The following is a 56,067-nucleotide window of genomic DNA, read 5'->3' as shown; positions in this document are numbered from 1 at the left end:
GACCTGCTGTATCAGGGAAAAGTCATTCAATATTCCCTGACCCTGATCGAGGGGTGGAATTTTAAACAGATGATGGCCGCGATTCACACCACGCCGCAGCTGGAACAAAAAACCCTGGGACTGTCGGACGCAGCGATCATGCAGGCGATCGGTCACGGCGATGAACACCCGGAAGGTCGCTTCATGCCGGATACCTACCGCTTCACCCGCGGAATGAGCGATGTGGCGATTCTCAAGCAGGCCTACAACGCCATGGCTGACTACCTGGAAGAACAATGGCCGCAACGGGCCGTCGGACTGCCCTATGAGACAGCGTATGAAGCGCTGATTATGGCCTCGATCGTGGAAAAGGAAACCGGCGTCCCCGAAGAGCGGGATACCATCGCCGGCGTGTTCGTCAACCGGCTGGAAAAACGCATGCGTTTGCAGACCGATCCCACGGTCATCTATGGCATGGGCGACGATTATGATGGCAATATCCGACGTCGCGATCTGCGCAACGACACACCCTATAACACCTATACCCGTGGCGGACTGCCGCCGACCCCCATCGCCATGCCGGGGCGCGAGGCGATTCATGCCGCGCTGCATCCTGATGAGACGGAGTATCTCTATTTCGTTTCCCGCGGTGACGGCAGTCACTATTTTTCCAAAACCCTGAAAGAACATAACCAGGCCGTGATCCAATACCAGCTCAAGGGCCGCAAACGTTCCTTCTCTTCCTATAAAAATAACGAGGACGATAATCAATGAGCGGTTATTTCATTACCGTCGAAGGCGGGGAGGGCGCCGGTAAAAGCAGCAACCTGGGTTTTATCGAAGCCTGGCTGCGCGAGGCCGGCAAGCAGGTGGTGATGACCCGCGAGCCGGGTGGCACCGTGCTGGGCGAGCGCATTCGTGAACTGTTACTGGATGCCAGTCAAAATTCGATGAGCGTGGATGCCGAGCTGCTGCTGATGTTCGCGGCCCGGGCCCAGCATCTTGAGCAGGTGATCAAACCGGCGCTGGCGGAAGGTCAATGGGTGGTGTGTGACCGGTTCACCGATGCCACCTACGCCTACCAGGGCGGCGGGCGCGGCGTTGATTTTCAGCGTATTGCCCAGCTCGAACAATGGGTGCAAAGCAATCTGCGCCCGGACCTGACCCTGCTGCTGGACATGCCGGTACAGCAGGGGCTGCAACGGGCCGGTCAGCGCAGCACGCCGGATCGGTTTGAACGGGAACAACAACACTTTTTCGAGCGGGTGCGCGAAACCTACCTGATCCGCGCCCGCCAGGAACCCGCCCGGTTTCGGGTGATCGATGCGGCCCCGGCACTGGAACAGGTACAGCAACAGATTGCCGCGGTATTATCGGTTCTGCTATGACGATCCCGGTCAGTCAATGGCATGTCAACGCCTGGCAGCAGCTGCAGGCGGGCCGCCGGCAGCAGCGCCTCCCCCATGCGCTGCTTGTCAGCGGCGAGGCGGGGATCGGCAAGGCGGCATTCGCCGACCGGCTGGCCGCCTCGCTATTGTGTGAGCAACCGCGCGAGGACGGCCAGGCCTGCGGGACGTGTCCCGCCTGCCAGCGGCTCGCGGCCCAGACCCACCCGGATCGGCTGCGGCTGGAACCGGAGGAACCGGGCAAGCCAATCAAGGTCGACATGGTTCGCCAGCTTATCCAGCATCTCTCCCTGACCGGCCACTATGGCGGCTACCGGGTGGTCACCGTGGAACCGGCCGAGATGATGAACACCAACGCCGCCAACGCTTTCCTCAAGACCCTGGAAGAGCCGCCCGCCAGCACGCTGCTGATCCTGATTACGGCCTCACCGGCCCGGCTGCCGGCCACCATCCGCAGCCGTTGCCAGCCAATGCGGCTGACCAGCCCCGATCCGCAAACCGCCCTGGCGTGGCTGCAACAGGAAGCCCCCGACAGCGCACCGCAGGAGGCCGAGCTGGCCCTGCGGCTCGCCGCCGGCGCACCACGGCTCGCGGCGCACTATTTGCGTGAAGGCTGGCTGGAAGTGCGCCAGCAGCTGATCGAGGCGCTGATCGGCTGCGCACACGGTCGTACCGATCCGCTGGCCGCCGCGGCCACGGCACAGGAAGCACTCAAGCTGGATCGCCAGTTGCCGATACACTGGATGTATCACTGGGTTGCCGATTTGATCCGGCTGGCCTATGATGAGAACAATATTAAAAACAACGACATGACAGGGGAGTTGCAGGCACTTCCCACCCCGGTGGAATACAGCGCTCTGCATCACTTGCTGGACAAACTGCAACAGGCCCGGCGTCTGACCGAAACGACCATCAACCCGCAGTTGCTGTGGGAAGATCTGATGATCGACTGGGCTGGCTTATTCAGCGCCCGGCGCGTCTGAACAGGACACACGAACGAGGAATTCTATGGTTGCGGCACCTCCCAAAGCCCCCGGCGGCGGACGACAGGGCATACTCTCGTTGACCATCAAGGACAAGAGCGCACTCTATGCCGCCTACATGCCGTTCGTAAAAAACGGCGGCCTGTTCATTCCCACCAACAAGAGTTACAACCTCGGCGACGAGGTGTTCATGCTGCTGACCCTGATGGAAGAGAAAGAAAAACTGCCCGTGGCCGGCAAGATCGTCTGGATCACCCCCAAAGGTTCACAGGGCAACCGCGCCGCCGGCATCGGCGTGCAATTCAGCGAACAGGACGGCGGCAACGCCCGCACCAAGATCGAAACCTACCTGGCCGGCGCCCTCAAATCCGATCGTCAGACCCACACTATGTAAAGAACAGGGCCGAGGTACGAGTGACGAGGGCCGAGTAAAAGAGCGGTTTTGTTTTCCTCGTTACTCGTCCCTCGTACCTCGTCACTATTCTGTAGTATCATGCTCGGCCAAATTCATCGGAAATTGTAAGCTAATATGTACCTGGTCGATTCCCATTGCCATCTCGATCGCCTGGATCTGGAACCGTTCGACGGCCAGCTGGAAGGCGCGCTGCAAAATGCCCGCGAGCACGGGGTAGAGCATATGCTGTGTGTCTGCATCAACATGGAAAACCGCACCGACGTACTGGATGTGGCCCGCCAGCACGATTTCATCTCCGCCTCGGTCGGCGTGCATCCCAATGAGGATGAAGGCCACGATCCGGATGTTGATGAACTGGTCAAACTTGCTGAAGACGAAAACATCGTCGCCATCGGCGAAACCGGCCTGGACTATTTTCGCAGCGAAGGCGATCTGGAATGGCAGCGCGATCGCTTCCGTCGCCACATTGCCGCCGCCAAACAGAGCGACAAGCCGCTGATCATCCACATGCGCGATGCGACCGAGGATACCCTGCGGGTTCTTAAAGAGGAGAAGGCGGACGAGATCGGCGGCGTCATGCACTGTTTTGTCGAGGACTGGGAGACCGCCAAAAAGGCGCTGGATCTCAACTTCTATATCTCCTTCTCCGGCATCGTCACCTTCAAAAGCGCCCGGGAACTGCAGGAAGTCGCCAAAAACGTCCCGGCTGATCGCTACCTGGTTGAAACCGATTCCCCCTATCTCGCCCCGGTTCCCTACCGCGGCAAAAGCAATCAACCGGCCTGGACCCGCCATGTGGCCGAGTTTATTTCGGGATTGCGCGAGACACAAGTCGAGACGATTGCAGAACAAACCACCAACAACTATTTCGAGCTGTTTAAACATGACAAAAAATAAATTTGAAGTTGCTGAAAGCGAAATTCACGGCAAGGGCCTGTTTGCCACCGCGCCGATCAAGAAGGGCGAGTTTCTGGGTAATCTCAAGACCCGTGCGGCCAAAAAAGACGGACCCTATGTGCTGTGGTGCGACGATGGCAAGGGACGTGAGGTGATCTGTGATTTTCGGTTTATCAATCACTCGCGCAAGGCCAATGTCGCTTATTACGACGATCTCACCGTGATGGCACTCAAAAATATCAAGCCTGGCGAGGAGCTGGTGCACAATTATGGGGATGAGTGGGAAGAGTAAACGTGGGGGGTGCCGGATACCGCTTCGCTTTATCCGGCCTATATTTATTGTTGACCGGCCGGTTTACGGGCGATTGGTGCTATCTAGTCTGACTACGGATTGTTGTATCCATTGTCTGAGGCTTTCAAAATCTGCCTGCCGATTTTCCAACCGGCCAACGATGTAACTATAGGCCTCATCTGGTTTAACCTGAAATTTCCAGCCATTTAATCGCAAGAAGATATCTGTCGCAAAAAAGGCGATTCTTTTGTTTCCATCGACAAACGGATGGTTCATCAGCAGGGATTCAAATAACGCGGCTGCCATTTCGATCAGATCCTGGTAGTAGCCGGTTCGGGGACGGAACAGGGCGCTCTCTAACAAGCCCATATCACGTATCCCGTCGGGGCCTCCAAAATGGCGAATCAGCCGGTTGTGTATTTCCAGCACTTCATCAAGTGTTAAAAACTGAATCGGTTCATTTGGCAAGTAACTTGCCTAATTCTTCGTTTTCTCTGATGGAATCAGAAAGATGTTCGAGGACGATCGGACGGACGCGATGTTTGCGTACATAATCCTCAATCGCTTCGGTCAGGACGCCGGAAATGCTTTTGTGCGATTCCTGTGCCAGTTCCCGCAGCTCTTTCCAAGTGGCGTCATCGACTTTGGAACTGATTTTGATATTTGCCATAATTAAACTTTAGTATGGCGGACCTGATAAGTCAAGATATGTCATGACATCTGTGTTTCCTAGTAAAATCAATGTTATAGTTAATTTGGAACACTATCCACCGGACCCCTGATGAGCGAACTCGGTTCAATCCTGCTGTATACCGCCCTGGCCGGGGCCTGTATTCCGCTGGGCGGGTTTCTGGCCAAAATCGAGCGTATCCGTCCTAACTGGGTTGAGAACGAGTTTCGTCATTTCGTCATCGCCTTCGGTGGCGGAGTATTGCTATCGGCCGTTGCGCTGGTGTTGATTCCCGAGGGGATCGGCCATCTGGATAACAGGGCAGGGCTGATCGCGCTGATTGTACTGGCCGGCGGGGTCACTTTTTTCGTGGTCGAGAAGGTTCTGGCAAAGCACAAGTCGGAGGTGCCCCAGCTCAATGCCATGTTGCTCGACTATCTGCCCGAGTCGATGGCACTGGGCGGGATCTTCGCTGTGGGTTCGGGCTCGGGACCGTTACTGGCTCTGTTGATCGGGTTGCAGAATATCCCCGAGGGATTCAACGCCTACCGTGAACTCAAGGCAGCGGAGAATTTCCACCACAAGCGCACGCTGACGTTCATGTCCCTGTTGACCCTGCTGGGCCCGGTGTTCGGTTTGCTCGGCTGGGTCTTCTTGACCGATTATCCAATGCTACTCGGCGGCATCATGCTGTTTGCCGCAGGTGGTATCCTGTATTTGATCTTCCAGGATATCGCACCGCAATCGCGGCTCAATCGTCACTGGGCCCCACCGCTGGGGGCAGTAATCGGCTTCAGTGTGGCCTTGCTGGGCAAATTACTTCTCACCGGCGCATGAAAATTATTTAGCCACCCATTTATCGCCCTGTTTGTGATATTTCTTTTTGACTGCGCTCCAGGCGACCTTGTGGGCGGTGGCTTCGCGATCGTCTTGCCCGGAATATTCCTCCCAGGCGTGGTTGAAGGCTTCTTTGTAGATCTGCTGGGCCTCGGTGGGCAGGTGATTGCGCACGGAATCGGGGAGTTGATCAATACGGTCGTAGGGCATAGTAATAGTTCTCAGTACTTAGTTCTCAGTTCTCAGTTCTTAGTTCTCAGTTCTTAGTTCTGCCTCTCTGTACTAAGTACCAAGGACTAAGAACTCAACATCTGTTCAAGGATGTGTCACGTAGGCTATCGCCAACGTGACCTACGACTAAGAACTAAGTACTAAGAACTCAGTACTCAGTACTCAGTACTCAGCCCTATCATCCACCGGGCGCGGTTTGCCCTGTTCGTCGATGGCGACGTAGGTGATCTCCGCCTCGGCGACGCGGTCGCATTCGTCGGTGCCGCGGCTGCGTTCGGCGAAGCCTTCGATCATAACCCGGATGGAGGTGTTGCCGACGTGAATCACCCGCGCATAGAGGCTGATCAAGTCACCGACGTAGACCGGGTTGATAAAGCGGAATTCGTTGACGGCGATGGTGACGATGCGACCCCGGGCCCGGCGATAGGCGGCGATGCTGCCGGCGATGTCGACCTGGGACATGAGCCAGCCGCCGAAGATGTCGCCCGAGGCGTTGGTGTCGGCCGGCATGGCCATGACCCGGATCTGGGGTTCCTCGCCCTGGGGCAGTTTGTCGGAATGCAGGCTCTGGCTCATCAGTGTCCCTTGTAGAAGCGGGCGATGTCATCGGCGAATTGTTCCATCAGCTCGTTGCGCTTGAGCTTGAGGGTCGGCGTAATCAGGCCATCGTCAATGGTCCAGGGTTCCAGTGTCGCCTTGACGCAATAAATATTCGCATAGCCGGGAAAGTCGTGCAGCTGGTGATTGATCTTGTCCAGCAGCGTTTTGATCACCGCGTCATTCTTGAGGCTGGCACTGTCGTCGGGATCGAGGTTGTGTTCCCGGGCCAGTTGCTGCCAGCCGTCGGGATTGAGGACGGTGATGCAGCTTAAAAACGGTTTGCCTTCGCCGATGACCATGGCCTGATCGAAGAGCGAATCGTTGGCGATGGCCATTTCGATATCGGCCGGCGGGACTTTCTCGCCATTGGCCATGACGATGATGTCCTTGATGCGCCCGGTGATATAGACAAACCCGTTATCGATACGGGCGACATCGCCGGTATGCAGCCAGCCATCGGTATCGATTATCTCGCGGGTGGCCTGCTCATTGTTCCAGTAACCTTTCATGATGCCGGGACTGCGTACCAGCAATTCGTCATTGTCGCCCAGTCTGACTTCCACATCGTCGAGCACGGTACCGACACTGGCAGGATCGTTATTGTCTCGGTGGTTGACGGTAGCCACCGGGCTCAGTTCGGTCATGCCATAACCCTGCAGCAAGGGCAGCCCCAGACCGATGAAGGTTCTGGCGACTTCGGTGGGCAGCGGGGCACCGCCACAGACAGCAATGCGCAGGCGGCCGCCGAGTTTTTGCATGATCTTTTTCGCTACCAGCGCCCTGAACACGGGCCAGAGCAGTTGCCCCGGACGCCAGTGATCGCGCCCCTGCTGGTGTTCGAACATTTGCCAGCCGGTGGCGACGGCACCAAAGAACAATTTGCGGGCGAGGGTAGACTTCGCTTCCAGTTGCGCCTTGATCTTGTTGTTGACCCGCTCATAAATGCGTGGGACCGAGATCAGAATGGTCGGGCGGATGCTCAGCAGATCCTCGGCCAGCTGGTCGATGGACCGCGCATAGGCCACGGTGGAGCCGGCGACCATGGGCAAATAATAGCCCGCCGTGCGCTCGAACATGTGCGACAGGGGCAGGAAGGAAAGGTACATGTCATCATTAAAAAAACGCTCGCAACGGGCACAGGCACAGGCGTTCCAGAGGATGTTCTCGTGGCTCAGCATCACGCCCTTGGGTTTGCCGGTGGTCCCCGAGGTATAGACAACAGAGGCCAGGTCCCCGGGTTTGATTTTGGCCGGGACAGGATTGTCTTGCTCTACGTCGGTCCATTGCGAGACGGAGGTGAGACGCGCTTCGCCCTGATTGCCAAGATCCCGCAGGCTGATAAACCGTTGTACCGTATCGAGGCGATCCATCACACCCTGCAGTATTTGCCAGTGTTCCTCGCCTTCGAACAGCAGGCATTTCACATCGGCATCGTCGATAATATAGGCGATGTTGTCCGGGCGATCGTTGGTATACAGCGGCACGACCACCAGGCCCAGGCCGAGCGCGGCCTGTTCGAACTTGACCCATTCGGGGCAGTTGTGCAGGATCAGTCCGACCCGCGCACCGGGCTCCAGGTTCTCCCGGGCTAGTGCCGCCTGCCAGCAGGTCACTTCATCGGCCATCTGCTGCCAGCTGATATCCTCCCACTGCCCGCTATCATGGTTGTAGTGACGATAGGCAATGCGTTGCGGACTGCGGCTCACCCGTTCCTGAAACAGGCCATGCAGATTGCCCGCGTCTTGCTGGCGGATCAGGTCGCTTGGTTCATTCATGCGCTGTTCCTGTCGGTCAATCAGTGCAGTTGAGACCAGCCACTGTCGGGGGTGAAGCGGGGGCCGTAGCGTTGTTGTAACTGGCTGAGCATTTTTTCCACCTGCTCGTAGCCGCGTGAATCCGCATAGCGCAATGGGCCGCCGCGAAACGGCGCAAAGCCGGTGCCGAAGATCACCCCGGCATCGGCCAGATCGGCATCATCGATGACGTTATCCCGCAAACAGGCGACGGCTTCGTTGATCAGACGCAGAATCATGCGATCCTGAATATCCGCCGGGGGGGTATAGCTTTTATCCGGGCGCGGTTTGACCGGTTTGCCTTTTTTGAAGGTATAAAAGCCCTGGCCGCTTTTCTTGCCCAGATTACCCTTGTCCACCAGCTTGCGCAGTTTCTCGGGCACGGTGATATCCATCGATTCGGAGAGTATCTCGGCCACTTTCAGGCAGATATCCAGCCCGACCGTGTCCGCCAGTTCGATGGGGCCCATGGGCATACCGAATTTGACCGCTTCATCGTCGATCACTTTCAACGGGATGCCTTCATCGGCCAGGGTCACCGCTTCGATCAGATAGGGCATCAACACCCGGTTGACCAGAAAGCCCGGCTTGCTGGCCACCGGCAGGGGCAGTTTGCGAATCGCCTTGGTGAAACTGCTGGCCTGGTTCACGCTCTCCTCGCTGGTCTGCTGGCCGTGGACGATTTCCACCAGTGGCATTTTGGCCACCGGATTGAAAAAGTGCAGCCCGATCAGCCGCTCGGGTTTGTTCAGCGCCGTGGCCAGTTTTTCCAGCGGAATGCTGGAAGTGTTGGTGGCGATCAGGGCGTGTTCCGGCAGTTTGGGTTCGATGTCACGCAGCAGATCCTGCTTGACCTTGACGTCCTCGAAGATCGCCTCGATGACGATATCCGCGCGCTTGAGGCCGTGGCCATGGGGATCGGGGATGAGCCGATCCATCGCGCCGTTGATGGCAATGCGCGCCTTGAGTTTGTCCTTGTAGAGTTTATGCGCGGCCTTGATCACCCGGCCGATGGCCTCGGTCTTCTGATCCTGAACGGTCACCTGAAAGCCCTGCATGGCGCACCAGGCGGCAATGTCGCCGCCCATGACGCCGGCGCCGATGACATGTACCTGCCTGGGTGCGTAATCGATCTGCCGGCCGAGGGATTTCATCTGTTCCTGTAACTGGAATACCCGGATCAGATTGCGCGCGGTCTTGCCGACGATCAGCCGGGCGACGGAAAGCGCTTCTTCTTTGAGCATCTGCTGGCGATCGTCGAAATGGTTCTGCCACAGATCGAGCAGGGCATAGGGCGCCGGATAATGGGCGCGGGGGGCTTTTTTCGCGACTTTTTTCGCCATGTATTTGGCCAGCCAGGGACGCAGCCATTTGTGGTTCAGCCACGGCACCCAGAAAGGCAGTTTCTGTTTGGCCGGCGGATGCAATACTGTTTGGGTCGCGGCATTGAGCAGGTGGCGTTGGGGTACCGCGTGCTGGATCAGTTTGAGGCGTTTGGCGGCACGGGCGGACAGGGTGCGACCGGTGAGCATCAGATCCATAGCATTCAGCGGGCCGAGGGTCTCGATGCTGCGCACGGTCCCGCCGAAGCCCGGATGAATACCGAGTTTGACTTCCGGCAGGCCGATGCGGGTGCCCGGGTCCTCATCGGCGATGCGATAGCGGCAGGCCAGGGCCAGTTCCAGCCCGCCGCCAAGACAGAAGCCGTGGATCAGTGCGACCGTCGGACACGGCAGGTGCTCCAGTTTCGTGAAAATGGTGTGGCCCCGTTCGATCACCGCCTGGGCTTCACCCTGGTCGTTGAACTCGGTGAATTCATTGACATCGGCGCCGGCGATAAAGCCGTTGGCCTTGTCGGAGAGGATCACCACGCCGCGCGGCGGCCTGCTCAGCAGTTCGCCGAGAATGGTATCCAGTTCATTGAGGACGCCGGCCGACAGGGTATTGGTGCTGCTCTGTGCCTTGTCCAGATGCAACCAGGCAATGTGATGATCATCGTGGACGACGTTCCAGTTCTTGTATTTTGTTGCAGCCATTTTTATCAATCCTGTTTGCGTTACGCGGTTTCTACCAGCATGGCGCCACCCTGGCCTCCGCCGATGCAGAGGCTGGCCATGCCGCGTTTGGCATTGTGTTGTTTCAGGACCTGCAGCAGGTGCAGCACGATACGCGCGCCGCTGGTGCCGACCGGATGGCCGAGGCTGATGCCGCCGCCGTCGATATTGAGTCGCGCCTGATCGATGCGGCCCATGGCGCCGCGCAGGCCCAGCTCGGTTTTGCAGTAGTCACTGTCTTCCCAGGCGCGCAGGCAGGCCAGTACCTGGGCGGCAAAGGCTTCGTTGATTTCCCAGTAGTCGATATCCTCGGGTTTGAGTTTGTGGCGCTGCATCAGCGGGGTCATGGCGTGCACCGGACCCAGCCCCATCTGCGCCGCATCCAGTCCGGCCCAGTTGGCATCGACAATCCGCCCGAGCACCGGCAGATCATGTTGTTTGACCGCCTTTTCGCTGGCCAGCAGCAACATGGCGGAGCCGTCGGTGACCTGGGCGCTGTTACCGGCGGTGACATTGCCGAACGGCTTGTCGAACACCGGCTTCAGCTTGCCCAGCTGTTCCACGGTGCTGTCGGCGCGGATGCCGTCGTCGTGCTCGTAGACCTTGCCACGGCTATCATACAGCGGCTCGATCTCGTCCAGCCGGCCTTCCTGCTGGGCGGCGGCCAGGCGATGATGACTGCGTACGGCAAACTCGTCCATCGCCTGGCGGCTGACGCCAAAGCGCCAGGCCAGGTTCTCGGCGGTCTGGCCCATGGAGAGGCCGACGACCGGATCCGTGAGCCCCCGCAGCAGGCCGATGACCGGCTTGAGATGTTGCAGACGCAACTGGCCGAGGGTCTTGAGCCGCTGGCCCATCGTTTTGGCGCTCATCCAGGCGCCCAGCCAGGCGACCATCTGCTCGTTCCAGAGCACCGGGGCGTGGCTCATGGCCTCGACCCCGCCGGCCAGCACCAGATCGGAACGACCGAGGGCGATGTTCTTGGCCGCACTGTCCAGCGCCTGCATACCCGAGGCGCAATTGCGTTGCACGGTCCAGGCCGGGACATGCTTGCCCAGTCCCAGACGCAGGGCGACGACCCGGGCGATATTCGCCTCGTCGGGGCCGGGCATCACACAGCCGGTGATCACCTCGTCGATGAGGCCGGGATCAAAAGCCTGGCGCAGGAGCAGGGGACGGGTACAGCCGAGCAACAGATCGGCGGCGGCAAACGGGCCCGGTTTGTTGCGGGCCTTGAGGTGCGGTGTGCGGCTGCCGTCGACGATATAGACCGGGCGCTGGCCGCTGGCGGCGCCGCGATTGCTGGCGGTCTTTTTCCGGGTGGCGGTTTTTTTTGCGGTTTTCTTCTTCACTTCTGCCATGGGGTAACCTTCGCTATTTGAGGTCGGGGCCGAAATCATCCACCTTGATCACCTCGCGGCGCGCGGCATCGGCACCACGGACGGTCTCGGCCTCCTGTTCACTGATGATAGCCTGTTTGAGCGCGGCGTGTAACAGGCCCTCCAGACCGTGATAATCGGGCTCGTAATCGGGCAACTGCTGACGAATGCGCTTTTCAATCGGCTCGGCGGCGATCACTTTGTGCAGGGCATCCTCGATCCGCTGCAGCGGTTCATCGCTGGCAGGGGGCTGATACATTCCTTCGCATAACCGTTCGCGGGCCTCGCCGGGGGTGATCAGCATATCCGCGATGCGGTGGCCGAGCTTGTCGCCGGGTTGTTTGAAGTGCTGCCCCAGGGGAAAGACCATCCCGCGCATGATCCAGGCGACCGGCCGGTTGGGCAGGTTCTGTAACAGGCCGTCGAAGGCGCGCTGAATCTCGAACAGGCTGTGCTGGCAGCACCAGTGCAGCAGGGGCTCATCGCTTTTGGGATGGCCCTGATCCTCGAAGCGTTTGAGACAGGCCGAGGCCAGATACAGCTGACTGAGGATATCGCCGAGGCGTCCGGAGAGTTTCTCCTTGCGCTTGAGATCGCCGCCCAGGGTGAGCAGGGCGATGTCGGTCATCAGGGCAAAGGCCGCGCTCATGCGGGTCAGATGCTGGTAATAGCGTCGCGTGGGGCGACGGCCACGAACCCAGATAAACCGGGCCGAGGTCAGGCCGTGGAACAGGCTGCGGAACAGGTTTTTGGTCGTAAAGCCGATGTGGCTGAACAGCGCGCGGTCGAAGTTCTCCAGGGATTGATCGGGATCCTCCATGCCCAGCGCTTCGAGCTCCTTGAAGATATAGGGATGGCTGCGGATCGCCCCCTGGCCGAAGATGATCATGGTGCGGGTCAGGATATTGGCGCCTTCGACCGTGATGCTGATCGGGGTCGACTCATAGGCGCGGCCCAGAAAATTGCGCGGTCCCAGACAAATGCCGGCGCCGCCAAGCACGTCCATGCCGTCATTGATCACCTGGCGCATGCCTTCGGTCAGGTGGTATTTGACGATCGCCGAGATGACCGACGGTTTTTCGCCCCGATCCAGGGCCACCGAGGTCAGGCCACGGGCGGCGTCCATCATATAGGTGTAGGCGCCCATGCGCGCCAGGGCTTCCTCGACGCCCTCGAAGCGGCCGATGGGCAATTTGAACTGACGGCGCACCCGCGCATAGCCGCCAACCGCATGGCTGACCAGCTTGCCCGCACCCGTGCTCAACGCCGGCAGCGAGATACCGCGCCCGTCGGAGAGACACTCCATCAACATACGCCAGCCCTGGCCGACGCGATCCTGGCCGCCGATGATCCAGTCCATGGGGATAAACACATCCTTGCCGCTGTTGGGGCCGTTCATGAACACCACGTTGAGCGGGAAGTGACGCCGGCCGATGTTCACGCCGGGCGTGTCGGTCGGGATCAACGCCAGGGTGATACCGAGATCGTCCTGATCGCCCAGCAGATGATCGGGATCGTACAGTTTGAACGCCAGCCCCAGCAGCGTGGCCACCGGGCCCAGCGTGATATAGCGCTTGTCCCAGGTGACGCGCATGCCCAGCACGTCTTTTTTGCCATCAAACTCCTGGCGACACACGATACCGTAGTCGGGCATCGATCCGGCATCGCTGCCGGCTTCGGGGCTGGTCAGGGCGAAGCAGGGGATCTCCTCGCCCTTGGCCAGCCGCGGCAGGTAATGGTTTTTCTGTTCCTCGGTGCCGTATTCGAGCAGCAGCTTGGCCGGGCCCAGCGAGTTGGGCACCATTACCGTCACCGCACCGGTGATACTGCGGGTAGCCAGTTTCATGACGATGGCCGAGTGGGCCAGGTTGGAATAGTCGAGCCCGCCATATTCTTTGGGAATGATCAGGCTTAAAAAACCCTGTTCCTTGATATATTGCCAGGCTTCTTCGGAGAGGTCGTAGCGTTCGCTGGTGATCGTCCAGTCATCGAGCAGCTGGCAAAGTTGTTCCACCGGCCCGTCGATAAAGGCCTGCTCTTCGGCGGAAAGGGTGGGTGGGGGCAGACTGCGCAGTTTACTCCAGCGCGGGCGGCCGCTGAACAGCTCGCCGTCCCACCACACCGACCCGGCGTCCAGCGCCTCGCGCTCGGTCTGGGACATACGCGGCGAGACGCGCCGGAACAGCGTCAACACGGGGCGGGAGAGCCAGCGTTGTCGCCAGCCGGTCAGTTTTTTTGCCATGTTGGTCATGGAACCTCCTTGCCACTATGCCCGTAATTCGACGTCGATGCCGACGCGCAGCGAAGCGTTACCTCGCTTGTCTATTTGACGCCGTATTGATGCCAAACTTTCATCCTTTTCCAGACTTTATGCGTCCCGGCCGTTGCGGGCAAGCCCACCCGGGACGCTTATTGCGGTCCCGCGTTGGCCAGCTGCAGGCCCTGTTCAATTTTTGCCCATGGGGTATAAAAATGCGGTGAAAAACGGATCCCGCCACCGCGCCGGGCGCACAGAACGCGCTGTTCCATCAGCCAGGGGTAAAGTTGCTCAACCGGTATCTGCGTGTGTTTGAACACGACGATGCCCGCATAACGCCCCGCTTGCGTATCGGTGATTAATTCGAGGTGGGGAAGCTGTGAAATCAACTCGAACATACGTTGACTGTTTTCCAGTACCTGTTGTTCGATCGCCGTCATCCCGATCTCGTCGAACAGCGACAGGCTGGCTTCCAGGGCATGCGTGCACAGCATATTGGGACTGCCGCATTCGAAGCGGCGCGCGCTGTGGGCCGGTTCCCACTGCGGATTATCGAACTCGCCCATCTGCTCGACCATGTGCCAGCCGTATTCAAACAGCTGCAACGATTCACGCGCCTGCGCACGGCTGTAGAACAGCGCCAGCCCCTCGGGACCCAGCAGCCACTTGTGACCGTCGGCCATGACAAAGTCGGCCCCACAGGCCTGCACATCTAGTTGCATGGCGCCAATGCTTTGAATGGCATCGACGCAAAACAGCACATTGTGTTGCCGGCAGTGTTCCCCCAGTTGCTCCAGATCAACGCGCAGCCCCGACGCGTACTGAACCGAGCTGATCGCCAGTAACCGGGTTTGTGCATCGAACGCCTCGATCAGGGCCTGTTCGGGCGATTGATGGCCATGCAGATTGACCTGGCGCACCTGTACGCCGCGCGATTGCAGCGACTCCCAGACAATCCGGTTGGAGGGAAACTCTTCATCGCTGATGATGACCGTATCGCCCGGTTGCCAGTCGATTCCCCAGGCCACCATCGACAGGGCTTCGGAGGTATTTTTCACCAGCGCGATATCCTCGGCCCGGGCATTGATCAAACGTGCGCACCGTTCGCGCAGCCGGGTTTCAACCGTGATCCACTGCGGGTAGTGCAGCGACCCGAGCTGATGGTTTTCCCGGGCAAAAGCTTCCACCGCCTGCAATGTACGTCCCGGCCAGGGGCCGACCGCGGCATGATTGAGATGGATCAGATCATCCTGCAGGTTGAATTCCTGCTCGATTAACGACGGCATATCACTCATCAGGACAGGCTGCTCCATAGCGGGAAAAGAATCCGCCAATGAACATGAATGATTCTTTGTTATTAAAATTCATCGTATAAACTCACTGTCGTGACCGGCGGAACGCTCGGCCAAAATTATAGAACTCTGCAGGAGCCGAGCCCTGTCGGCGATTCAATCTCTCGATTTCCGCGTCATACTCAACAATCGGCCAGAAGGCTAAATAGATTTTCCGAATACCAGTCCAGAGAGATTGCTTCGTCACGTTGTTCCTCGCAATGACCTCTCTATTTACGGTCATTGCGAGCGAAGCGAAGCAATCTTTTGAGAAAAGTGATTGGGTATTCGAAACATTTATTTAGCTTACTACCTCCAACAAACTGGCCATCATCTTCTTTCCTCGTTACTCGTACCTCGTGACTCGCCCCTGCCCGAAGGGCGTGCGATTCAATCCGCCTCGCGTTCAATACTACAGCAATGGTGCGTGCTTTGAATATCATCGCTGCTGAGAATGGCACCGGTGACCGGATTGGGACGGTAGGTCGTGCAACCTTTCAGCTTGCTCTCGTAGGCCAGACGATAGAGATCGACAAAATCATCAAAAGGGTAATCCTGCGGGACGTTGATGGTCTTGGAGATGGCGTTATCGACATACGGTTGCAGCCGGGCCTGCATGGCCAGGTGATCTTCTGGCGCAATATGCAGCGCGGTCTGAAAATAATCGGGCAGCGGGGTGTCGCTGTTCTCTTGCTGCCATCGCCGCCAGGCATAGTCGCTGACCTGAAAGTCGATAAACGTCCCGTCCTGATTCAGAACCCGGCGATGGGCCTGCAGATCGTAAACCGGCTCGATACCGCTGGACACGTTACCGGCCAGCAGGCTGATCGTCCCGGTCGGGGCAATGGCCAGCAGATGGCTGTTGCGAATACCGTATTGCCGGATTTGTTGTTGCAGCCTGTCGGGCAGACGCTGGATGAACGGGCTGTGCCGATACGCCTCGGCCTGATAAAACGCAAACGGCGCTTTCTCCCGGGCCAGTTCGATCGAGGCGGCATAGGCCTGATCGCGCAGGCATTGCAGGATATCGGCCGCCTGTTGCCGGCCCGTGTCACTGTCATAGCGCAGTCCCAGCATGATCAGCGCATCGGCCAGACCGGTGACACCCAGCCCGATGCGACGGCTGCCGGTTTCGTACGCCTGATGCGCTGCCAGCGGAAACCGCGAGATATCGATAACGTTATCCAGAAAACGGACCGCCAGCGCGATGTCCTGTTCCAGGCGCGGCCAGTCGATCGCGGCCTGCTCACTGAAGGGGGCATCGATATAGCGGGGCAGGTTCAGCGAGCCGAGATTGCATGCGCCATACGGGGGCAGGGGGATTTCCCCGCACGGGTTGGTGGCGGTGATGGTTTCCCGGTAGGCCAGGTTGTTTTCACGGTTTATAGGATCGCAAAACAACACGCCCGGCTCGGCATACTCATAGGTGCTGCGCATAATCAGCTGCCAGAGCCGACGGGCCCGCAAGGTACGCACGACCCGGCAGGCAACCGGTCCGGTGTAACCGGGCCATTCGCAATGGAGGTCGGCCGGTGCCGTATCCTGTTCGTCCAGGGGAAAGACAAGCGGCCAGTCGGCATCTTCGTCGACCGCCTGTATAAACCGATCACTGACCAGCACGGACAGATTGAAGCGGGTGAGGGTGCCGGCGTGCTGCTTGGCCTGGATAAACTCCTCGATATCGGGATGATCGCAACGCAGGGTGGCCATCATGGCGCCGCGGCGGGCGCCGGTGGACAGGACCGTGGCACACATGGCATCCCAGATACGCATGAACGAGACCGGCCCGGAGGCCACCGTGCCGCGATGATGCGCCGTAAAGCCGCGCGGACGCAGGGTGGAAAAATCGTAACCGACGCCGCCACCCTGTTGCATGGTAATGGCGGCTTCCTTGAGCGCATCAAAGATCCCGTCCATGGAGTCCTCGACCGTGCCCATCACAAAGCAGTTGAACAGCGTGACATCCTTGTCCGTGCCCGCTCCGGCCAGAATCCGGCCACCGGGCAGAAAGTGATAGTCATCCAGAAGTTGATAAAATCGCTGTTGCCAGCCGGCAATGTCCTGCGTCTCGGCCTGGGCCGCGGCGAGGGCAACGCGTTGCCAGGTATCCGTGATAGTTCTGTCCACCGCGCTGCCGTCGCGGTAGTCACGGTATTTGGTATTCCAGATATGGGTGGCGATATCGTCGGGCATGGGGTGTAAAGCGACAGGCCGGTTGGTCACCGGCCTGCCAGTCTGCTCAATGCAGTTCCAGGTTGGGTAAATATTCCGGCAGATGTTTGCGTATGGCGTCCGGATTTTGCCGGGTCAGATTTTTATCCAGTTGCAGGGTCAGACTGCGACGGGTGCTCTCGTTCAGACTGTCACGCAACAAGCCGAGAAAGTTCGGCGCGGCGACAATAATCAGTTGTTTGAACTTGTTCTTGCCGTGGGCCTTGTTGACATGCTGGGCAATCTCCCGCGAGAAATTGATCGCCTCATGCTTTTTGGGATCGGTCTCCTGGTTCATGGCGTGGGCAAAGCTGCCATTGATGCCTTTGCCATTTTGTTTGCCCGGCAGGTCGGAAGTAATATCCTGTTCATGCTGTCGGCTGGCCGGGTGGGTAAATGTTTCCAGTTCAACCAGTGGTGAGGATGCCGTATCCGCGGAAAAAAGACGTGCGCGACTGCTATCGGCAACCAGAATCCAGGTCTTGGGCATAGGTGACTCCTCCTTTGTTGGGATGTCAAAAAAAACCACAGCGCCGGGCTAAATCTGCAACGCTTGCAGTTCCATATTGCGGCTGCTCATTTCCCAGCAGGTATTAAAGAACGCAATCAGTTCCGCGGCCCGGCCCGGGTCATTAAAACTGGCGATCCCCTCAAAACGACTGGCAACGCGCCGATCTACCACACCACAACCGTCGGCGACAAAAAACGCGTGATGATACGCGCGGGACAGCTGGCGAATTTCAACGCGACTGCTCAGGCGCCGGGTCAACTCGGGCAGGTGATGGCAGCGGTGGAGCAGTTTATCGGGGCTATAAAACAGAATCCGTAGGGTCGCGTTGACGTCCCCCGTGGCAATGCGCCGTGCCGATGCCACGAAATCGGGACTGTCGTAGAGCGCAGGCTCCAGTTCGTCGTCGAATATATATAAGGAATGGGCCGCCTGCTGGCTCATGGCGTGAGTGACCCGGGAGCAATCCTCCCGCCCGGCCACCGAAAGGAGCTGGTCGGACTCACACAAGGAGAGCGAATCGATGGGATCCATACCTCTAGTCTAGCGCCTTTGGCGCCCTTGTCACGAGTCCGCCGCAAATCGGTCAAACCCCCGTTCAGCAGCCGACTGGCGGTTGTAAGTGTCTGAAAAACAAGAACCCGGCAACCCCGTGTGTCACAGCGCCTGTTCGATCGCCTGACAGAACGGCTCCAGATCATCCGGCTTGCGCGAGGTGATCAGATTGCCGTCCACGACTACCGGCTCATCCATCCAGACCGCACCGGCGTTGAGCAGATCGGTGCGTACCGACGGCCAGGAGGTGAGGGTGCGGCCACGCACCTGATCCGCCTCGATCAGCAATTGCGGGCCGTGACAGATCGCCGCCACCGGCTTGCCGGTGCTGACGAAGCCTTTGACAAAGGCCACGATTTTCTCATCGGTTCGCAGGCGATCCGGACCGAAACCGCCGGGAATCACCAGCGCATCGTAATCATCCGGATAGGCTTTGCTGGCGTCCATGTCGATGTGCGCGGCAACGCCTTCGCGTTTGCCATGCACATCCACACCGGCTTCCATGCCCATCACATCAACTTCATGGCCGGCTTTTTTCAGGCGCTCGTAGGGGACCTGAAACTCGGAATCCTCAAAACCTTCACCCACGATAAAGACCAGCTTGCTCATAATGCCTCTCCTTGTGATGTACTTCTGTCAGGTGATGTTCTATCAGGGAGACTGTAGAACAGCAAACGGGCGTTGCCCATTGCGAAATTTCAATATTTACCCTGCAAACTACATGGACACAGCGCTGGCGGAATATGTTATATACGCAGTGCTAAACAGGCGTTTGAATACCCGATCACCTGGTTTACAAGATTGCTTCGCTCGCAATGACATAAGACGAGTGCAGTCATTGCGAGGAACAACGTGACGAGGCAATCTCTCTGAACTGACAATGAGAACACTTTTTTGGAATGAGTCTGTCGAATAACGGAGAAGAACAATGTTGCAACCGGATCAATTTGCACCGCCGTTTTGCGCCCCGAATCAGTCCAGCCGGCCGGTCTGTCTGGCCGATTTCAAAGGCCTCAAAAGCGTGATCCTGTATTTTTATCCCAGGGACGACACACCGGGCTGTACCGTGGAAGCCAACCAGTTCAGCCAGCTGGCAGACGAGTTCGCGCAACACAACACCGTCGTGCTCGGCGTCAGCCGGGACGACAGTGACAGCCACCAGGCCTTTATCAGCAAATTCGACCTGCGCATCGATCTGCTGGCCGACACCGACGGCGAGCTGTGCGACAAATACGGCGTCTGGCAGGAAAAGGAGAAAAACGGCGTGAAGAAAATGGGCATCGTGCGTTCCACCTTTGTCATCGACAAAACCGGCAAGCTGGTTCATGTCGAGTACGGCGTCGATCCGGAAGGTCATGCACAGGCGATGCTGGAGAAAGTCAAAAAACTCTCATCCTGATAAACGGGAAGCATCGGCTCTGGCATTTTTGTCGGGCGATGAAATATACTCTGAGACTCCTGTTACGGAACCCGCCTGCGCTTAACGGGTCAAATTAATTATTCAACAATGACTGAACTCAGTTAATGATTTGTAAGTTATTGAAAACAGGGATCTTGCTGCTTGTTGTCGGCATTGTACCGGTACAGCCGACAGCGGCGAACGAACTGGCCGGCAGCGCGGCAGTTGACGCGGTGGACTGGCAAATGGCTAGCCTGACCCATCAGGGTGTATCAGCGCCAGCTAAATCAGCCTGTTGCCAATCCGGGAAAACCGCAATCAGCTGTGATCATTGCAGCGATGGTAGCTGCGAAACCGGGAGTTGCAATACCTGCTCTCACTGCATCACCGCGTTGCCACAAAACGATGTCATTCAACAAGACGCCTATCTCACTTATCGGGCTGGTCTGCCCAGGCCCTTTTCCACGATCGATCAAGTCACCGAACCCCGTCCACCCCGAAGCTGAACACTCCGTTGCCGTGTCCACTTCAGGACACGCTGCTTTGTCGTTTTTTAGACATGATGAGGCAGTGCTGATTCGTTCAGCAGTGCTATACGTAATGGAGAAGGGGAGACATTCACATGAACAAGCAATCCGATCCCAAATATCCGGCATCGTTTACACGCCGGCGGTTTTTACAGGGCACGGCCGCGATGGCCGCCCTGGCAGGCCTGGGCCGACTCGCGCCGGCCTATGCCTGGCAACAGACCGGTAATCTGGTCGCCGAGAAGACGGTTTCCGGCAATACCGATATTTTTGATCTCACTATCGGCCATACCCCGATGGATATCGGCGGACGCAGCGCCAACCCGATCACTATCAATGGTTCAATCCCGGGGCCGCTGATCCGGATGCAGGAAGGGCGCGAGGTGATGCTGCGGGTCACCAACAACCTGTCAGAAAGCACCTCGATTCACTGGCATGGCATCCTGCTACCGGAAAACATGGACGGGGTTCCGGGCGTCAGTTTCCCGGGTATCGAGCCCGGCGAGACGTTTATCTATCGCTATCCGGTCAAGCAGAGTGGCACCTACTGGTACCACAGTCATTCCGGACTGCAGGAACAACTCGGCCATTACGGCCCGTTAATCGTCGATCCGGCCCAACCGGAACCGTTCGAGTATGATCGTGATTACGTCGTGATGCTGTCAGACTGGACCTATGACGATCCCTACCATGTACTGGCCAATCTGAAAAAAGCGGAAGGCTATTACAATTACCAGAAACGGACGACCGGCGACTTTTTCAAGGATGTTTCCACGATGGGGTGGGGGCCGGCCATGGACAAATGGCAAATGTGGGGCCAGATGCGCATGAGTTCGCGTGACATCCTGGACGTGACCGGCAGCGTGTATACCTATCTGATTAATGGTTTACCATCAGGTTCAAACTGGACCGGCCTGTTCCGGCGCGGGGAGAAGATCCGCCTGCGGTTCATCAACGGCTCCGCCATGTCGTTCTTCGATGTGCGCATTCCCGGATTGAAAATGACCGTTGTCGCGGCCGACGGGCAGAACGTGGAACCCGTGCCGATCGACGAGTTCCGTATCGGCGTGGCCGAGACCTACGATGTCATCGTCGAACCCGATGGAGATCGGGCCTATACCGTCTTTGCCGAGTCCATGGATCGTTCCGGCTATGTCAGCGCAACGCTTGCGCCGCGTGAAGGGATGACCGCGCCGGTACCGGATCCCCGTCCGCAACCGGTGGAACGTGGCATGAAATCCATGGGGATGGACCACGGCTCCATGGGCCATGGTGATATGAATATGGATATGTCATCCCAAAACACCATGGACCAGGACAGCATGCAGATGGATATGTCAGCCGACAATAACAGCATGAGCGGTGGCATGGATCACAGCAAAATGAACATGTCGGCGGAGCAGGGCAGTGGCATGCAACACGACATGAATAACATGGGTTCCGGCTCGGACTGGGTGTTGAAGGATCGCAAGATCAGCCACGGCCCGGACAATCATGGCGCCGGAGCGGCCATGGTGTCACCTAATCCGATGAACCGCATGGACGATCCCGGTATCGGCCTGGAAAATGTGGGCCATAAAGTCCTGGTCTACAACGATCTGCGCGGTTTGCATCCCTGGCCCGATCAACGCGAGCCACAACGGGAAATCGAACTCCATCTGACCGGCAACATGGAACGCTACATGTGGTCGTTCGACGGCGAGAAGTTCTCCGAGGTCGACGGCCCCATTCGCTTCCATCATGGCGAACGGCTGCGGCTGATCCTGGTGAATGACACCATGATGGATCACCCGATCCATTTGCACGGGATGTGGATGGAGCTGGAGAACAAGCACGGCAAGTACCGTCCGCGCAAACACACGCTCAGCGTCAAGCCCGGAGAAATGCTCTCGGCCCAAATTACGGCCGACGCCCCCGGTGATTGGGCGTTTCATTGTCACCTCCTGTACCACATGAAAGCGGGCATGTTCCGCGTGGTCTCAGTGGCTTAACTCAACAGGAGGACATAACAATGAAACTATTAAGAAACAATCTGCTCACTTCGACGCTTGCAGCCTCTGTTGTACTAACCACGCTGATCTCCGTATCCAGCGCACAGGCTGAAATGAAACCCAAGAAACCCGGCTGGCCGATTCCCGTCCACGACAACACGTTGTACAGCAAGCTGATGATCGATCGTCTGGAATATGCCTGGTCTGACGAGGAAGATAGCGTCAACTGGGAAGGTCAGTACTGGTACGGCGGCGACTATAACCGTCTCTACATCGAAGGTGAAGGTGAAGATGTCGTCAGCGGCGGTGAAGGTGGGGAAATCGAAACCCTGGACATCCTCTACAGCCGGATGATTGCACCTTTCTGGGATGTTCAGATGGGTGGCGGTTACCAGCGTGAATACGGTCCCGGTCCGGACAAGGAACGCGGTTTTGCCGTGCTCGGTATCCAGGGCCTGGCCCCGTACTGGTTCGAGATCGACGCCAACCTGCGCCTCAGCGACGATGGTGACGCCTCGGCCGATCTGGAGGCCGAATACGACTGGATGCTGACCCAACGAACCATTCTCCAGGGCCGCTTCGAAACGGCGTATGCGGGCAACGATGTGCCCGAGTTCGGTATCGGCAAGGGGTTCACCAACGCCAAGTTCGGGTTGCGCTTGCGCTACGAATTTCGCCGTGAGTTTGCTCCGTACATCGGGGTCAGCTGGAACAAGTACCTGGGCGATACCGCCGATCTGAGAGAAGCCGAAGGTGAAGACACGGATCACACGGCCGTGCTCGCCGGCGTCCGGATGTGGTTCTAAGGCCCTAAAATGGCGGGAAATCCCGGGTGACCGGGGCTTTCCCGCCGTCTCCCTGTCATACCTTTAGGTGCGCATAATGTATATTATGTTAAATTATGGAAATCGGTCTGACCCCCGGTTTTAGGGACACCCGTCCCTTCCCAGGTAACCAACTAACCGTCGCGAGATTTTTGTGCCGAATCGAGTGCGGATAGAGACGGTACACATTACTTTGAATTCTCTATACTCCTGTTGAAACAGGATATTTTTTATATAGTTTGTCAGGTATAGCTTAATGTATCGTACTGCGCTCGTTTTACTTGCGGCAATTTTGCTAACAACCGGATGCATGACGCCCAACCCTTCTGATCCGGCGCTATGGGATATCGATCCTGGAAATCTGCCAACACCGAATATTAGTGTAAACATCAACGGACTTGGGCCCTGTACCGACAACCCGGATCGCACGTTACACCTTGATTCACAAAGCCCAACCGTCATACTTGCGCATGGATGCTTTTCCTCTTCGGGCAGATTTCGGTCCCTGTCTGAAGTGTTTGCGTTTCATGGTCAGCAAACTGCGTGTTTTACTTATGACGACCGTGACAGCCTGAACGACAGCTCTGCCGAAATGATTCACAGTTTGCAGCAACTAAGCAAAACTATGGACAACAAGCAGTTTACAATCATCGGGCATAGCCAGGGTGGACTAATTACTCGTAAAGCGCTGGTTCGAGAAAGGGATAATCAAATTAATACGGATGCGCAACTTCGCTTGATAACAATCTCGTCACCTTTCAGTGGAATTTCAGCAGCAAGCCATTGCGGATCTCCAGTCGCCAGGATTCTTAGCCTGGGTTTGGTAGTGCCGATATGTTATGCGATTAGTGGAGGCAAATGGTTTGAAATCACCTCGGTTTCAGATTTTATACGCCAACCGGGTACTCTGATCCCGCAGGTAAATAATTTTATAAAAATTGTTACCGACGAAAGAAACACATGTCGTCAATATAACCAGGATGGTCGTTGTATAGAAGATGATTATGTATTCAGTCTCAAGGAGCAATATTATCCTCTCGTCGATAATGATGATCGTGTAACCAATGTCGAGATTAAAGCCGGACATGTAGAAATCGTAGGTGATCAGCGTATTGCTCCAACCAAGCTAATCCATATTTTTCAATCGCACGGAATAATGAATAAAACGGCTCAAACAGAAAATGATAAACTTAAACTTCTATTGAGTGAACTGTATGACCTCCCTTAGCGCAGAAACTCACATTGCTTCTTGGCTCAGCCTGGTAGTTCAATAGCTTGCTGAGGTCCGACCCGGCTTATAGCGGCGTCCCCCCCTGTCACCGCGTGTTACCGTGTCACCCCGGCGAAAGCCGGGGTCCAGGGGATCGACCAGGAACATGCCGGATCCGATTGCCGACAAGATATGCTGGGCTCCAATTGCTGCTCGCGTCGCGAGCGATCCAGCAACCGCTGGCGAACCGGCACCAGGTACGTTCCCGAAAGGCTTGTTTGAGCCAGCCCTTCTCTGCCGACTGCTATCTGCCGACTGCCAACTATCTTCAAGCCCTGACTGGCCCTGATGCTGATGTACTTTCAAGCGATGATTTTTGCCTGAAAAAGGGCCTTTTAAGCTCAGTTTGAGCCTGAATTTTGTCCTTTTTGATTGTTATTTCAATGAGTTGCGCTGGTGCGACCCCGGTCAACCCTGCCACCTGGCATTTGCGGGCATATTCCTCCAGCCAATGCGCATAGGCGGAAAAATCTTCTTCTGAAGCAAAACAAACCTGGCGATTATTTCCCCGCTGAATGACATGCTGCGGGATCCCCGGTAAACAGATCCGTGGTAATCGTGCCATTTATCGTCCCTGATAATGGTGTGTTTATTGATTTAGTATAGCGAAGGTTGCCGAGATGACAATGAGTTTTTACTCTGACCCCAAATATCGCTACCACATCGGCACGGAACTCAACGTGGCCCGCCTGGAGCGCGTTGGCCTGGTTGCGATCGGCCGTGAATTCAACGACGATGTGTGTATTGGCACGCTCGGATTGTACAAGTAGGCGGCGCGCTTTCCCGCTGCCATCAACGCACGCTGCTAATAGCGAGACGACCCATGAAAAGCACGCACAGCACCTTGTTCATCACCCGGCGCATTCTGCGGGTGTCGGGATCGTCGATGGCCCTGCCCTTTGTTGCATGGCTGGTGGTGGGTTGGCTACCGGGCATTCCGTCGATCATCGATGTATTCGGTGTGACGGGTCTGAAGATCCCCGCCCGGCGTTGTCATCGGCGGCCTGCTGATCGCCGCCGTTTTTTTGCCTATCCGTTTCCCAAATATTCCGTTTCAAAACGAATTCTCGCACGATAATCTCTATACCACACCGGGTCGTCACCGTGCTCATACTTCCTATAGATACCCCAACAAAATAAATCTACTGCCTGTAATCCTGCATTAGCTTTAGAATCCTCGTGATATATATTCAACGGGACGTTCAGCGGCAACCTTGCTTCAAGTTGATTGCCTAAATATTGATTGAAATCCGCAATTTCCTCCTTATTCTTGCACTTGTCTACAATCAACGTGACAGCAGGATTTGCAGATCTCAAATCAACTTTCCCATGAGAAATTATTTAACCGCACCGAGATCATTTCAAGCAACCCTCTCCTCTGCCGAGTACTATCTGCCAACTGCCAACTGCTAACTGCTAACTGCTAACTGCCAACTGTCTTTAACCCGACCTCCATCGTAACCTGCTCGTCGTCTTCCGATTCGATCACCATGGGCTGCGCCAGAAGGACCCGATCGGGTTCGACGGCGGTGTCCTCCAGCAGGCGGTCGCGCACGGCCGCGGCACGCGCCTGCGCCAGCGCCGCGAGATCGGCATCGGTGACAGGCTGCGCGGCGATCACGCGCGTGGCGATATGGGCCCGGTAGGCGATCGCGTCGAAGCGCGCACCGCCCTCCGCCGCCTCGTTTGCCGCGCGGGTGAACCGCTCGCGGAGCGCATCCAGATTGGCATCGGGGTAGGCGCGGGCGAACAGCGCTTCCATCGCGTCCTGTGTCGAGGCCGCGGTCAGATCGGGCGACGACACCTCGCGTCCCTGCTCGCGCAACCGCGCGGCCAGCGCCTCGACCGCGCGCCGACGCTTGAGCACCGGGCCGTCCACCTCCGGATCGAAAGGTCCGGCCAGCTCCAGCGCGAGCGCCGGACGCTTCGCAAGCGCCTTGCGCAGCAGCGCGACGCGCTCGAGCTGTGGCGGCGTCAGCTCGCTGCGGCCCGCCGGGAACAGGATCCGTTGCAGATCCTCGTCGCCGGCCCCGACCAAACCCGCCAAAAAGCGAAACGGCGAGCTGACGACCTTGATGATCGCGTCCATCACCGCCTGGCGGATTGCGCCGCCCAGCTTAAACTGTGGATCGCCGACCTCGCCCGTGACCGGGATATCCATTTCGATGACGCCCTCGCTGTTCTTGAGCAGCGCGACGGCGAGCCCAAGCGGCAAATCCATCGCCTCGGGGCTTTCGACCTTCTCGCCCAGCCGCAGATCGTGCAACGCTATCGCGTTGGAGCCTTCCAGCCGGCCGTCGGCGAGGCGGTAACCGAGATCGAGATCCATCCGGCCGCCCGCGATCCGGCGTCCGGCGAAGGCGGCCGTGTAGGGCGAATACGCCGGCACCTGCAGGTTACGGAACGTGAGCGTGACGTTTGTGTCCCGCATCGGCTGCCAGGCATGGATCGCGCCTTCGATGCGCGCCAGGCCGTGCTCGCCTACCTGCCCTTCGAGCCGGACGTCGGCCGGCGCCTGCGTGTCCGAGGCCAGCGAGGAGATCTCGCCGTTCAGCTCATGGATGCGCGTCGAAAACGGCAGCGGCAGCGAGCGGTCCGCGAAGTGCAGACCGCCGTCGGTCAGGACGATGCCGGCAACGCTGATACGAAACGGGGCGGCGGACTCGCTGTCAGCCTCCCCGGACGGGGCTGCCTCGCCCCCGGCGCGCGCCACCAGCAGTTGGCCGATATTCGTGCTTCGATCCTCGCGGATGATCACCCGACCGGAGACTCCCTCGATGGAGACGCTCGAGGTTTCGACGCTGCGCTGAGCGAGACTCAGATCGAGGCGCTCGATCCGCAGCGCCTGCCAGCCCGCCACCGGCGTGTCGTCAGTCAGGGGCACAAGACTGAGCTGTTCCACATCGACACGGCCGCGATAGGCCAGCGGCTCGTCGCCGCTGACGGACAGCTGCCCGCCGAGGCTCACGCGCCCGCTTTCGATCCCCACCCGGGCGAACTGCTGCAGGTAAGGCGCCGCCGGGCTCAGGGCCAGCGCATCCACACGCAGATCGGCGTTAACCGCGAAGGGTGGCGACACCCGCAGCGCACCGTCGAGCGAGAAGGCGCCGCCCGCGTCGAGCCGCCCGGCAAGATGGACCGGAAACGGAGTGCTCTCGTGCAGGGTGGCATCATCCAGCGACAGCTCGAGCTCGCGTAGCGCAATGGTGGCGCTCGAGCCTGAGGAGTCGGAATCCGCGCTCAGGCGATCCACAAAGTGATCGCCCCCGCCACAACGTTCAGATCGCGGATCACCACCGCCGGCATGCCGCCCTCCTCGCCCTCGCCGGAATCCGCCGGCGCGCCCGCCGCGTCCTCCATCAGCCGGGTGAAGCGCGTCGCCCCCGAGGCGAAGCGCTCCTCCTGAACCACCGGCCCTTCGAGGCGCACCGCCTGGAACGTCCAGGCCCGATCGATCCGGCTGAGCAGCGTGAAATTGACGAACAGCCGCTCGAAGCGGACGAGCTCGTGGCCGTCGGCATCCGCCAGCGCAAAGTCGTTTACCGTCAGCGTGAAGGTGTAGGGATTGAAGTCGACGTTGCCGATGCGCAGCTCGCGGTCAAGATCCTCCCGCACCGTGTCCACCGCGATCGCTCTCGGCAAGCCACGGCACCAGAAAAAAGCCGGCAAGCGTATATAACGCGACGGCCAAAACCGCCCAGAAGCGCACCCGGCGAATGTTAAACCAGCGGCGGCGCAGATACCCCCGGATCGGCGAAGGGGATTGATCATGCATAGCGATGCGCTCCTGTGATGCAACTTGCCGTGAGGGGCGCGTCAACAGCCGGACAGATCCGCCCCGCGTGCGCGCCGTAAAGCGTAAACTTTAAGTGTAGAAACAAAAACAGACATCTGCTTCGCATCGCATAGTCAGCCAGGGTACGCGTCCTGCGCACCGTCATCTCGATGCCAGGATAACTGGTACCCGCCCGAAGGTCCCCACCTATGCCAACTGTTACCGATCGTATAATCAGGTAGGGTGCGTCCTACGCACCGTCATCTCGATACCAGCATAACTGGCACCTGCCCGAAAAACCCTCTGCCGACTGCAAATTGCCAACTAGGAACTATCCCCTATCTATTTCCCTGAAAAGGGTCCATAGTGGATCTCAGTCATCGCTACACCCTGTGAATTGGCCAACCGGTTTCAAAACAGAATCGTGTACCTGCAAGGAATGGCTCACAACCTGTGAGCACACAAGCAGCCAGTGATGATCCACAGGAGAGTCACATGAACACATTCTTTACCGCCCCCTATAACGCCTCCACCCGTACCCATTACCTCAAGGCACTCAACACGCATTACCTGTCATGGGGCAAACTCCAGAGCCCTGCCCAGCACGAACCGGTTTCTCCCAAAAGCCATATCGAGTCCATACCTGGCAGCAAGATGAAGATGAAGACCACGAAACTGCACCCGTACCAGCAGGCGAGCAACAACAGCAACCAGGACGGTTGACGGCCAGGTTAAATAACGAACCAGGTCTGACACAGCGCAAGTTTTGCAGGTCACGTTGGCAAAGCCTGCGTCACTGCAGGCAACACGCGAGTAAACCAATACGCCGCTTCGGCACAGGAAACAACATGACCCAATATGCAATAAAAGCACAGGATAGCGAACCCACCGGCGACAACAGGCACGAGCGTCGTACTGAACTTGAAGAACAGAACTGGAGCCGCGAGAAATCCACCACCCTCGCCTCCAGCGAAGGCATCGCACTTAACGACGACCACTGGGACGTGATCATGTATCTGCGCAAGCAGTATCTCGAACAGGGCTCGCCAAGACATGCACGCCGCCTGGCCCGGGACATGGCCCGGCACTTCAGCACAGACGGCGGGAGCGGCTATCTGCACCAACTGTTCACCGGCGGCCCGGTCACCCAGGGCAGCCGTCTCGCCAACCTGCGCGCGCCGGCCAACGCCACCGATCTATCATTCGGCACCAATTACTAACAGAATCAAAGGGCGCGGTCTTTTGCACAGGGATGTGCTTATTCCTCGAAGGGAGTCAGGGAACGCACTCCCCTCTCCCGTACGCGGGAGAGGGGTTGGGGGAGAGGGTAAACTTGTCACTCGTACCTCATCACTGTCCGGAGGGCTTGGGCGCGATCCTCAATAATGGCCTTTTTAGGCATTAGCGCGCTTCATAAGGAGGCGGCGAAGTCGGGTGTGACAAAATCGGTTAGGGTGCGTTCTACGCACCATTATTCCGGCATCGAGAATGTGGTGCGTAGAACGCACCCTACTTCTGACATAGCCCCCTCCCGGCGGCTTTCATCATAACCCTGCTCTATTCGCCTTCTGGCCTTCTTTCTTCTCCCTTCAATCCGCACCGTACGCGAGGTTCAGGGTCTCGGCCGTCGCCCGCAGACGCTTGTCCCTTGTCCACAGTTGCGTCGAGCTACTCAGGGTCACAGATGCCAGCAAGTGCGCGTCGACATAACCGATGCCCCGGCCCATCAGCATGTGGCGTTCGATAAAAAACAGCACTTCCTCATCGCTGGCGACCGTCGCCTGCGGCAGATCCCCGAGCAGCTGCAGCACCTCGCCGCGATTACGCAAGTTGCCGCAGGCCAGCTCACCGAGCACAAACGGGTGCATCAGCACCCGAGTGTGGTTCAGCAATTCCTCCAGCGTGGCATCACCGACGCGCAGGTGATCCACCCACACCGAGGTGTTGACCAGGATCATGCCGGATCGGACTGCCGGCGGGGCACGGACTCCAACTGCGGCTCACTGCCACCCAGCCGCGCCAGACGCCGGGCGCTCTCGCGCTCGATCAGCGCGCGCAACCCCTCCCGCACCAGGGCGGCTTTTTCGGTCATACCGGTTATACGCTGTGCTTCCTCCAGCAGCTGGTCATCGATGTTCAGGGTCGTACGCATAGGGAAATACCTCATTCGGTTGCACTGCATCAAAGAGTACATCATTTGATGCTGTTTCTCGTGCCGCCGGAAAATGGCATTCCAGATGGATTCAAGCCCTGACGGGCCCTGATGTACTTTAAAGCGACGAATTTTGCCTGAAAATGGGCCTTTTAAGGCCTGTTAGGGCCGGGTTTTTGAGGTTTTTGTTTCTACTTTCAAAGAGTTGCGGTGGTGCGAGCCTGGACAGGCTGCTGGAGGCTGGAAAAATCGTGTTTAAGCGGCTAGTGAATCTGGAAGGGCAAGCAAAATAATCTTTCTAAAAGAAAGGTTATTTTGCAGCGTGGGCCTTGCGGATAATTCCGAGCTGTCTGTCAGAGGCTTTTTTCAGCACGTCGGAATACACACGCTTCTTTTCACCGGATGAAGCGTGACGAATAAATTCCGAAAATGATGTGGACTTTTTCGATTTTGACTTGAAAATCAAAAACATAGCGACTCTCTAGTTTAGACCCAGTAGTTCTCTAAGGTCTGTCGAAGTATATTTTTCCGGTATATGGGAGGTCAATCGATCCACTCTCGCCTTATAACTTGCGTGGTTCGACCCCGCTAGCCCAGCCGGATCGAGTAGCCCGCTATTGCTACTCGACCAATTCCGGTCGGTTTACCTTGAGCCAGCGGGTGACTTCCTGAAAAAGATCCTCGGTCTGTTTCAGACATTCATCCACCGTTGCGGCGGGCACCGGATCGCCGACATAATCGGTAACATTGCGCTGCTTGCGCAAGGCATCCAGCACGGTGACGGTTTCATTATCCAGACCGATAGTCTGTACCAGGGTCTGGATCATGGTCCTATGATGCCCCGGCTGGCTGGTCAATGTTCTGTAGCCATTGGCCTGCAGGGCCGCGTTGGCCAATTGCATGATCGCTTTATAGGCCGCATCAAAGCGATTCTCGTGACTGATTTCCAGCACATGTGCATCGGCGATATTGCGCCTGGCAGCAGAAATCAAGCGTTGGATCGTCGCCGCATCCGGCTCAATACGCTCCAGTGTTTTCCCTTCGAGATTGTTCAGGCTCATCCTTGCCTCCAATGACGTCCAGTTGTGGTTTTGTCAGTACTTCCCGTATAAAGGAATCATTGTCCTTCTGCAATCGTTTCCATTCGTGCGCTGTGTATATCCTGGGATTGATCTCCCGCCCCAGTGCCTCCTGCACGGGCTGCAGCACTTTGACCACTTCGGCAAAACGCACATCACCCACAATCATAAGATCGACGTCACTGCCGGCGGTCTCCCGGCCACTGGCCACCGAGCCGAACACAAAGGCTCGCGTAATCCCCTCTTCCAGCGGCGCCAGGGCCTGGCGAATCACCCCGGCGACCCCGAAGGTCTTGCGCACGATTCCGGCCAGTTCGGCATAGATCGGGCAGTCCGGGTTGGCCTGGTAGTGGTGCTGATTACCCGAGCGGGTCAGGGTGACGATACCGGCCGCCCGCATACTGTCCAGTTCCCGCTTGATGGTTGCCACCCCCATCCCGGTCAGGCGCAGGATCTCCTTGAAATAGAAACTCCGATCCGGCCGGCTGAAAAACAGCCCCAGCAGCGCCTGCTGGGTGTTGGTAAAAAGGGCATCGCCGAGCTGACTCATAACGCACCAATAGTTCATAAAATGTGAACTATAGTTCAGTATTTATGAACTTTCAATGCCCCACGCAGCCTGGCTGGGGTTTACTACCCACCGTTTCGTAGCCACCGTGTTCGCAGCCAGAATCTGCTCGTAGGGACCACTGCCGACTGCGAACTGCTATCTGCCGACTATTTCTTTACTTAAAAAGGCCTTTTAAGCCCCTGTGAGGCCCTGGAATCCGAGTATTTATCCGGTTAGTTAAATAAGCTTGCGGAGGTCCGAGACCCCGCTTACACACAGAGAATTATGATCTCTCCCCAATTTTCAGAATGTCCATTTTGGTTCGAGAGTAGACTTAGAAAAGGGCTTTGACCCCTTAAACTGGCCGGAAAAGGCCTGCTCACCTTTGGCCTGCAGCTGTTCTTTCCATTTGTAGAGCTGATTTCGGCGACTCCCAGTTCCAGGGCAATCTCAGCAGCGGAACGATCGGACTCTTCCATTAGCTTCACCGCTTCGGCCTTAAATTCCTTGGTGTATGTCTTGTAGGGCTTGCGTTTTCTTGTCATCTTTTGGACACTCCTTAATCAGTATTGTCTTGATTTAATGTGTCCGCTGAAACCGGGGGAGGTTCGACTTTGACCCCTTAAACTCGTTGGTTCGAGAGTAGACTTAGAAAAGGGCTTTGACCCCTTAAACTTCATTCTTGTCATCTTTTGGACACTCCTTAATCAGTATTGTCTCTGATTTAATGTGTCCGTGAAACCGGGGGAGGTTCAGTCCGACCTAGGGCAGCCCTCATATATTTTTCTTTATATATTCGAAATCACTAGACGAGAAGTACTTTTCGATCTTTTCTTTTTGATGTGCAATTCCTCTAGCTCTTGTAACTGCTGCTGCACTCCATACTGCGTGAGCATGTGAGGATGCTTGAAAATATGACAGGATAGACATAATGCGATCAAATTATTTTTTTCATTATTTTCGGGATTCATATCCTTGTGATGCGTATGTAGTAAATACCGCTCCCATTTGAAATACAGTTCCCTGCCGCACCTCACAAGTCCAGCGTACTGAAGCCTTGTACAATCTACTTATCATGTTCCAATTATCAGGCCGGGTCATACCATAACAACAGCTCTACAAAAAGATTTATATAACAGACACAGGTATATTAGTCCCCAATCAGACCGTCAACCTTGATTCCACTTCGGGAAATAATTTTTAAGTCGGTCAACAGTGTGCCGCCACTTAGGGGTTGTAGGCTGGCAAACAGTGTTCTGATTGCCAAATAGTCCAACCTCGTTAACAGCTTTTTCTTTTGGCACAGTGTCCAGCCAATCAACGCGTACAAAGTATTCGGCTTTATCAGGGTTATCAGCATTTTTTTCGTAGTGATCTGCGAACTCTAGGGCATCCAGAGCCGGCTTTTCTCCTCAGATGTTTCTACTGTGAAATCTTTTACAGGAGTCATACTTTCCGTAACACGACCAACACCAACATATCCGATTTTTGGACATCGACCCAGACTGCTATCTCCGGGGTTAATTGTTTCAGTGTCGGCTATACCAGCTCCCACCTCCGGCGCTTATAAATCCGTACTGCCGTGCGTCTTCCCAGCTACGAGAATTCATGTCACCGAATGAGACATAATATTCTCCATTCCAGGGTTCTTTGTCGCCCTTTGCTTTACTCGTTGTAGTTACGTTAACTTGGGTCTCACCCGGATCAATCAACCATGCCCGGCTTAATAATTTGGCATCATCATACTGAAAAACCTGAAAAAATATTGCATTGATTGCAATATCCCTATCATTCAGATAGCCAATAATACGCTCAGTAGCGGGATCGAGTTCTGCTGCAACAATTATAATTTGATGTGACTGATTTAAATGATCTTCATCCAATTGCGCACCGAAGTGGTCTTTGAAGACTTCATCCAATCTGCCGCCATTCGAAAAGCCTTGATATATTTGCGCTATCTTATCAGCTGTCAACTCCTCAACCCATGAGGCATAATCCAATGCCTGCGCCATAATGTCGCGCGGTGTTCGGTCACGCTTTAGTTCTGATCAATACGAGGGAAGCATCAGGTGCAATAGCTAACAAATCTATTCTACCGCCGTGACTAGTCGATACTTGCCGCCCAATTAAGAGCCATTCCCCTGACAAAATTCGAGGTATCACGAACAATCATATCCTCTAGTTGTTGTTCGCTGACGAGACGAGTAGATTGGAGAGCAGAAGGCTCATCACCAACTTTCCAAATAGCATGCTGAATTGGCATTTTCTAACCTGGAGTCAATATTAAACTAATAAAATGTCTTAAACGATTGTATCGCGATAACATTAATTTATCGCTGCTCTGCATTCACTCTCTCTTTGTATATTTCAGAAAGCATAAATAGTGCAAACTCCTGCCATAGACCATTGTCACGCAGTAGTTGTTTGGCTATCCCGTTGTGGTTTCCGACGCTATCCATTAGCGCATCACGAAGAGCCTCGGGGAAATCTCCCAGCATAACCTGTTCCTGTGTGTTGCTTTCTATCTGATCAACCACGTTGTTATTTTCCTGCACTTTATCCTTGATGGTGTTAAAAAAGTTGATGCGGTCGTTGTCTGATAGGTGTTCTTCGGCAAACATTTCGTTCAGGCGGGCGATAATCTCTGACAGGGCTTCTTTTTCCGGGTCGTGGGGCCTACCGCTACCAATCGAGTCAGTTGGTCTGATTTTATATTCGCCTTCTTCCTCGCCGAGTTTTAGCTCGTATTCACGCTGTTTTTTCAATCGATAGTGGGTTAGCTCGACTCCAGAGAGATCGATGTCGTCGTCCGGCCTGTCATCGCGAAGTAATGGCCGCAGGTTGCGGGCGAAGACGTTGAGCTTTTCCAGTTCCGGGTCGTCGAGGTCGATGATTTGCGAGATGAATTCGTAAAACCGCACGAAACTGCCCAGGTTCTTCTTGAACAGATCCAGGGCGTCCTTGTCTTCCCCGGCGCGTTTTAATTCGTTGCGGGCGTTTTGTAATTGTACGTCGTTGCCGTTTTTTTCAACTTCCCGCTCCTCGCGTTCGGCGGTTTTGATGACCTCAACGGTTTCCTTATAGCGATCACGGAAGCGGTCTACCGCGGGACGGGTGAAGTAGCTTAATTTGTCCTGTTTCTTTTTCGGGTCGAAGAAGGCATCGGCGAAGGCTTCGACCTCTTCCCAGGTGTAGATGCGCTCTTCGTCCAGTTTGTGTTGCAGGTCGTAGACCAGGTTCGGATCAGAAATGTCTTCCAGTTCCGCCGTGCGATAGTAGGGCTGGAACGCTTCAAGCACTTCCTCCGGCTTGTTGACGAAATCGAGTACGAACGGCTCGTCCTTGCCGGGATAGGTCCGGTTCAGGCGGGACAGGGTCTGCACGCAGTCGACGCCGCTGAGCTTCTTGTCCACGTACATGGCGCAGAGCTTGGGTTGGTCGAAGCCGGTCTGGAATTTGAAGGCGACGATCATTACCTGGTATTCCTCGGTATCGAAGGCGTCGCGCAGGTCACGGCCGTGCAGCCCCGGGTTCATGTTACGTTCGTTGAAAGGGTTAGGACCGCTCTCCGGGTCCACTACCTCGCCCGAGAAGGCGACCAGGGCGTGCACATCAGTGTATTCCTGTTCGCGCACGTATTTGTCCAGGGCCAGCTTGTAGCGCACCGCCGACTGGCGCGAATCGGTCACCACCATCGCCTTGGCCTGGCCGTTCAAGCAGGTGCCCACATGCTGGCGGAAATGTTCGACGATCACCTGCACCTTCTGCTCGATGTTGTAGGGGTGCAGCTTGACCCAACGGAAGACGCGGCTGGCACCATTGCCCCGATCTACCTCCTCGTCCGGCACGCCCTGCTTCTGCTCCAGCTTGAAGGCCATGGAATAGGTGGTGTAGCGCTTGAGCACATCCAGGATGAAGCCTTCCTCGATGGCCTGCTGCATGGTGTAGACGTGGAACGCCTCGGGCAGGTTGTCGTCGGAGCGTGGCCGAGTGGGATCCGGTCGGCCGGCCGAAGAGTTCGCATGCGTCTTGGCCTTGGGGGTGGCGGTGAAAGCCAGGTAGCTGATGTTCTCTGACTGGCGGCGGGCCGCCAGGGTGGCGTCGATCACGTCCTCGGCGCTGATCTCCTGATCCTCCGGCAACTCCTCGGCCATCAACACCTCGCGCAGCTTGCGGGCGGTGGCGCCGGTCTGGGAGGAGTGGGCCTCGTCGGCGATCACCGCGAAGGTGCGGCCCTTGAGGCTGGTGCGCTGCTGGATCTGCTCCAGCACGAAGGGAAAGGTCTGGATGGTGACGATGATGATCCGCGTGTTCGACTCCAGCGCCTCGGCCAACTGTTCGGACTTGCTGCCCTCGCCCTCCTCGCGGGTGATGCGCCGCACCACCCCTTCGGCGTGTTCGAACTGGTAGATGGTCTCCTGAAGCTGGGCATCGAGCACGGTGCGATCGGTCACCACGATCACCGAATCGAACACCGCTTGTCCTGCGCATCGTGCAGCGAGGCGAGCCGATGTGCGCTCCAGGCGATGGAGTTGGACTTGCCCGAGCCGGCGCTGTGCTGGATCAGATAATGGTGCCCCGGCCCTTCCACGCGGGCGGTGTTGACCAGTTGGTTGACCACGTCCCACTGATGGTTGCGGGGGAAGATCATGGTCTCCTTGATCTCGCGCTTGCCTTCTAAAGTGTATTTCTCTTCCCGTTGAAGATGGATAAAGCGTCCGAGAATGTCCAGCCAAGCCTCGCGCGCGAAGACGTCCTTCCACAGATAATCCGTGGCATAGCCATCTGGATTGGGTGGATTGCCCGCCCCGCCCTCGTACCCTTTATTAAATGGCAAAAAGTAGGTCTCGTTTCCCGCCAGGCGGGTGGTCATCCACACCTCTTCCTGGCTGACGGCGAAGTGGACCAGCGCCCGTTGCTTGAAGGTCAGCAGCGGCTCGGCCTTGCGGGTTTTGGGATCTTTTGGCGGGCGGTCTTTGCGGTACTGGCGTTTGGCGTTCTCGACCGACTGCTTGAATTCGATTCGAGCTCCAGCGTGGCTACCGGCACGCCGTTGACGAACAGCACCAGATCCAGGCGCGGGTTGTAACCCTCGCGCGCATGGGGCGAGTAGGAGACCTCGCTCACCACCCGCAAGGTATTGGCCTCGTAACGGGCCAGAGTTTCGGGGTTCAGGCCGTGATCGGGGCGGAACTGACACTGCCGCACCCGCGCGCCGCGATCCTTGAAGCCGTGGCGTAGCACATGCAGCGCGCCGTGCTTGTCCATCTGCTCGGCGGCGCGCTTGAGCAACATGGCCTCGGTCTGATCGTGGTAGAACTTGGTCAGCCGCTCGATCACCTCCGGCTGGGTCTGGCGGATATAGCCGATGAGATCTTCGGGATACAGCGCCAGGCTTCGGTCGTAACGATCGGGGGATCCCTCCACCCAGCCATGGCCGGTCAGATAGTCGGCGATGGCGCGTTGAAAGATGGATTCCCTGGCCTTGTCCATAATCCTATCCCGTGGCGGTCTTCGCCGTTTGTTGTGATTGTTGTTTGGGTTTCTGCCAGTCGCGAACGTCGATCTTGCCGGTGACGGCTTCGGTGATAAGGGCGGTGCGATGTTCTTTTAACAACTCAATAGCGTACACAGCTTTGTTCATCAAGTGCCTAAACTCATTTTCTTTTTCGCAAATATATTCTTGTATAGCTTTCCTCTCTTCATAATCTGGGGAATATACAATTATCAGACTTGCTAATGCCGAAGCTGTCAATTTTGGTTGGGCAGCACCAACTACTAATGGGGTAACGTCAACCAAGTCTACGACTTTCGCCCAGTAATCAACTGAATCATCTATTGGTTTAAGTAATGCGCGTGGTTATTAACCCAACATCAACGCACGCGCAACGAAAGCAAGTGGAGTAGACCTCAAAACCAAGTTGTGCGCTCATCTTCTCCCACAAGCACTAAATCTTCGTCAAACAAATAATCGTCAATCGTATCAATAATGCCTGAGGCACCATAATAAGGATATTCCCTCATACCGATTTCCACGTTCTTCAGCAACTCTACTGGTAATGCGTTGATCATCCAGGTTCGAAAAAACACGCTTTACTCTACCCACCTTCCAATGCGCTGGCACTTCACCCAACCACTCCACGCCGGAGTCCTTGATCCGAGCGTCGGGGTTGAGGCCCTTGGTGACGGCATGGGAGATCACCGCCTGGCGCTTTTCCTTGAGCAGTTTGATCAGCCGCTCCTGCCTGGCGATCAGATGATCCGATTTTGGCGGTTTCGTGGTCGAGGAAATCGTGCGATCTTTTCTGAACATCATATGGGGGTACAGGTAGGTATTCCCTCTTTAGATTATCCATAGGAATACGCATACGGTGGTCCAAGATCCCATAACCCAGACGCTTTAACCAGCGCTGAAAGGTCTTTATACGAAATGCATAGCCAACAAAATCCTTATGAATCGCAGCATGTTTCCTTGGCTTCAATACATAATAGACTGGGCTTAATGCTCCGTAGTATTTGGAAACGCCAACAGAGCCAATAATGACGTTCATGCTATTTACGACAAGGTCACCGGGCCTGACTATTTTATAGCGCTCAATATCCTCTGACTTCTTGTTGCCCACATCGCCCTTGTCATCATACAGAATTACGCCAATATCACGCATTACGGAGAGAACAGTGTCCGTCTTTTCTCCGGTGTTTTTTTCGGTCCGTTCTTCCAATAGAGCGGCTATCGGCATTGAATCCCAACCGGATGGAATATTGCCGAGCCATTCCACTCCAGAATCTTTCATATCAGAATAAAACTGATACTTCCCCATCAGGCATGCACCTCAGCCAACAGATATCCAGTATCTCCTCGCTGACCTTGTCCAGATCGGCGTCAATCTCTTCCAATGGCCGGGGCGGCACGTATTCGTAAAAATGGCGGTTAAAGGGGATCTCATAACCGACTGATGCCGACCTTGCCGTCCTTTTCATCCTTCTTGTCTCCGTTGATCCAGGCTTGCGGAACGTGGGGTTTCACTTCGCGCTCAAAGTAGTCCTTGATGGATTCGGACAACGGCACGTTTTCGTAGTCGCGCAGAGCGGAGTCGGCCTCCACCTTGCCTTTCGTCTTGCAGAGCTCGGCGTCTTCATCGTGCTCGGCCAGGTGTTTTTGCAGCAGTTTTTGCGCGGGCGTGGGTAATTTGACCTCGCCCATCTCGGCTTTGAGTTGTTTATTGAACTGGGTGCTCGAGAGCAGCTTGTCTTCTTTGAATCGACTCAGGCTCTTGAGGATAGTCTGCCGAGTGGTTTCGTCCAGTTTGGCCCAGCCCTTGTCCGCTTGCAGGGCGGCGAGGCGTTCCTCGTCCTTGGGGTAGAAGGCCAACTGCAAGGGCCGCTCGACGCTGATGCGGCGGTAGCCGAAGTCCCTGGTCTTGAAGATTCTGCAGATTTTGCTTTTGCGGAATTTGCCGTAGACCCGCACAATCTCATCGATGGACTCTTCAGTGAGGTAGTTGCGCTTGGAGCCCAGGGACTTGCGCATCTTGGTGGCGTAGTCGCCGGCGTTGATGAGCTGGACCTTGTTCTTGCGGTTGTCCGCCTTGTTGTTGGAGAGGATCCAGATGTAGGTGGCGATGCCGGTGTTATAGAACATGTCCGTGGGCAGGGCCACGATGGCCTCCAGCAGGTCGTGCTCCAGAATATAGCGGCGGATCTCCGATTCGCCGCTAGCCCGCCCCGCCGGTGAAAAGCGGTGAGCCGTTGAGGATGATGCCGATGCGCGCTCCACCTTCCTTTTTGTCCCGCATCTTGCTGATGAGATGCAGCAGGAACAGCAGCGAGCCGTCGGAGACCCGAGGCAGGCCGGGGCCGAAGCGCCCGGCAAAGCCTTTGTGCTTGTGTTCGTCCTTGACCTGCTTTTCCACCTTCTTCCAGTCCACACCGAAGGGCGGATTGGAGAGCATGTAGTCGAAGTTCCGGTCGTTTAGCTGATCGTCTGACAGCGTATTACCCAGTCTTATGTATTCAATATCATGCTCTTTGATGAGCATGTCCGCCTTGCAGATGGCGTAGGACTCGGGGTTGAGCTCCTGGCCGAAGACCCGGACCTTGGCCTTCTCGGAGATGGAGGTGATGTACTCCTCCCCCTCGGAGAGGAAGCCGCCGGTCCCGGCGGTGGGGTCGTAGAGGGTTACGATCTTGCCGGGGCCGCATTCTCCTGCGTCGGTGAACAGCAGCGCGGTGGTCAGGTGCACGATGTCGCGCGGGGTGAAATGCTCCCCGGCGGTCTCATTGGAGGATTCCGCGAAGCGGCGGATCAGCTCCTCGAAGATCAGGCCCATGTTGTAGTTGCTGTGAGCCCTGGGGCTAAGGTCCATGGCCGCGAACTTCTGCACCACCAGATAGAGCAGATTCGCCTCGTCCAGCCGCTCCAGGAAGGTGTGGAAGTTAAAATGCTCGAAGATCTCCGCCGTCTCCGGGCTGAAGCTGCGGATGTAATTATCCAGATTATCCAGAATCTGGTTTTCGCCCAGGCTGGCCAGGTCCATGGGCGAGGTGTTGTAGAAAGGCAGCTTGGCGGCCTTTTTCAGGAACTGGTCGTTCGGCAGATCCGAATCCTTCAGCTCCTCGTATTTATCCAGCACCTTCTGCTTGCGCGGCGCCAGCACGCACTCCAGGCGGCGCAACAACGTGAACGGAAGGATTACTCGACCGTATTGGGATTGCTTGAAATCACCGCGTAGACAGATCTGCGACGGACCAAATGAATGCCGCTGTTGAAGAGAAATTTTCGCCCATTATGAAGTCTTCACCATGTTTAGTTTTTTCTTATTCAGAATATAAATCAAAAATACTTGAATCGAGTTCTTTTAGAATCGCGGTTTCAAGTTGCTAGTGCAACATCAGGGTGTATCCCGAAAAATACCTGATTCGGTGTTTTGATACCAAGACATTTTCGGGGACGGTTGTTGAGTTTCTCCATCACGCGTTGAATTTGTCGTTGAGTGATGGTCGTAAAATCATGCTTCTTGGGGAAATACTGGCGAATGAGTCCATTGGTGTTTTCATTCAGGCCGCGCTCCCAGGAAGCAAAGGGATGCGCAAAGTAAAACTTGGCATTGAGTGCTCTGGCAATTTTTTGATGCTGAGCAAATTCACGGCCGTTGTCGGCGGTGAGGGTATGCACCCAGGGCGCCAGTGGCTTGAGCAATCGGATGATGGCCTCGCTGACAGCTTCAGCCGTTTTCCGGGCGACCTTGGCAATGAGTGTCAGTTTGGATTTGCGTTCAACCAGTGTCACCAGGGCCTGGCGGTGGTTTTTACCGATGACCGTATCCAGCTCCCAGTCGCCGTAACGATGACGTGAGTCGACCACCGCCGGACGTTGGTCGATAGAGATTTGATTCGGGATCTGGCCCCGGCGTGAATAGGTGCCATAGCGCTTTTTACGTTGCTTCTGGCAACGCAGGTGCCGATAGAGTGAGCCGCCAGCCTGTTTATCGGCGAGGACATACAGGTAAATGGACTCATGACTGACTGACAGACCGGCTTCCTTGGCCAGCCAGAGACCGATCTGTTCAGGGCTCCAGTCCTCGCGCAGGAGTCGACGGACGTGATGCCAGGTAGCGGATTCGATACGAGACTGAGCTTTGTCCGCACGGCGCTCAAGGCAGAAACGGTGGGCCTGTTGGGCACGGTAGCCCCGGCGCCCGCGGTTGCGACGTACTTCACGGCTGACGGTCGATTTATCGACGCCGATGAAATTCGCGGTCTGAGTTTGATTAAAACCGGCTTTCATATAGGCCTGAATTTGGTATCGTTGTTCCTGGGTAAGCTGCGCGTATTGCTTCATGTGTGCTCCTCAAACTTTGGTCGGTGAGAGAAGCTGCATAGGCTACCGCAGCTTGCCCTCTCACCAAACCGGTTGAGTTGCACTTACAAATTGAATTCACGAGTTTTTCACATTCTACAAAAGTCTTTTCAAGCCCATCCCAGAATTCGTCAGTTAAATGAATTTTTTCTGCGCCCAGAAGAATAAATATTTAATAAAGCAGCCTTTTGGCTCGTTGTATTGTATATCGCCATGCGCAAAGGCATTTCGCCATTTCATTATGTTTGCTAGATATCCCTGTATTTTGTTTTTCTGCTTCCCTTTTATCAGTTCATGTTGGTCAACAATCTTTTTGATCAACTTTTTTAAAACTAAAGCCCGAACCAAGACTGACTGAATGACATCGTTTGAAAAAGTGCTCGCCTGTCATCATGCGCCTGGAATGGACCGAGAAAATACAATACCAACAATCGTTCAATTAGTTTTTCAATTGAAGTGGTGGCGTATAACACCTTGCCGCCATTTAATCCGGCCATTTCAATTTCTTGGGCCTTCTCCGGACTTGCGATATTGCCGAGGTAAACCTGCTTCATTCCATCGACATCTTCGGCTTGCTCTGCATCAAGTTTATTGAGATCAACCGTCAGAGAATAAGACTGTGAAATTGGTAATTTGATTTCCTTCATTATTTACCAGCACAGAACCAGGTATTTGCGCCTGATTTAAAAAGTATATAAATTCCATAAACTACAAAATGGAAATCCGGCGTCAAGGCACAAATTTCTCTAAACTTAACAGCGGTCGCACTCTCACCCTGGTTTTTTACGATAATCCACAGGATCGTCAGACCAGGCCGGAAGAGTGGCTGATCGCTAACTCTCTAGCCTAACCCAGAGACATTATTAATAGTATCAGTACAGATTCAGCCTAAGTGTAGCTGCGCCGGGCAGACTTTGGCAGGGACGAAAAGTAGAAAGTCTGGCAGTTGGCAGATGGCAGTCGGCAGAAAAGCCAGATCAAGTGAAAATCGCGCCCGTGGGGCGCTCCCACAGTGCATAATTAACATTAAATATTAATAATATCTTGTTGTTTTTAATGCATTAATGCGATACCACATCCTTGATAAGGACAGCGCGAGTACGGGGCGGGTTGGGTTGGGGTTTTGACCCGGCTGCGGGCGGCTGCTAGAGTGCGGCGGTCATGCGCAAATTCTTACACTATCTGCTGCTGGGTATTGTTCTGCTGTCCCAGGCGTACACGGCGTCGGCGTCGATTGGCGGCGAGCTGGCCGCGCTGAGCTCCGCTGCCTGTGAGCACTTGGCGGCAGCCGGGTCGGCGGGGGATGATTCCCATCAGTTGTGTAACGATCACGATTGCCATGCCACGGCGCATTATCTGGGGGTGGTGGTGACCGCCTATACCCTGCCGCAGCCGGTTATGACGCACAGCCAGATCCGCACCGGCATCAAACAGTTCCTTTCCCACCGGGATCCGCCCCCGACCCAACCGCCCCGCTCTCTGATCTGATCTTGCTGACGGTATCCGGGCGATACCGTCGTTGGCGCGATCCGCGCGGTTAATTTGCGCGCGAAGCGTACGGCGGGCCGTTTTCACGGCCCGCGCCTGACGATCATCTTTGAGTGGGAACCCCCATGCGATGGATTTTGATACTGGCCGGTGTCGTGTGCCTGCACACGAGTGGACTGGCCGAGCCCCGGGTGGGCGACATGAAAGATCTGAGCTTGCCCGCGGCGTTGAGCCGTGTGTTGCAGGATAACCCGCAACTCAAGGCCATGGACTATGCCGTTGAGGCGGCAGGCCGCCGCGTTGAACAGCAACAACAAACCTCGCCGTGGCGGGTCGGCCTGCAACTGGAAAATGTGGTCGGTTCCGGTGTTTACAGCAGTAGCGATCGACTCGAGTCGACCCTGAGCCTGGGCAAGGTGCTGGAGCTGGGGAACAAACCCGAACGACGCGCGGAGGTGGCGCAGTTACGCTCGGGCGTGTTGCGCGATCAGCAATCGGCACAACAACTGGATATCGTCGCCGAGGCCTCGCGGCGTTATCTGCGCGCGTTGACCCTGCAACATCGCATCGCCCTGATCGAAGAGACGCGGCAGATCCGCGAGCAAACCCTGCAATCGGTCGTCAGGCGGGTCGATGCCGGACGTTCGCCGACTGCCGAACGTTATCGGGCAAATATCGCGCTGGAGCGCAGTGCGCTGCAACTGCAACGCCTGCGCAAGGACCGGGACATCGCCCGGCTGCAACTGGCCGGCATGTGGGGGGATTCGACGGCGGCGTTTGGCAAGCTCACGGGCGCGCTATACGATCTGCAGCCGCCTGAATCATTCGAAACACTCAAGGCCCGCCTGCAGGACAACCCGCATATCGTCCAGTTTGCCACCCGGCAACGGCTGGCGGAGGCCCGATACCGCCTGGCGCAATCGCGCCGTTCACTGGATCTGGAAATGCGCGGCGGTGTGCGTCATCAGCGCCAGACCGATGATACCGCCCTGCTCTTTTCCTTCAGCCTGCCGCTGGGCAGTGCCTCCCGCGCGCAACCCTATATCGAGGAAGCGCGACAGCTTCAGCAACAACAACCCTACGCAGCGCAGCAACAACGCCTTGAGCTGATCGCGGCGCTGCACGAGGCCTACCAGGAGATGCGCTACGCCTATCAGGCCATGCAACGCCTGCAGCAGCGGATCATTCCCGACGCGCAACGGGCGCTGCGGGACTATCGGCGGGGCTATGAAAACGGCCGCTATTCGCTGCTCGAACTGAACGATGCCCAGCAGTCGCTGATTGACGGACAGCTGCAAAAGATCGCGACGGCGGCAACCTATCATCGCGCCCGGGTCGAGATCGAACGGCTCACCGGCACGGCGGTACAGACAGGAGTTTCACAATGAGTTTGCCAAGAAAATCCCCGGCGATCGCGATCGCCGTTATTGCCCTGCTGGTGCTGGCTGTGTTGCTGGTGATGTTTTTTGATAAGCCCGGGTCAACGGTTTCCGGTGAGACACCGGCCCATGGCGAAGAAGCGGATCACGAGGAAGTCGCGCGCGGCCCGCGGGGCGGACGCCTGCTACAGCAGGACAACTTTGCGCTGGAATTAACCCTGTTCGAGCAGGGCGTGCCGCCGGAATACCACGTGTATGCCTATGCCGACGGTGAGCCGGTGGATCCCGACGCGGTGGATCTGATTATCACGCTCGATCGTCTGGGTGGACGTCAGGATCGCATTACCTTTGAACCGTTCGAGGATTATCTGCGCGGCCGGCAAACCATCGTCGAGCCGCACTCGTTCGATGTGACGGTCGAAGCCACTTATCAGGACAATGACTACCACTGGGAATTTGACAATCATGAAGGGCGAACCACGATACCCCGGGCCATGGCCGAGCTGTCCGGTATCGGCACGGAAACGGCCGGGCCGCAAACCCTGGAGCGGGTGGTCAGGCTGCATGGTCGGGTGCGGATCGATCCCGATCGGCTGTCACAACTGCGGGCCCGCTTCCCCGGTGTGGTGCAAGCCATTCATCGCGATCTGGGTGAGCGGGTTCAACAGGGCGAGACCCTGGCCGTGATCCAGAGCAACGAGAGTCTGCAAAACTACGCGCTCAAGGCGCCCATCGACGGGGTGATCGTCAAACGCAACCTGCAGATCGGTCAGGCCACCGGCGAGACGGTGCTGTTTGTGATCGCCGATCTGTCGCAGGTCTGGGTGGAGCTGGATGTGTTCGGCGCGGACAGCCAACAGGTCGAGGTCGGTCAGAACGTCCATGTCGCCAATCTGGCGGGTTACCGACGCGAGGGGGTGATCGACTGGATCTCGCCGCTGGCCGAGCACGCCAGCCAGAGCGTGCGCGCGCGGATCCGGCTGGACAATCCCGACGGAAAGTTAAGACCCGGCCAGTTCGTACATGGGGATGTGGTGGTCGAACAGGTGACGGTGCCGCTGGCGGTGCGCCACTCGGCCATTCAGCGCTTTCGTGATTTTCAGGTGGTGTTTGCCAAATTCGATGACACCTACGAGGTGCGCATGCTGGAGCTGGGCCGGCGGGATGCGCAATGGGTCGAGGTGCTTGGCGGTCTGGAACCGGGTACGTCGTATGTCACGCAAAACAGCTATCTGATCAAGGCGGACATCGAAAAGTCCGGCGCCAGTCATGCGCATTGAGGGCCTGTCATCATGTTGAACCGAATTATCGCCTTTTCGCTCGCGCATCGCTGGCTGGTGCTGATCGCCGTTCTGCTGATCGCGGCGCTGGGGATCTATAACTACCAGCGCCTGCCCATCGATGCGGTGCCGGATATCACCAACATCCAGGTGCAGATCAATACCGATGCGCCCGGCTATTCCCCGCTGGAGTCCGAACAGCGCATCACCTTCCCGGTGGAGACCGCCATGGCCGGCCTGCCCGGGCTCGACTATACCCGCTCGCTCTCCCGCTACGGCCTGTCGCAGGTGACGGTGGCGTTCAAGGAAGGCACGGATATTTATCGCGCCCGGCAACTGGTGAATGAACGCCTCTCCCAGGTCAAATCGAAACTGCCCGCCGGGATCGAACCGGCCATGGGGCCGATTGCGACCGGTCTGGGCGAGATCTTTATGTACACGGTCGGCGGCGAGAACTATTCACCCATGGAACTGCGCACGGTGCAGGACTGGATCGTGCGCCCGCAGTTGCGCCAGACCCCCGGCGTGGTGGAAGTCAACACCATCGGCGGTTACAGCAAGCAGTTTCATGTGCTGCCCTACCCCGACAAACTGCTGGCCCACGATCTCAGCCTGCAGGATGTGATGCGCGCCCTGGCCCGCAACAACCGCAACACCGGCGCCGGGTATATCGAACGCTTCGGGGCGCAGTACACCATCCGCTCCCCGGGCCAGCTGGCCAGCCTGGACGAGATCCGCGAGATTACCGTGGCCCGGCGCGACGGGGTGCCGATCTCGCTGGGCACTGTCGCCGATGTAAAACTCGGTAACGCCTTGCGCACCGGCGCCGCGACCCAGAACGGCAAGGAGGTGGTCCTGGGCACGGTGTTCATGTTGATGGGCGAGAACAGTCGCGCAGTGGCGCATGCCGCCGCGCAGCGCATCGAGCAAATCAAACCCTCCCTGCCCGACGGCGTGGAACTGACCCCGGTCTACGATCGCACCAGCCTGGTGGACAAGACCATCGCCACCGTGCAAAAGAACCTCGCCGAGGGCGCGCTGCTGGTGATCGTGGTGCTGTTCCTGTTGCTGGGCAACTGGCGGGCCGCGTTGATCACGGCGGCGGTGATTCCGCTGGCCATGCTGATGACCATCAGTGGCATGGTCAGCTCGCGCGTATCCGGCAACCTGATGAGCCTGGGCGCGCTGGACTTTGGCCTGATCGTCGATGGCGCGGTGATCATTGTCGAGAACTGCCTGCGACGGCTGGGCGAATTCCAGCGCATGCACGGCGGCCTGCCGGATCTCAAACAGCGCCTGCGCGTGGTGCAGGAGGCGACCACGGAAGTGATCCGACCCAGCGTGTTCGGGGTGACGATCATCATGATCGTTTACGTGCCGATCTTTGCCCTCAGCGGGGTGGAAGGCAAGATGTTCGAGCCCATGGCGTTTACCGTGGTCACCGCCCTGTTCGCGGCGTTGATCCTGTCGTTGACCGCGGTGCCGGCCGCGGTGGCGGTGTTTGTGCGCGGGCCGATCAACGAAGACGAGAACCGGGTGATGCGCGGCCTGCGTCGCGCTTATCAACCGGTGCTGAAACTGGCGCTGGCGAACAAGTTGACCGTCGTCGCCCTGGCGATTGCGCTGGTGGGGCTGGCCGCGCTGCAGGCCACGCGCATGGGCAGCGAGTTTGTGCCCGACCTGGACGAAGGCGATATCGCCATGCATGCCCTGCGCATTCCCGGTACCAGCCTGTCGCAATCGATCGAGATGCAAAAGCTGGTCGAGGCAAAGCTGCGTGAGTTCGCCGAGGTCAAGCATGTGTTCAGCAAGATCGGCACCCCGGAGGTGGCCACCGATCCCATGCCGCCCAACGTGGCCGATACCTTCATTATCATGAAGCCACGCGAGCAGTGGCCCGATCCGCGCAAGCCCAAGCCGCAACTGGTCCGCGAACTGGAAGCGGCGGTGACCGATCTGCCCGGCAACAAGTACGAGTTCACCCAGCCGATCCAGATGCGCTTCAATGAATTGATCTCGGGCGTGCGCGCCGATCTGGCGGTCAAGATTTACGGTGATGATCTCGATACGCTGGTGGAACTGGCCGAACAGATCGAGACCACCGTGCGCGGCGTGCCCGGGGCCGCCGATGTGCGCACCGAGCAGACCACCGGGTTGCCATTATTAACGGTCACCCCGGATCGCGAGCGGCTGGCGTTGTATGGGCTGGATGTGGCCTCGGTCCAGGAGGTGCTGCAGACCGCTACCGGCGGCAGCAGCGTCGGGCAGATCTATCAGGGCGATCGCCGTTTCGATCTGGTGGTGCGCCTGCCCGAAGATCTGCGTACCGATCTCGATGCCCTGGCGCGACTGCCGATCCGCCTGCCGGACGACCCGCAGCGCGAAGTGGCCGGTGATGCCGACATGCTGGGCGTGGGTCACCGTGCGGAGGAAAGTATCCCGCTGGGTGAAGTGGCGACGATCGATTTTAAAACCGGGCCCAGCCAGATCAGCCGCGAGAACGGCAAGCGGCGCATCTTTGTCACCGCCAACGTGCGGGATCGGGATCTGGGCAGCTTTGTCGAGGCGGTCAGCGCGGCCGTGCGCCAGCAGGTCGATCTGCCCGCCGGTTACTGGATCGATTACGGCGGGACGTTTGAACAGCTGATCGCCGCCGCGCAGCGCTTGTCCGTGGTTGTGCCGTTGACCCTGTTGCTGATCTTCGGCCTGCTGTTCATGGCCTTCGACTCGGCCCGCGATGCGGGCCTGGTGTTCACCGCCGTGCCGCTGGCCCTGACCGGCGGCATCGCGGCGCTGGCCCTGCGCGGCATGCCGCTGTCCATTTCCGCGGCGGTCGGGTTTATTGCGCTGTCGGGGATCGCGGTGCTCAATGGCGTGGTGATGCTGTCTTATATCAGGCAGCTGCGCAACGAGGGCACTGCGCTGGATCAGGCCATTTTCGACGGCGCCATGCGGCGCCTGCGCCCGGTGATGATGACCGCGCTGGTCGCCAGCCTGGGCTTTGTCCCCATGGCCTTCAACGTCGGCATCGGCGCCGAGGTGCAACGCCCGCTGGCCACCGTGGTGATCGGCGGGATCGTCTCCTCCACCTTGCTGACCCTGGTGGTGCTGCCCGTGCTGTATCGGCTGGCTTATGCCAGAACATAGTAGGCAGTTAGCAGATGGCAGTCGGCAGTTAATCGGTAGGCCGGATCAAGCGGAGCGGATCCGGCGCATAGAAAGAACCGCGCCCGTGGGGCAAAGGGAAAGTTGGTAGATGGCAGATGGCAGTCGGCAGATAAAATCAGCATAGAAAGAATCGCGCCCGTGGGGCGCTCCTACAGGCCCGAGGAAGGTGGATCCGCCTGCGGCTTGATCCACCCTACTTTTATAACCCGGTAGGCCGGATCAAGCGGAGCGGATCCGGCTTATTCGAAATCGCGCCCGCGGGGCAAAGGGAAAGTTGGTAGATGGCAGATGGCAGTCGGCAGAGAGGTGCCGGATCAAGTGAAAATCGCGCCCGCGGGGCGCTCCTACAGGCCTTGCGGCAGGACGAGGAAATTGAATAAGATCAATTTCAACTCATTGATCAGTTTTTAAATTTCTTCAGTTGCCTTGCCACCTCATCCCAGGGCAGGCGACTGCCGTCCGCTTCCATCCGCTGGTAGGCGGATTCGGCTCTGGTAACGGCAATGTGCCCCTGTTGTAGTATTTGCTCCACCAACCAGACCGTACCATGGACCGGTACATTTTCTTCGAGACAGACCTTGCGCAATTTCCCATCGCCGGTCAGCAATGGCGCGGCAACCTGTTCCGCGAGAGCGAGGGCGGCCAGGTCATTGCTGCTCACGCCCGCGTATTTCACTGCCAGACTCTGCATGCGTTGAATACTCTCGATTTCCAGTTCCAGACACCGCAGGCCCCTGCCTGGCAAATCCGGATAGTACTCCATCAGTTCCTGTTCGTATAACAGTGCCGGTGTGGCGTACTCGTAAGGCAGGGTGAACATCGCATCGACCAGGCCGCCGACCTGCATGTCGATCAGGATGTTGGCATCACTGATGAGCAGCAGCCTCGACATGGTCCACCTTCCTTATGGTACGAAATTCCATGATTGACTTACCCATCAGTTCGGCAGCCTTCGATTCGCTGATAAGCTCCTCGGCCAGAGCATGAAAAATCAACTGGGTGAAGACCTGCGGTTCTTCCCGGGGGTAGTCGGCGCAGGGTTCCTGCCGGTGCCAGCCGAACTTGCGAAACAGCTTGATCATACTCTGATGGGCGGCCTGATTGATAATACCCAGATCCCGGGCCCGGTGCAGCCATCCTTGCATGCTCAACCCGTAAGCCTTTTTCAGCACACACAGTTCGCGGGGCTCGAAGCGGGTACGCCGCTGACCCAATTCTTTTTCCACCTCCGAGGCCGGCACTAAGAATGCGCCGGCAAATCGGTTGGCAGCTTTTTCGATATCCAGTTCCTGGTTGAGCCGGTTTTCCAATACCTGGTGACCCAGCTCATGGGCCAGGGTAAAGCGTTGCCGATCCCCGGGCCACTGTGCACCGACAACAATGATCGGCGCATCATTGACCTTGCAGGCCAAACCATCGAACTTACCGTCATGAAAGGCATGGGTCTGAAACACTTTGATGCCCCGCTCTTCCAGGGTACCGGTTAGATCCAGAATCGGATTTTTCCCCAGCTCCCAGGCATTGCGTAACTGGTTGGCCAGGATCTCGATTTGATCCGGTTCATTAATGTCAGCCAGCAGGTCCTGTTTCGGCAGCTCGAACTCAACGACCGGGCTGACCGGCAGGATATTTTCCAGCTCTAAATAGCGCTCGACCTGTTCCAGGACATCGCATTCGATTTTGGTGAGTATTTTCTTCGGTAATTTGGCGTGTTTACGGTACTCCACCTCGCACAACTGTGCCTCGACCTGTCGGAAAAAGTACTCGGTCCGTACCCCCAGTGCTTTGGCCAGCGCCAGCAATATTGGCGAGGATGGAACCGATTGATTGTTTTCATACTTGGAGATAGCCATCGCCGAAACCCCGGCCTGCTCGGCCAGGGCGCGCTGCGACAGACCGGCAGCCTTGCGCGCCTGCTGAATCCGTTCTCCTATCATGTCCCTGACTCCGGTTTACGAAATAGATGGTAAATGTATAATTTGTAAACTTTAGCGGTAAGCTAATATCCTGGTCAAGGTGGTTTTGAGCATTTATGGCTATTTCATAAGGATCGACGAGAGCAGGGAATCAGCCCGGCACTTCGGGCAGGTACGTACAAAGATAGTTGGCAGATGGCAGTCGGCAGAGAAAAAGCGCCGGATATGCGCCCTGTGGGGCATAAACTTCGCGGATCCGGCGCTCTAGGCGGCGTCGTTGTGCAATGAATGCAGTTTTTCGAGGGTGTCCGGGTATCTTCGCACCATCAGGATCAGTGCCGCGGCCTGGGCATTCGGTTTGGCCCGGCCCTGCTCCCAGTTTTCCAGGGTTCGGGTCGACACACGCAAATGGCGGGCGAACACGGCACGCGACACGTTCAGTTTTTCGCGTGTTTCGCGAATGGTCGCGGCGGCGATTTCCAGGGGTGGTAAGTCATCGACTTCATGGGAACGCAAGGTGATCTTGCCTTCACGCGCCTGGCGCATGGCATCGACACCCTCCATCAATTCGTCAAACAGTTTGCGTTTTTTGGTCATCGCTTGTGTCATAAAACGAGTGTACGCAAATTGCGTACAGATACAAGGTTTGATGATGTCTCGGGCTATATCAAAAGGGTCGAGGAGTGATAGTTGGCAGATGGCAGTCGTCAATGAAGAGCTGGAACCAGCGGCACGGACTCAGCAGAGAGAGTCGCGCCCGTGGGACACTCGCACAGGAGAAACTTGGCAGCGAGATTTACCTCCTCTACGCCTGAAATCAGCGTAATTATTCTTATCATTCAAAAGCTTATAAGCTATTTCAAGATGTAGCCTTATCCTGAAATAAGCGAGTTGCTTCATTTTAATTTCTATGCCGGGATGCTTGACGTCACACGTACCACCTTCTAGTATTTGCCCATGATACTGAGCTTCAGGGACAGGGCGATTACCACTGACAGGTTAGAGTTTGATGGTTACGCCGACGAATAAATTACCGCCGGTTCATCCGGGCGAGTTCCTGCGCGAGGATATGGACGAACTTGGCCTCTCGGCGCGGGCACTCGCCGAGGCCATTGATGTGCCTCATAACCGGATTGCCGCCATCCTGCGCGGAGAACGGGCGATTACCGCCGATACGGCCCTGCGCCTGGCCCGTTACTTCGGTACCAGCCCCGAGGTCTGGATGAACCTGCAACAGGCCTATGACCTGAAGAAAACCGAGCTCGAGCGCGGCCATGAGATCCGCAAAGCGGTCAAAGGGCGTGCGGCAGAAAGATAAAGATAGTTGGGAGATAGCAGTCGGAAGACCAGGGGGATTTGTGGGAGGCGCTTTCAGCGGCGACCGGTTTGCCACTTTTCCTGTTGCGCAAGGGTCGCTCACGGCATCCATGCCTTCCGTGACATTAGTACATCCATGTACGTCAATGCCCTCCTACAAGTGCCCTGCGGGCACAGCACAGGGTCGAGTGACGAGGGTCGAGGAAGGTGGATCCGCCTGCGGCTTGTTCCACCCTACCCGGGTTTAACCGGTAGGCCGGATCAAGCGGAGCGGATCCAGCACATAGAGAGAATCGCGCCCGTGGGACGCTCCCACAGGCCCTTCGGGCAGGGATGGAGACGGTTCTACGGCCTATTTTATACCCAACCGGGATTCGACCTCCTCGAGAGAATATTCGCGACCGGCAGCCAGATCAGTCAATCCGGCCAGTACGGCTCGCATGAAGGCTTGCTCTTCTGCGGGTTTGTCGCCATCGGCGACTCGACCGGGATTGACCTTCAATCCGGTTGCGGGAAGCCCATCTTTGGAAAATTTGCCTGCCATCGCTGCTGTTCCCCAAATCATGATTCTGGCCTGATATTAGCACCTGTTGAATAAGCGCGGCAGGCTCGCATCATGACATATAAAGTACTTTAAATATTACTTATATCTTGTTGTTTCTATTTGTATTACTTAATCCGCATCCTCGTAATCGATGCTGATCCGATCCCCGGCGACCGGGCGGAAGTGGGTGTCGGCGTAGGCGACGTGGTCGGGGTGGGTTTTGTAGCTGGCGACCACGTCGCGGTGGGCGAAGCGGATGACCCAGCAGTGCTGGTAGCTGGCCTCCTCCTGCAGGGCGTTGCCGGTGAAGACGCGGCGCACGCCGGGGATGGTGCTCAGGGTCTCGCGGCCGATCTGCATCAGCTCGTCCACCTTCTCGGGCGTGGTGCCCTCGGTGTTGTAGACGATGACGTGTTCGACCTCTTGCCACGGTTCCGCTTCGGCCAGGATGGCGGCGGCTCTGCCTGCACTGCCCCACTGGCGGATGCGTTTCTCGCATTCACTCTGGATGGCGCCGATGACGCCTTTGACCAGGCCAGTGTAGCCGCAACCGCTATCGGCTTCGGCGTTGGCCCGGATCTGCTGGCCGGCGGCGTCGGCCAGCGCGGTGTAGTAGTTGATCTTGGTGACGCCGTTGGCGATCAGGTCCTGGAACTGTTGGTCCGTTAATCCCGTGCCGCCGTGGATCACCAGCGGAATGCCCAGCGCGGCGTTAATGGCGCCGAGGCGTTCGATATCCAGGTTGGGCTCGCCTTTCATGCGCCCGTGCACGGTGCCGATGGACACGGCCAGAAAATCCACCCCGGTGCGCTCGACGTACTCTTTGGCCTCGCCGACTTCGGTATAGCGGACTTCGCCGGGATGGCGCTCGGCGTCCTCGCCTTCCACTCCGGCCACGTAGCCCAGCTCGCCTTCCACCGGCACGCCGCAGTTGTGGGCCATCTCGACGATCCGGCGGGTGTAGTCCACGTTACCTTCAAAGGGCTGGGTGGAGGCGTCGACCATCACCCCGGTGCAGCCCAGGTTGATGCCCTGCACCGCGCTCTCGTAAGTGGCGCCATGATCCAGGTGAATCGCCACCGGGACATTGGCGCGGCGCGCGGCCGACACCACTGCCGGCATGATCGTCGGAAAATCAAAGTAATCGAAATGCGACTCGGCCAGGCTCAGGATCACCGGCGCCTCGCAGGCCTCGGCGGCGTTGAGAATCCCGTGCAGAAAATCGAGACTGACCAGATCGAAGGCGGCAATGGCGTATTGTTCGCGATGGGCGTGTTGCAGCATGTCGCGCATGTTGACCAGTGGCATCGGACAACTCCTGAATTCGTCGGACCAGAGGGATTGCTAGTTTGCCCTGAAATGTTAATCAGTAAAAATAAATGATTGTGAAATTATCCATTGGTTTTATTTATGGATTATATAGATAGTCATTAGGGCAACCCATCTCTACTGCGTGTTGTCTTAGATAAATTTTCCGCCAAATCAACTCTCGCTCATAACTATCCTGAGCATCCGTGGGCTGATTGCTGGCTAAAGTTAAAACCCGATGAGCAATCGGCCAATTCCCATCCAACACCAAACTGATTACTTGCCCTTGCCCATTTCACCCTTGACCCTGAAGTATACTTCAGGGTGTAAATTTGTCAGGCAACTCAAGGAGGTCGAATCATGGATACTCTGAGTATCGGCCAGCTGGCCCAGGCGGCGGGCGTAACGGTGGAAGCCCTGCGGTTTTATGAAAAGCGAGGATTGTTGGCCGCCCCGCAACGTCGCAGGAACGGTTACCGGCAATATCCGCCCGATTCGATAAAACGGGTGCGGTTTATCCAGCACGCCAAGCAGGTAGGGTTCACCCTCGGCGATATCGGCGAACTGCTGGCGCTGCGTCAGGATCGGACGACCTCCTGTGCCGACATCAAGGCCCGCGCGACGCACAAGATCGATCAGGTTGAGCGAAAGATCAAAGAGCTGGAACGGATCCGCGATGCCCTGAGTCGCATGGCGCAACAATGCAGCGGCTCTGGATCGTTGAGTGATTGCCCGATTCTCGAGGAGCTGGAACTGGACGAGCAGGAGGAAAGCGGATGAGTGTCGAACTGGTGTATGAGAAAACCTGCCCGAACATCGCCGCGGCCCGCGAGCAGTTGCTGCGCGCGTTCGCCGAGGCCGGACTAACCCCGCGCTGGCGGGAATGGGAGATCCACGATCCCGCCGCCCCGGCGCACGTACACGGCTACGGCTCCCCCACCATCCTGGTGGATGGCGAAGATGTCAGCGGTGCCGGTATGACAGGCGATGATCTTTGCTGTCGGCTCTATGCCGACAACGAAGCAGGTCACCGGGGCGTGCCGGTCCGGAACGATATCGTTCATGCGCTGCGTACCCGGGGCAAGAAATCAGCGTCGTCTTCCGATGGATGGAAACGGAACAATACAGGAGATGAATCATGAGCGAGAAACGCCACATCGAAATATTCAGTGCCGGCTGCCCCGTATGCCGGGACACCATCAATCTGGTCAATCAACTGGCCTGCTCATCCTGCGAGATCAGCGTGCTGGATATGAACGACAGTGACACTGCGGCGCGGGCCCAATCCCTGGGCGTGCGTTCCGTGCCGGCCGTCGCGGTCAACGGCGAGCTGGTGTCCTGTTGCCGGGATCGCGGCGTGGACGAAGCGTCACTGAAAGCCGCCGGAATTGGTCAGCCGCTGGCCTGACAGAAATCTGTCACCCAGCTTGCTGACGGTAAAAATACATTTTGGGGCAAGCTATCCGGCCTGCGGCTGGTGAGGGATTGCTGAACCCGCGCCGGACATGGCTTCTGTGCAGTTTGTCTTATTTTAACGCAGCGCTTATAGTTGCTTTATAGATCCGAGACCGTCGAGCCAATAGTGACAGAATGAGTCCTGGCGGGTCCGGCACCGGCCGGGGTGAATGTTTGAGCGCGGGATGCATATTATGGAACAGATTGTCAATCTACACATCGAATATCAGCCGGAAGGTGTTTATCTGGCGACCTCAGAGGATATTCCGGGGCTGGTAGCCCAGGGGCGTACCGTCACGGAGACCCTCGAGATCGCCCGCGATGTCGCCAAAAAACTGCTGGAAGCCCGGACAGAGCGCCAGGAACAGACCAACCTCAAAGCCACCGG

General features: G+C 57.1%; 56 protein-coding genes and 4 pseudogenes (1 of these 60 only partly in view). 24 read left to right on the top strand and 36 right to left on the bottom strand.

Translation table 11 applies throughout. The annotated features are described in order from the left end of the window. The 6 genes from mltG to U5K34_RS13495 all read left to right on the top strand — a co-directional run. A protein-coding gene (gene mltG, locus U5K34_RS13520) for an endolytic transglycosylase MltG (RefSeq protein ID WP_322568927.1) crosses the window boundary here: on the top strand, positions 1-753 show its 3' portion. 267 nt of this gene lie to the left of the window's left edge; only the last 753 of its 1,020 coding nucleotides appear in the window; its start codon lies beyond the left edge, outside the window; it ends in the stop codon at positions 751-753. Next, positions 750-1,367: a dTMP kinase gene (gene tmk / locus U5K34_RS13515; protein ID WP_322568926.1), complete on the top strand. Its 618-nt coding sequence runs from the start codon at positions 750-752 to the stop codon at positions 1,365-1,367. The genes mltG and tmk overlap by 4 nt, the downstream gene beginning before the upstream one ends. After that, positions 1,364-2,368: a DNA polymerase III subunit delta' gene (locus tag U5K34_RS13510; protein WP_322568925.1), complete on the top strand. Its 1,005-nt coding sequence runs from the start codon at positions 1,364-1,366 to the stop codon at positions 2,366-2,368. Before tmk ends, U5K34_RS13510 begins: the two co-directional genes overlap by 4 nt. A 25-nt stretch (positions 2,369-2,393) precedes the next feature. Next, entirely contained in the window at positions 2,394-2,762 is a 369-nt protein-coding gene (locus tag U5K34_RS13505; protein ID WP_322568924.1) for a PilZ domain-containing protein, read from the top strand. A 135-nt stretch (positions 2,763-2,897) separates the two neighbouring features. Then, complete coding sequence (locus U5K34_RS13500) at positions 2,898-3,680, top strand: TatD family hydrolase (protein ID WP_322568923.1); 783 nt, start codon at positions 2,898-2,900, stop codon at positions 3,678-3,680. Next, positions 3,667-3,972, top strand: a complete 306-nt coding sequence (locus tag U5K34_RS13495) for an SET domain-containing protein (protein WP_322568922.1) — start codon at positions 3,667-3,669, stop codon at positions 3,970-3,972. Before U5K34_RS13500 ends, U5K34_RS13495 begins: the two co-directional genes overlap by 14 nt. A 63-nt stretch (positions 3,973-4,035) precedes the next feature. Here the strand turns inward: U5K34_RS13495 and U5K34_RS13490 are convergent, their stop codons facing one another. After that, complete coding sequence (locus U5K34_RS13490; RefSeq protein WP_322568921.1) at positions 4,036-4,440, bottom strand: type II toxin-antitoxin system death-on-curing family toxin; 405 nt, start codon at positions 4,438-4,440, stop codon at positions 4,036-4,038. Then, complete coding sequence (locus U5K34_RS13485; protein WP_322568920.1) at positions 4,430-4,642, bottom strand: hypothetical protein; 213 nt, start codon at positions 4,640-4,642, stop codon at positions 4,430-4,432. Before U5K34_RS13485 ends, U5K34_RS13490 begins: the two co-directional genes overlap by 11 nt. A gap of 111 nt (positions 4,643-4,753) precedes the next feature. Here U5K34_RS13485 and U5K34_RS13480 point away from each other — a divergent pair, with 111 nt between their 5' ends. Then, the gene (locus tag U5K34_RS13480; RefSeq protein ID WP_322568919.1) at positions 4,754-5,479 is read left to right on the top strand and encodes a hypothetical protein; all 726 of its coding nucleotides are present in this window, start codon (positions 4,754-4,756) and stop codon (positions 5,477-5,479) included. A 3-nt stretch (positions 5,480-5,482) separates the two neighbouring features. Here the strand turns inward: U5K34_RS13480 and U5K34_RS13475 are convergent, their stop codons facing one another. The 11 genes from U5K34_RS13475 to U5K34_RS13425 form a co-directional block, all read right to left on the bottom strand. Beyond that, a complete protein-coding gene (locus tag U5K34_RS13475) occupies positions 5,483-5,689 on the bottom strand; it encodes a ChaB family protein (RefSeq protein WP_322568918.1) in 207 nt (68 codons plus the stop codon). Between the two features lie 183 nt (positions 5,690-5,872). Beyond that, complete coding sequence (locus U5K34_RS13470) at positions 5,873-6,286, bottom strand: acyl-CoA thioesterase (RefSeq protein WP_322568917.1); 414 nt, start codon at positions 6,284-6,286, stop codon at positions 5,873-5,875. Continuing rightward, positions 6,286-8,085 carry a long-chain fatty acid--CoA ligase gene (locus U5K34_RS13465; RefSeq protein ID WP_322568916.1) on the bottom strand — a complete coding sequence of 600 codons (1,800 nt, stop codon included), beginning with the start codon at positions 8,083-8,085 and terminating at the stop codon, positions 6,286-6,288. Before U5K34_RS13465 ends, U5K34_RS13470 begins: the two co-directional genes overlap by 1 nt. Positions 8,086-8,105: 20 nt before the next feature. Further along, positions 8,106-10,139, bottom strand: a complete 2,034-nt coding sequence (locus tag U5K34_RS13460; RefSeq protein ID WP_322568915.1) for a 3-hydroxyacyl-CoA dehydrogenase NAD-binding domain-containing protein — start codon at positions 10,137-10,139, stop codon at positions 8,106-8,108. 20 nt (positions 10,140-10,159) lie between these two features. Then, complete coding sequence (locus tag U5K34_RS13455) at positions 10,160-11,518, bottom strand: acetyl-CoA C-acetyltransferase (protein ID WP_322568914.1); 1,359 nt, start codon at positions 11,516-11,518, stop codon at positions 10,160-10,162. A 13-nt stretch (positions 11,519-11,531) separates the two neighbouring features. After that, on the bottom strand, positions 11,532-13,787 hold the full coding sequence (locus U5K34_RS13450) for an acyl-CoA dehydrogenase (protein ID WP_322568913.1): 2,256 nt from the start codon (positions 13,785-13,787) through the stop codon (positions 11,532-11,534). Between the two features lie 158 nt (positions 13,788-13,945). Beyond that, a complete protein-coding gene (locus tag U5K34_RS13445; protein WP_322568912.1) occupies positions 13,946-15,106 on the bottom strand; it encodes an aminotransferase class V-fold PLP-dependent enzyme in 1,161 nt (386 codons plus the stop codon). 408 nt (positions 15,107-15,514) lie between these two features. After that, on the bottom strand, positions 15,515-17,317 hold the full coding sequence (locus U5K34_RS13440) for an adenosylcobalamin-dependent ribonucleoside-diphosphate reductase (protein WP_322568911.1): 1,803 nt from the start codon (positions 17,315-17,317) through the stop codon (positions 15,515-15,517). Between the two features lie 46 nt (positions 17,318-17,363). Beyond that, the gene (locus tag U5K34_RS13435; RefSeq protein ID WP_322568910.1) at positions 17,364-17,825 is read right to left on the bottom strand and encodes a host attachment protein; all 462 of its coding nucleotides are present in this window, start codon (positions 17,823-17,825) and stop codon (positions 17,364-17,366) included. Positions 17,826-17,873: 48 nt separating this feature from the next. Continuing rightward, on the bottom strand, positions 17,874-18,377 hold the full coding sequence (locus U5K34_RS13430; protein ID WP_322568909.1) for a hypothetical protein: 504 nt from the start codon (positions 18,375-18,377) through the stop codon (positions 17,874-17,876). Positions 18,378-18,500: 123 nt separating this feature from the next. After that, positions 18,501-19,007: a type 1 glutamine amidotransferase domain-containing protein gene (locus U5K34_RS13425; protein ID WP_322568908.1), complete on the bottom strand. Its 507-nt coding sequence runs from the start codon at positions 19,005-19,007 to the stop codon at positions 18,501-18,503. 319 nt (positions 19,008-19,326) lie between these two features. On the opposite strand from U5K34_RS13425, the gene U5K34_RS13420 reads away from it, so the two are divergent. The 4 genes from U5K34_RS13420 to U5K34_RS13405 all read left to right on the top strand — a co-directional run bounded on the left by U5K34_RS13420 (position 19,327) and on the right by U5K34_RS13405 (position 24,367). Further along, entirely contained in the window at positions 19,327-19,797 is a 471-nt protein-coding gene (locus U5K34_RS13420; RefSeq protein ID WP_322568907.1) for a peroxiredoxin, read from the top strand. A gap of 622 nt (positions 19,798-20,419) precedes the next feature. Further along, on the top strand, positions 20,420-22,315 hold the full coding sequence (locus U5K34_RS13415; protein WP_322568906.1) for a copper resistance system multicopper oxidase: 1,896 nt from the start codon (positions 20,420-20,422) through the stop codon (positions 22,313-22,315). A gap of 113 nt (positions 22,316-22,428) precedes the next feature. Next, a complete protein-coding gene (locus U5K34_RS13410; RefSeq protein ID WP_322568905.1) occupies positions 22,429-23,121 on the top strand; it encodes a copper resistance protein B in 693 nt (230 codons plus the stop codon). A 274-nt stretch (positions 23,122-23,395) separates the two neighbouring features. Continuing rightward, entirely contained in the window at positions 23,396-24,367 is a 972-nt protein-coding gene (locus U5K34_RS13405) for an alpha/beta hydrolase (protein WP_322568904.1), read from the top strand. A gap of 310 nt (positions 24,368-24,677) precedes the next feature. Here U5K34_RS13405 and U5K34_RS13400 read toward each other — a convergent pair whose 3' ends face one another. Continuing rightward, complete coding sequence (locus U5K34_RS13400; RefSeq protein ID WP_322568903.1) at positions 24,678-24,974, bottom strand: hypothetical protein; 297 nt, start codon at positions 24,972-24,974, stop codon at positions 24,678-24,680. 61 nt (positions 24,975-25,035) lie between these two features. On the opposite strand from U5K34_RS13400, the gene U5K34_RS13395 reads away from it, so the two are divergent. Together U5K34_RS13395 and U5K34_RS13390 are read left to right on the top strand one after the other, a co-directional pair. Next, positions 25,036-25,179 (top strand): hypothetical protein, encoded by a 144-nt coding sequence (locus tag U5K34_RS13395; RefSeq protein ID WP_322568902.1) that lies wholly within the window; start codon positions 25,036-25,038, stop codon positions 25,177-25,179. Between the two features lie 53 nt (positions 25,180-25,232). Beyond that, a complete protein-coding gene (locus U5K34_RS13390; protein WP_322568901.1) occupies positions 25,233-25,487 on the top strand; it encodes a hypothetical protein in 255 nt (84 codons plus the stop codon). Here the strand turns inward: U5K34_RS13390 and U5K34_RS16230 are convergent. The 4 genes from U5K34_RS16230 to U5K34_RS13375 all read right to left on the bottom strand — a co-directional run bounded on the left by U5K34_RS16230 (position 25,439) and on the right by U5K34_RS13375 (position 28,184). Then, positions 25,439-25,699: a DUF3800 domain-containing protein gene (locus tag U5K34_RS16230; protein WP_416224110.1), complete on the bottom strand. Its 261-nt coding sequence runs from the start codon at positions 25,697-25,699 to the stop codon at positions 25,439-25,441. The genes U5K34_RS13390 and U5K34_RS16230 overlap by 49 nt on opposite strands. A gap of 133 nt (positions 25,700-25,832) precedes the next feature. Then, a complete protein-coding gene (locus U5K34_RS13385) occupies positions 25,833-27,662 on the bottom strand; it encodes a DUF748 domain-containing protein (RefSeq protein ID WP_322568900.1) in 1,830 nt (609 codons plus the stop codon). After that, positions 27,650-28,051 carry a hypothetical protein gene (locus U5K34_RS13380; RefSeq protein WP_322568899.1) on the bottom strand — a complete coding sequence of 134 codons (402 nt, stop codon included), beginning with the start codon at positions 28,049-28,051 and terminating at the stop codon, positions 27,650-27,652. Before U5K34_RS13380 ends, U5K34_RS13385 begins: the two co-directional genes overlap by 13 nt. Next, positions 28,008-28,184: a hypothetical protein gene (locus U5K34_RS13375; protein ID WP_322568898.1), complete on the bottom strand. Its 177-nt coding sequence runs from the start codon at positions 28,182-28,184 to the stop codon at positions 28,008-28,010. The genes U5K34_RS13380 and U5K34_RS13375 overlap by 44 nt, the downstream gene beginning before the upstream one ends. Positions 28,185-28,679: 495 nt before the next feature. On the opposite strand from U5K34_RS13375, the gene U5K34_RS13370 reads away from it, so the two are divergent. Both U5K34_RS13370 and U5K34_RS13365 read left to right on the top strand, forming a co-directional pair. After that, positions 28,680-28,907, top strand: a complete 228-nt coding sequence (locus U5K34_RS13370) for a hypothetical protein (protein ID WP_322568897.1) — start codon at positions 28,680-28,682, stop codon at positions 28,905-28,907. Between the two features lie 125 nt (positions 28,908-29,032). After that, the gene (locus tag U5K34_RS13365; protein ID WP_322568896.1) at positions 29,033-29,404 is read left to right on the top strand and encodes a TusE/DsrC/DsvC family sulfur relay protein; all 372 of its coding nucleotides are present in this window, start codon (positions 29,033-29,035) and stop codon (positions 29,402-29,404) included. Between the two features lie 369 nt (positions 29,405-29,773). Here the strand turns inward: U5K34_RS13365 and U5K34_RS13360 are convergent, their stop codons facing one another. From U5K34_RS13360 to U5K34_RS13285, 13 genes and pseudogenes are all read right to left on the bottom strand, one after another. Beyond that, complete coding sequence (locus U5K34_RS13360) at positions 29,774-30,142, bottom strand: type II toxin-antitoxin system VapC family toxin (RefSeq protein WP_322568895.1); 369 nt, start codon at positions 30,140-30,142, stop codon at positions 29,774-29,776. Beyond that, positions 30,139-30,336, bottom strand: coding sequence for a type II toxin-antitoxin system VapB family antitoxin (locus U5K34_RS13355; protein WP_322568894.1), 198 nt, complete (start codon positions 30,334-30,336; stop codon positions 30,139-30,141). The genes U5K34_RS13360 and U5K34_RS13355 overlap by 4 nt, the downstream gene beginning before the upstream one ends. Before the next feature lie 620 nt (positions 30,337-30,956). Continuing rightward, on the bottom strand, positions 30,957-31,397 hold the full coding sequence (locus tag U5K34_RS13350) for a hypothetical protein (protein WP_322568893.1): 441 nt from the start codon (positions 31,395-31,397) through the stop codon (positions 30,957-30,959). After that, entirely contained in the window at positions 31,354-31,965 is a 612-nt protein-coding gene (locus tag U5K34_RS13345; RefSeq protein WP_322568892.1) for a nucleotidyltransferase domain-containing protein, read from the bottom strand. Before U5K34_RS13345 ends, U5K34_RS13350 begins: the two co-directional genes overlap by 44 nt. Positions 31,966-32,234: 269 nt before the next feature. Further along, entirely contained in the window at positions 32,235-32,510 is a 276-nt protein-coding gene (locus U5K34_RS13340) for a hypothetical protein (RefSeq protein WP_322568891.1), read from the bottom strand. A 624-nt stretch (positions 32,511-33,134) separates the two neighbouring features. Further along, positions 33,135-34,228 (bottom strand): annotated as a pseudogene (locus U5K34_RS16225) (nuclease). A 67-nt stretch (positions 34,229-34,295) separates the two neighbouring features. Then, positions 34,296-37,458: pseudogene (locus U5K34_RS13330) on the bottom strand (type I restriction endonuclease subunit R). A 4-nt stretch (positions 37,459-37,462) separates the two neighbouring features. Beyond that, the gene (locus U5K34_RS13315; protein ID WP_322568886.1) at positions 37,463-37,765 is read right to left on the bottom strand and encodes a hypothetical protein; all 303 of its coding nucleotides are present in this window, start codon (positions 37,763-37,765) and stop codon (positions 37,463-37,465) included. A 110-nt stretch (positions 37,766-37,875) separates the two neighbouring features. Then, positions 37,876-38,037 carry a hypothetical protein gene (locus tag U5K34_RS13310; protein ID WP_322568885.1) on the bottom strand — a complete coding sequence of 54 codons (162 nt, stop codon included), beginning with the start codon at positions 38,035-38,037 and terminating at the stop codon, positions 37,876-37,878. Between the two features lie 31 nt (positions 38,038-38,068). Beyond that, positions 38,069-38,258: pseudogene (locus tag U5K34_RS16220) on the bottom strand (restriction endonuclease subunit S); the annotation flags it as partial. Positions 38,259-38,785: 527 nt separating this feature from the next. After that, positions 38,786-40,755: pseudogene (locus tag U5K34_RS16215) on the bottom strand (type I restriction-modification system subunit M). 82 nt (positions 40,756-40,837) lie between these two features. Then, the gene (locus tag U5K34_RS13290) at positions 40,838-41,806 is read right to left on the bottom strand and encodes an IS30 family transposase (protein ID WP_322566922.1); all 969 of its coding nucleotides are present in this window, start codon (positions 41,804-41,806) and stop codon (positions 40,838-40,840) included. A gap of 350 nt (positions 41,807-42,156) precedes the next feature. Then, the gene (locus tag U5K34_RS13285) at positions 42,157-42,471 is read right to left on the bottom strand and encodes a hypothetical protein (protein ID WP_322568882.1); all 315 of its coding nucleotides are present in this window, start codon (positions 42,469-42,471) and stop codon (positions 42,157-42,159) included. A gap of 514 nt (positions 42,472-42,985) precedes the next feature. Between U5K34_RS13285 and U5K34_RS13280 the strand changes: the two genes are divergently transcribed. The 4 genes from U5K34_RS13280 (at position 42,986) to U5K34_RS13265 (ending at position 49,118) form a co-directional block, all read left to right on the top strand. Beyond that, complete coding sequence (locus U5K34_RS13280) at positions 42,986-43,312, top strand: hypothetical protein (protein WP_322568881.1); 327 nt, start codon at positions 42,986-42,988, stop codon at positions 43,310-43,312. Between the two features lie 125 nt (positions 43,313-43,437). Beyond that, complete coding sequence (locus U5K34_RS13275; protein WP_322568880.1) at positions 43,438-44,700, top strand: TolC family protein; 1,263 nt, start codon at positions 43,438-43,440, stop codon at positions 44,698-44,700. Continuing rightward, complete coding sequence (locus U5K34_RS13270; protein WP_322568879.1) at positions 44,697-45,971, top strand: efflux RND transporter periplasmic adaptor subunit; 1,275 nt, start codon at positions 44,697-44,699, stop codon at positions 45,969-45,971. Before U5K34_RS13275 ends, U5K34_RS13270 begins: the two co-directional genes overlap by 4 nt. A 12-nt stretch (positions 45,972-45,983) precedes the next feature. Continuing rightward, complete coding sequence (locus U5K34_RS13265) at positions 45,984-49,118, top strand: CusA/CzcA family heavy metal efflux RND transporter (protein ID WP_322568878.1); 3,135 nt, start codon at positions 45,984-45,986, stop codon at positions 49,116-49,118. A gap of 421 nt (positions 49,119-49,539) precedes the next feature. Here the strand turns inward: U5K34_RS13265 and U5K34_RS13260 are convergent, their stop codons facing one another. From U5K34_RS13260 to U5K34_RS13250, 3 genes are all read right to left on the bottom strand, one after another. Further along, the gene (locus U5K34_RS13260; RefSeq protein WP_322568877.1) at positions 49,540-50,031 is read right to left on the bottom strand and encodes a DUF3368 domain-containing protein; all 492 of its coding nucleotides are present in this window, start codon (positions 50,029-50,031) and stop codon (positions 49,540-49,542) included. Next, a complete protein-coding gene (locus tag U5K34_RS13255; protein ID WP_322568876.1) occupies positions 50,006-51,076 on the bottom strand; it encodes an XRE family transcriptional regulator in 1,071 nt (356 codons plus the stop codon). Before U5K34_RS13255 ends, U5K34_RS13260 begins: the two co-directional genes overlap by 26 nt. A gap of 243 nt (positions 51,077-51,319) precedes the next feature. Next, the gene (locus tag U5K34_RS13250; protein ID WP_322568875.1) at positions 51,320-51,652 is read right to left on the bottom strand and encodes a helix-turn-helix domain-containing protein; all 333 of its coding nucleotides are present in this window, start codon (positions 51,650-51,652) and stop codon (positions 51,320-51,322) included. A 412-nt stretch (positions 51,653-52,064) separates the two neighbouring features. Here U5K34_RS13250 and U5K34_RS13245 point away from each other — a divergent pair, with 412 nt between their 5' ends. Continuing rightward, positions 52,065-52,373 carry a HigA family addiction module antitoxin gene (locus tag U5K34_RS13245; RefSeq protein WP_322568874.1) on the top strand — a complete coding sequence of 103 codons (309 nt, stop codon included), beginning with the start codon at positions 52,065-52,067 and terminating at the stop codon, positions 52,371-52,373. Positions 52,374-52,724: 351 nt separating this feature from the next. On the opposite strand, the gene U5K34_RS13240 is transcribed toward U5K34_RS13245, so the two are convergent. Further along, entirely contained in the window at positions 52,725-52,937 is a 213-nt protein-coding gene (locus U5K34_RS13240) for a hypothetical protein (RefSeq protein WP_322568873.1), read from the bottom strand. 108 nt (positions 52,938-53,045) lie between these two features. Continuing rightward, complete coding sequence (locus U5K34_RS13235) at positions 53,046-54,224, bottom strand: ketose-bisphosphate aldolase (protein WP_322568872.1); 1,179 nt, start codon at positions 54,222-54,224, stop codon at positions 53,046-53,048. 360 nt (positions 54,225-54,584) lie between these two features. On the opposite strand from U5K34_RS13235, the gene U5K34_RS13230 reads away from it, so the two are divergent. The 4 genes from U5K34_RS13230 to U5K34_RS13215 form a co-directional block, all read left to right on the top strand. Next, on the top strand, positions 54,585-55,004 hold the full coding sequence (locus U5K34_RS13230; protein ID WP_322568871.1) for a heavy metal-responsive transcriptional regulator: 420 nt from the start codon (positions 54,585-54,587) through the stop codon (positions 55,002-55,004). Further along, positions 55,001-55,366: a hypothetical protein gene (locus U5K34_RS13225; RefSeq protein WP_322568870.1), complete on the top strand. Its 366-nt coding sequence runs from the start codon at positions 55,001-55,003 to the stop codon at positions 55,364-55,366. The genes U5K34_RS13230 and U5K34_RS13225 overlap by 4 nt, the downstream gene beginning before the upstream one ends. Continuing rightward, positions 55,363-55,632: a thioredoxin family protein gene (locus tag U5K34_RS13220; RefSeq protein WP_322568869.1), complete on the top strand. Its 270-nt coding sequence runs from the start codon at positions 55,363-55,365 to the stop codon at positions 55,630-55,632. The genes U5K34_RS13225 and U5K34_RS13220 overlap by 4 nt, the downstream gene beginning before the upstream one ends. A 241-nt stretch (positions 55,633-55,873) precedes the next feature. Beyond that, positions 55,874-56,067: type II toxin-antitoxin system HicB family antitoxin (locus U5K34_RS13215; RefSeq protein ID WP_322568868.1), on the top strand; the 194-nt coding region annotated here is incomplete at its 3' end.

The sequence above is a fragment of the Thiohalophilus sp. genome (genome assembly GCF_034521165.1).
Lineage (GTDB): Bacteria > Pseudomonadota > Gammaproteobacteria > UBA6429 > Thiohalophilaceae > Thiohalophilus.
This window is presented reverse-complemented; position numbering and strand designations above follow the sequence as displayed.

Bases quoted from the DNA above. Each gene is read 5' to 3' on its own strand.
- U5K34_RS13260 (WP_322568877.1), bottom strand. From the start codon at position 50,031: ATGTCGAGGCTGCTGCTCATCAGTGATGCCAACATCCTGATCGACATG.
- U5K34_RS13310 (WP_322568885.1), bottom strand. From the start codon at position 38,037: ATGATCAACGCATTACCAGTAGAGTTGCTGAAGAACGTGGAAATCGGT.
- U5K34_RS13390 (WP_322568901.1), top strand. From the start codon at position 25,233: ATGAAAAGCACGCACAGCACCTTGTTCATCACCCGGCGCATTCTGCGG.
- U5K34_RS13265 (WP_322568878.1), top strand. From the start codon at position 45,984: ATGTTGAACCGAATTATCGCCTTTTCGCTCGCGCATCGCTGGCTGGTG.
- U5K34_RS13250 (WP_322568875.1), bottom strand. From the start codon at position 51,652: ATGACCAAAAAACGCAAACTGTTTGACGAATTGATGGAGGGTGTCGAT.
- U5K34_RS13410 (WP_322568905.1), top strand. From the start codon at position 22,429: ATGAAACCCAAGAAACCCGGCTGGCCGATTCCCGTCCACGACAACACG.
- U5K34_RS13255 (WP_322568876.1), bottom strand. From the start codon at position 51,076: ATGATAGGAGAACGGATTCAGCAGGCGCGCAAGGCTGCCGGTCTGTCG.
- U5K34_RS13435 (WP_322568910.1), bottom strand. From the start codon at position 17,825: ATGCCCAAGACCTGGATTCTGGTTGCCGATAGCAGTCGCGCACGTCTT.
- U5K34_RS13425 (WP_322568908.1), bottom strand. From the start codon at position 19,007: ATGAGCAAGCTGGTCTTTATCGTGGGTGAAGGTTTTGAGGATTCCGAG.
- tmk (WP_322568926.1), top strand. From the start codon at position 750: ATGAGCGGTTATTTCATTACCGTCGAAGGCGGGGAGGGCGCCGGTAAA.
- U5K34_RS13230 (WP_322568871.1), top strand. From the start codon at position 54,585: ATGGATACTCTGAGTATCGGCCAGCTGGCCCAGGCGGCGGGCGTAACG.
- U5K34_RS13285 (WP_322568882.1), bottom strand. From the start codon at position 42,471: ATGAAGGAAATCAAATTACCAATTTCACAGTCTTATTCTCTGACGGTT.
- U5K34_RS13420 (WP_322568907.1), top strand. From the start codon at position 19,327: ATGTTGCAACCGGATCAATTTGCACCGCCGTTTTGCGCCCCGAATCAG.
- U5K34_RS13280 (WP_322568881.1), top strand. From the start codon at position 42,986: ATGCGCAAATTCTTACACTATCTGCTGCTGGGTATTGTTCTGCTGTCC.
- U5K34_RS13375 (WP_322568898.1), bottom strand. From the start codon at position 28,184: ATGCATGATCAATCCCCTTCGCCGATCCGGGGGTATCTGCGCCGCCGC.
- U5K34_RS13415 (WP_322568906.1), top strand. From the start codon at position 20,420: ATGAACAAGCAATCCGATCCCAAATATCCGGCATCGTTTACACGCCGG.
- U5K34_RS13345 (WP_322568892.1), bottom strand. From the start codon at position 31,965: ATGAGTCAGCTCGGCGATGCCCTTTTTACCAACACCCAGCAGGCGCTG.
- U5K34_RS13340 (WP_322568891.1), bottom strand. From the start codon at position 32,510: ATGACAAGAAAACGCAAGCCCTACAAGACATACACCAAGGAATTTAAG.
- U5K34_RS13245 (WP_322568874.1), top strand. From the start codon at position 52,065: ATGGTTACGCCGACGAATAAATTACCGCCGGTTCATCCGGGCGAGTTC.
- U5K34_RS13430 (WP_322568909.1), bottom strand. From the start codon at position 18,377: ATGGATCCCATCGATTCGCTCTCCTTGTGTGAGTCCGACCAGCTCCTT.
- U5K34_RS13505 (WP_322568924.1), top strand. From the start codon at position 2,394: ATGGTTGCGGCACCTCCCAAAGCCCCCGGCGGCGGACGACAGGGCATA.
- U5K34_RS13475 (WP_322568918.1), bottom strand. From the start codon at position 5,689: ATGCCCTACGACCGTATTGATCAACTCCCCGATTCCGTGCGCAATCAC.
- U5K34_RS13485 (WP_322568920.1), bottom strand. From the start codon at position 4,642: ATGGCAAATATCAAAATCAGTTCCAAAGTCGATGACGCCACTTGGAAA.
- U5K34_RS13450 (WP_322568913.1), bottom strand. From the start codon at position 13,787: ATGACCAACATGGCAAAAAAACTGACCGGCTGGCGACAACGCTGGCTC.
- U5K34_RS13460 (WP_322568915.1), bottom strand. From the start codon at position 10,139: ATGGCTGCAACAAAATACAAGAACTGGAACGTCGTCCACGATGATCAT.
- U5K34_RS13500 (WP_322568923.1), top strand. From the start codon at position 2,898: ATGTACCTGGTCGATTCCCATTGCCATCTCGATCGCCTGGATCTGGAA.
- U5K34_RS13405 (WP_322568904.1), top strand. From the start codon at position 23,396: ATGTATCGTACTGCGCTCGTTTTACTTGCGGCAATTTTGCTAACAACC.
- U5K34_RS13400 (WP_322568903.1), bottom strand. From the start codon at position 24,974: ATGGCACGATTACCACGGATCTGTTTACCGGGGATCCCGCAGCATGTC.
- U5K34_RS13355 (WP_322568894.1), bottom strand. From the start codon at position 30,336: ATGCGTACGACCCTGAACATCGATGACCAGCTGCTGGAGGAAGCACAG.
- U5K34_RS13275 (WP_322568880.1), top strand. From the start codon at position 43,438: ATGCGATGGATTTTGATACTGGCCGGTGTCGTGTGCCTGCACACGAGT.
- U5K34_RS13440 (WP_322568911.1), bottom strand. From the start codon at position 17,317: ATGCCCGACGATATCGCCACCCATATCTGGAATACCAAATACCGTGAC.
- U5K34_RS13360 (WP_322568895.1), bottom strand. From the start codon at position 30,142: ATGATCCTGGTCAACACCTCGGTGTGGGTGGATCACCTGCGCGTCGGT.
- U5K34_RS13225 (WP_322568870.1), top strand. From the start codon at position 55,001: ATGAGTGTCGAACTGGTGTATGAGAAAACCTGCCCGAACATCGCCGCG.
- U5K34_RS13290 (WP_322566922.1), bottom strand. From the start codon at position 41,806: ATGAAGCAATACGCGCAGCTTACCCAGGAACAACGATACCAAATTCAG.
- U5K34_RS13370 (WP_322568897.1), top strand. From the start codon at position 28,680: ATGAACACATTCTTTACCGCCCCCTATAACGCCTCCACCCGTACCCAT.
- U5K34_RS13495 (WP_322568922.1), top strand. From the start codon at position 3,667: ATGACAAAAAATAAATTTGAAGTTGCTGAAAGCGAAATTCACGGCAAG.
- U5K34_RS13395 (WP_322568902.1), top strand. From the start codon at position 25,036: ATGAGTTTTTACTCTGACCCCAAATATCGCTACCACATCGGCACGGAA.
- U5K34_RS13470 (WP_322568917.1), bottom strand. From the start codon at position 6,286: ATGAGCCAGAGCCTGCATTCCGACAAACTGCCCCAGGGCGAGGAACCC.
- U5K34_RS13270 (WP_322568879.1), top strand. From the start codon at position 44,697: ATGAGTTTGCCAAGAAAATCCCCGGCGATCGCGATCGCCGTTATTGCC.
- U5K34_RS13350 (WP_322568893.1), bottom strand. From the start codon at position 31,397: ATGAGCCTGAACAATCTCGAAGGGAAAACACTGGAGCGTATTGAGCCG.
- U5K34_RS13445 (WP_322568912.1), bottom strand. From the start codon at position 15,106: ATGGAGCAGCCTGTCCTGATGAGTGATATGCCGTCGTTAATCGAGCAG.
- U5K34_RS13465 (WP_322568916.1), bottom strand. From the start codon at position 8,085: ATGAATGAACCAAGCGACCTGATCCGCCAGCAAGACGCGGGCAATCTG.
- U5K34_RS13480 (WP_322568919.1), top strand. From the start codon at position 4,754: ATGAGCGAACTCGGTTCAATCCTGCTGTATACCGCCCTGGCCGGGGCC.
- U5K34_RS13220 (WP_322568869.1), top strand. From the start codon at position 55,363: ATGAGCGAGAAACGCCACATCGAAATATTCAGTGCCGGCTGCCCCGTA.
- U5K34_RS13455 (WP_322568914.1), bottom strand. From the start codon at position 11,518: ATGGCAGAAGTGAAGAAGAAAACCGCAAAAAAAACCGCCACCCGGAAA.
- U5K34_RS13235 (WP_322568872.1), bottom strand. From the start codon at position 54,224: ATGCCACTGGTCAACATGCGCGACATGCTGCAACACGCCCATCGCGAA.
- U5K34_RS13240 (WP_322568873.1), bottom strand. From the start codon at position 52,937: ATGATTTGGGGAACAGCAGCGATGGCAGGCAAATTTTCCAAAGATGGG.
- U5K34_RS13365 (WP_322568896.1), top strand. From the start codon at position 29,033: ATGACCCAATATGCAATAAAAGCACAGGATAGCGAACCCACCGGCGAC.
- U5K34_RS13510 (WP_322568925.1), top strand. From the start codon at position 1,364: ATGACGATCCCGGTCAGTCAATGGCATGTCAACGCCTGGCAGCAGCTG.